This is a genomic window from Streptomyces sp. NPDC127119, from assembly GCF_042677425.1.
Lineage (GTDB): Bacteria > Actinomycetota > Actinomycetes > Streptomycetales > Streptomycetaceae > Streptomyces.
Window position 1 is genome coordinate 1 of record NZ_JBHXTO010000008.1, and the last position, 56,692, is coordinate 56,692.

A 56,692-nucleotide genomic window follows, 5' to 3' on the forward strand; every position below is an offset into this window, starting at 1 on the left:
GCCCGTGCTGCTGATGGTCATCGGCATCGTGGGCGGCCCGGGCGTCGAGTGGGCCTGCAGACTCGTTCCTTCCTCGTGAAGGGTGCGCGCCGTGGCCGGGCCTGTCGTTGCGGGTGAGCGCACTGGTCTTTAGCCTGCGCTCACTGTCGCGGGCTGTTGGCGGTACTGGCCCGGCGGAACGCCGTAGGCGCTGCGGAAAGCCCGGCTCTGAAGTGCGCGGGGCTGGCGAACCCCCACCGGGCGGCGATCGCGTGGATCGGGCGAGCGGCCAGCCGGGGGTCGGCAAGTTCGCGTCAGCACTGTTCCAGGAGGCGCTCGCGGACCCATCCGGCCGCTAGGTGGTGCCGGCGAACGGTGATGTTCGGAGGTGGCTGCTGTTCAGCGGGTTCTCGCGCTGCCCTTGCCTGGAGAGCCGTTTGGGGTTCAGGGGTTTTCGGGGTGCAGGGTTCCTTGGTCGTTGAGGTCGTCGAGCATGGCAGGCAGGCCCGTGGTGAGCATTTTGGTGCGGACCGAGCCGAGGATTTTGGCCATGAAGAAGCCTCCGGCGCCGGTGAAGCCGGTGTGGTCGTAGGTGAAGCGCGTTCCGTTGCCGTGCGGTTCGAGCCGGTAGGCGACCTCGGTCACCTCGCCGCCACCTTCGTCCTGCCACGAGTAGCGCAGTAGCGCAGGCTCGCGCACCTCCAGCACTTTGCACACCACGACGCCGCTCCAGCCGGGCTTCGGTTTCGCGATGAACTTGAACGTGGTGCCGACCGCGGTGGCGAAGCCCTCCGGCCGAGCGCCGGCGCCGGTGGCCGTCCACAGTGGGATCAGTTCCGGATCGGTGACCGCACGCCAGACCTTCTGTCGTGGGTGTGGGTACTCGCGGACGATGTGGATGGCGCTCATGAAGGGCTCCTCGGGTATGGGCGCGTCAAGCTCGGCTAAAAATTCAGGCACTGTAAATTTACAGTAGCAGAAGGATTTGGACTGTCCGGACTATGCTTCAGTGATGAGTACGCGCACCGTGGACTGGACGGCCTTGCGGGGCCGTGAAGAGGAGCCTGCAGTCGAGGGGCTGCGGGAGCGCAAGAAACGGCTGCTCCGGCAGCAGCTGTCCGACACGGCCACCGAGATGTTCATGGACCGGGGCTTCGATGCTGTGCGTGTCGCGGAGATCGCCGACGCCTGCGGGGTGTCGGAGAAGACCGTGTTCAACTACTTCCCCACCAAGGAATCCCTTGTCCTGGACCTGGGCGAAACCACGTTGATCTCCCTGCGGACCACACTGGCCGATCCGGACCTGTCGCCGGTCGAGGCGGTATTGGAGATCTTGTCCGGCCAACTGGCGGGCCTCACGTCCTGGCTGACGGCGCAGGACGACTGGACCCAGGCCAAGGCTGTTCTGCTTCGCTTCGGCATGCTGATCCGATCGACTCCGTCCCTGCGGGCATATCAGCGCGACATGACCGACCAGCAGGTCGCCGTTGCCGCCGAAATCCTGGCCCGGCGCACTGAGATGAGCCCGGACGATCCTGAACCCCAGATCGCCGCGGCCGCCCTGCTCGCGCTGTGGCCCGTCCAGTTCCAGGCGCTGCGCAGGCACCTGCATCGCGCCCAGACCTCCGAGGAACTGCACGATGAGGTCAGCGCCGACGTCCAACGCGCAGCCCAACTTATCGACGCCGGACTTAGCTCATTCGCCCCTGCCCGGCGCAGCTCGTGAATCAGTCGACCGGTCCGGCGTAGCGGCGAGGGGTATCACCGTTCCTCCGGCGCACCTGCCGACCAGGACTCGTCACCAACCTCCGTGGGTAGAACAGCTATCCCGGGGCGGGTGCGTCCTGGCCGCGGGCGTCGTCGATCTCTCCGCCGCGACGCCCACCGGTTCGCGGGCCAGCTGTCGCGGTCGGACCCGGGGGAGGGCTCGGAGCGCTTCGACCAACGGCTTCCGACGGGCCCTCGCCGACTGCGAAGGTCTGTTTCTCTCGGTCGACGTTGATGTCGTCGGTCCTTGCTCCGTACGCGTACACGACGTCCTCCTCGGCACCCGCTCGGCTGCCGCCTGGGCAACTCCTTGACGCAGTCCGGTGTCAAGGCGGCGGCGCACTGCCCGCTGTCGGCTGGGACCTCGTCGAGGTTTCTCCGCTCTACGACCATGCCGACGTCGTGGCCCTGGTCGCCAACAGGGGCGTACGTGAAGGAACTGGTCGACAACTCCAGCAGATCGGCCGCGGCGGCGTCCACCGTCACCTGCACACTTACGAGGTCTGCGGGCAGGAGCCGGTTTTTCTGCGGTAGCGGCTTCCTCGGGCAGTGACCTGATGGTGCCGGAGTCGGCGGGACCGGCTCCGGGTATGCCCAGAGGCCTTGAGGAGAAGCGATGACGGACGAAGCACTCAGCCGATCAGAAGTCCACGCCCTGCTCTCGGACGGCACCACCGTGTGCATCCGTCCCGTGGCACCAGGAGAGCCTCACCGACCGCGGCGTCCGCGTAAGGCGCGTCATCGCGGCCGCCGTGATCACGGCAGAGATCAACTAGCCGATCGGGTACCCGACGTGCAGTCCATCCGCTGCCGCGAGCTCCTGCTCCGGATCTGCCGTTCAGCAGGCGTCCGTCCGCGCGCCTCGGACGCCACCCGTGCGCTCACCGCCGTCGACAGGCCACTGCCGGCGTCATGACCTCCGTGCCCACGGCCTGCGACGCCCCGGCCGCGATACGCCTGACGCCTTTCGTGACCGCCGTGCCCTGTGACCCCCGGACGCCTGCCGCCTGACCCAGGCACTCCGCGCCGAACAGCTCGACCCGTCCGGCAACGCCTCTACGTGCCCCCTGGGGGCCATCACAGAGCCCTGCGGGCTGCCTTGTACTGCGACCGCCGTCTCCGCATCCGCTGGGAGGGACGAGCTGACATCCACGCACCATGTCAGCCGTCTCGGCGGAGTCTTCCCTTCGTGCGTTCCGGGCGTGAATTGGCTCAAGTCGATTCGCTGCGGAACTCGCCCGGTGTGCCGGGCTATTCGGCGGCGGCGAGGCTCCGAAGGCGGATCAGGGTCTCGCGGATGACGTCCCGCAAGTCGCGCTTCTCGGTGGCGTCGCTCCATTGGCTGAAGGCGACGCGGAACACGGCGCTGCCGGTCTCGGCGGCCAGGCTGGCCTCGGTGGTGCCGATACCTCGCTGCCGCAGAGCGTCGGTCAGCGCGGCCGTCAGGGCTGCTTGCTTGATCAGCTCGCGTTCGCGGAGATCGGTGTTGGCAGTGATCACTGCCTGGCGTGCCCTTGCGCGGTCACGGTCGTCGCCCGCGAGCTGGGCCACGGCTTCGAGCACGGCAGCGACGACGTTCATTGCCGATGCCGTGGGCGGCATCGTTTCCACGATGTCCTGCACTTGCTTCGACAGGTCGGCCGAGCCGTCGAAAAGGACCTCGCGTTTGTCGGAGAAGTACCGGAAGAAGGTGCGGGCGGTAACACCGGCGCGCTGGGCGATGTCGGCCACCATCGTGTGTTCGAAGCCGCGTTCCATGAACAGTTCCAGCGCGGCCTCGCGCAGTCGCTCTCTGGCCCCAGGTTCCCAGCGTCCCATGCTGCGAGTGTAGGTGAGGTCACCTGGTGACATGCCTCCACCCCAAGTGATGTCATCTCGTGACATCACAGGTGCTAAAGTGATGTCACGATATGACATCACTTGGAGGCGGCTATGAAGCGGATCCAGTACCACCAGTACGGCGGTCCTGAACTCATGCGACTGGAGGAGTTCGAGCCGGCCCGGCCCGGTAGTGGTCAGGTCCTGATCCGGGTGCGGGCCGCGGCAGCCAATCCGATGGACTGGGGGCTCCGCAGCGGCGCCTTGAAGATGGCGACCGGGCGGACCTTCCCCCGCGGACTGGGCCATGACTTTGCGGGCGTCGTCGAGGTGGTCGGGCCGGGCGTCACCCGACTCGGTGTCGGCGACGAAGTGCTGGGCGGAGCATCGATCAAGGCGTCGGGGGCCTTCGGTGAGGTGGTCGTCGCCGACGAGAAGGCGGTCGTGAGGAAGCCTGCGAACCTCTCCTTCGAGGAGGCCGCCGCTGTTCCGACCGTCGGGCTCACCGCCTTCCAGGCCCTGACCAAGAAGGGCAAGCTGCAGCCCGGGCACACCGTGTTCATCAACGGCTGCCTCGGCGGAGTCGGCCGAGCCGCCGCTCAGATCGCTTTGGCACGCGGGGCTTCGGTAGGCGGCAGTTGCCGCGACACCGCCACGCAGGATGCCCGTGACCTTGGCATCGACCCGATCGTCGATTTCGGCTTCGACCCGGAGGCGCTCAGCGGCCTATTCGACATCGTCCTCGATACCGCCCACACGCTGTCCGACAAAAGGGCGAAGCGGCTGCTCAAGCCGGGCGGGCGCATCGTCAGCCTCCACCCCACGCCCACGACGTTCGTGAAGGCCGCTCTGCCGGGCCCCTTCCGCGTCCTGGTCGCCCAGGTCTCGTCAGAGGATCTTGAGGAGGTCGCGCGCGCCGCCGGACAGGGCACCCTGCGGGTCCCGATCGCCCGCACGGTGCCGCTCACGGAGGCCGTCAAGGCGCTCACGGAACTCGAGCGCGACGGCACGCCCAAGGGCGGCAAGCTCGTCATCACGACCGACTGACGCTCAGGCCTGCCCGATCGTCGGCTTCAGCCCTACTACAGGAGCTCTTCGAATGAGTGCACAGATCTGGGTACTCGGCGGCGCCGGGCGCAGCGGCCGCAGCATCGCGGCGCAGCTCGCCCGGCGTGGTCTGACAGCCGTCCTCGTCGGCCGGGACGCGAACCGCCTGCACGCCGCAGCGGAGCGGACCGGCAGCGAAACCCTGCTGGCTCCTTCCCTTGCCGCCGCCGCCTCGGAAATCCGTCAGCGACGACCCGGCGTGGTCATCAACACGGTCGGGCCGTTCACTGCGACGGCCCCTGAGGTTGTCGACGCCTGCCGTGCCGCCGGCAGCCACTACATCGACCTGGCGAACGATGTCGCGGCGCTCTCCGCTGCGTTCGCGATGCACGACGCGGCGACCCAGGCGGGTCACACGCTGGTCACCGGCGCCGGGTTCGGCGTGACCGCCACCGAGAGCGTAGTGGCGAAGCTGTGCCAGGGCCGTCCCGCACCGCTCCGGGTCCGGGTCGACATGGTGCCCTCGATCGCGATGGAGGAAGGCACCGCTGGTGAAGCCTTGATCAGCACCCTCTTGGGCAGCCTTGAAGGCCGCCGGATCACTGACGGCCGCCTGGCACCCACCCGCATGTTCAGCGATGCGGTGCGTCTCACCCTGCCGGACGGATCGCAAGTGACCACGGCGAGCATGCCGTTGGGTGAACTTCTCGCGGCCCACCGGGCGAGCGGCGCCCGCCATGTCCTTTCGGCGTCCAGCGAGGCACCGTCCTCGCCCGCGATCCGGGCGATGATGCCGGCCGTGAGCACGCTCATGCGGTGGGAGCGGCTGCGATCGTTCACCACACGCCGCCTCGCACGGGTACACGTCAAGGCTAAGGAACGGCCGCGTGATCACTCCTGGGGGCACGCCGTCGTCATCTGGGCGGACGGCGAGACCAGAGAGGGCTGGCTGCGCCTGGGTGACGCGCAGGAGTACACCGGAACAGTGCCTGCGGAGATCGCTCGGCTGCTGCTGGCTGGTGAGGGCCGACCTGGCGCATACACCCCGGCCGCCCTCTTCGGCCCTGCCCTCGCCGAATCGTGCGGCGCCGAATACCTGTTGCCCCAGCCCGGCCAGCGATGACAGGAGTCCGATCCGGCCCGCAACGGCTGAGCCGCTCGCCGACGAGCGCGCCTCGGCCGCCCCGGCGCCGGGGCAGGCAGGCGGTCGGGCGGTGATGCTGATGCCGCACCGCACGCCGTAGGCGGAGGGGACCGTGCTCCCGTCGGGCTGTCGGCGCCATCCTCGCTACCGTGCGCCAGCCAGCCAGCCAGCCAGCCGGACCGGTCAGGGCCCGCGAGGTCGGCGAGGTGGTGGGGGTGGATGTCAGCGTGCGGTCCAAACTGGAACTGCTACGCAGCAAGCTGGTCGGACTCGTCGATCGCGGCCGGCTGAGCCGTCTGCCCGACGGCCCCACTCGCCTGTGACCTGATCTGCCGCCCGCCGGCATGGGGCCTTTGAGTGTGCTCTGTTGAGCTGCCTTACCTCCGAGGCAGACCAGCGGCGGCCCCGGGGTGAAAAGCTGGGGCCCCGATCGCCTACGAACAGCATCTGGCCACCGGCGACCTCGCCTCATAACGACACGAAAAGTGTCCACTTCATGGGCAAGGGCCGACCGGAACTTCATGGTTGCGCGCCTCACCACGTCCATCGCAGATGTGTCAGGTGGTCAGGCCGGCGCTGGTCAGCCAGATGTGTTCGCAGGTTGCCGACGCCTCCTGGAGCTTCTCGCGGGATTCCTGTGAGGCGTGGTAGAAGGTCCGCTCGATCATCCAGCACAGGACACGTGCCATCGCCGGGGCCTGGTCTGGTGCGGCGCCGGCCTGGATGCCGGCGCGCTCCAGGACAGCGGTGATGGCCGCGATGAACAGGTCGGCTGTGCGCTTCCACAGCTCGCCGATCTCCGGCACGGTCAACGACAGATCGATCGCCGTGCGCATGACCAGGCCGTGCTCGTTCCACAGCTCGACCGTGCGCTGCAGGGCCGCTGCGATGGCCTGGCGCGGCTCGTCGGTCCGTGCGGTGACTTCAGACCGTTCCCACAGGTGCTTGACGGTCCGGGCCGTGAGTGCCGTGACCACTTCCTGCTTGGAGCCGAAGTAGAAGTACAGAGCACCGCGGGTGATGCCCGCGCCCTGGGCGATGTCTCCGACGGTCATCGCGTCGTAGCCCTTTTGCACCAGCAGGGCCTCGCAGGTGTCGAGGATGGCCCGCTCCCGGACGTCGCCCTTGCGTTCGGCGGTGCGGCGGCTCCGGGCGGGCTGGTCGCCGGGTGTCAAAGCTGAGCTCCGTCGGCGAAGTCGGTTGTACGCGAGAGTGTCTCCCACGTACGGATGTCCTCGTCCACCTCCGTGCGCGCGGTAGTGACCAGCCGCAGCGCGTCCGAGCCCAGAACGAGGTGGGCCGGCGGTTGCTCGACCGACGTGATGTGCACGACCGCTTCCCCGGCCTTGGCCGGATTGCCCAGCTGGTTCCCGCTAGCCTTCTGTCGCGCCTCACGGATGGGGGTGAACAGCTCGTCGTAGTCGTCGACGGACTGCGCGGTGCGTGTCATGGACCGTCCGGCCCAGTCGGTACGGAAGGAGCCTGGCTCGATCGCCGTCACGTGGATACCGAACTGCGCGACCTCCTTTCCCAGCGCCTCGAGGATGCCTTCCAGGGCGAACTTGCTGCCGCAGTAGGCGGACATGCCGGGCACCGCCATCAGCCCGCCCATGGAGGTGACAGCCATCAAGTGCCCTCGGCGGCGCCGGCGCATGTGAGGCAGCGCCGCCTGCAAGGTGGCCACCGCCCCGAACACGTTGACCTCGAACTGCCGCCGCACCTCGGCCAGCGAGGTTTCCTCGAAGGTCCCTTCCAGGCCGTATCCGGCGTTGGCGACGACCACGTCCAGCGGGCCGACGCTGCTTTCGACCTCCGCGACCACGCTGGAGACGGCGTCGTCGTCCGTCACGTCCAGGATACGAGCGTGAGCGTGCCCGGGCCTGAGCTCTTCGAACGACCGCAGGTCCTTCTCGGAACGGACGGTGCCGACGACGGTGTGCCCGGCGGCCAGGGCGGCTTGGGCGAAAGCGCGCCCCAGACCAGTACTGACGCCGGTGATGAGCCAGTTTTGCTTCTTCACGGTTCTTCTTCCGGAGAGGTTTCGTGGGAGAGCCGGGTTGCCCCTTCAACAGAAGTCTACACAACGTCGATTTTTATCGTTACTGTGTTGATTCTCTGCCGTAGGGGCGGGTCGGGCCCCGGTGGCAAAGCTCGGCCCGGTGTAGCGGACCCCAGACCAGTGGTACGGGTCACCGAACTTGAAGACCCCGCTGCCCTGGGAGTGGGTCGGGTTGTCGTCGGTGTCCCGGCAGAAGCGGTCATTTTGAAGGGTGGCGAAGGCTGGAGCCCTCTTGGCGGCCGCCTGCGCGGGCGACGGGCCCAGTCCTGCCAGGACGGTGGTCGCTGTTCCGGCGACCGTGCCGGCGAGGACAACGCGCCGACTCGGGCCGGTAAGACGTGGAGCAGGCATGGCAACCTCGATAGGAGTGTCGGGTGTGAGGCCGGACGGGGCGCGGGTCAGGGACGGCCGCCGACCTCATGGACGGCGTTCGTCCAGGCACGGGCCTGGTTGCTGAGGGTGACCCCGAGACCTGGGCGGGGGAGACGTGCATACGACCGCCACGGATCTCCGGATGTTCGTTGAAAAGGGGCTCCAGCCAGTCGAAGTGCTCCACCCAGGGCTCGATCGGGTAGGCGGCGGCGAGGCGGAGGTGGATCTCCATGGCGAAGTGGGGTGCGAGCTTGAAGGTGGTGGTGCTCAGCGAGGGCAGCGAGCTTAAGGAACTGGGTGATGCCGCCGATTCGGGGTGCGTCGGGCTGGATGACGTCACAGGCGTGTCGACGGATCAGCTCGACGTGTTCGGCCACGCTGGCGAGCATCTCGCCGGTGGCGAACGGGGTGTCGAGAGTTGCGGCGAGGGCGGCGTGGCCCGCCGCGTCGTAGGCGTCGAGGGGCTCCTCAGTCCAGACGAGGTCGAACTCCTCCAGGGCGCGACCCATACGCTGGGCGGTGGGTCGGTCCCACTGCTGGTTGGCGTCGACCATCAATCGACGAGGCGGTTTCGACACTCACCGGTTCGGAGTCACTGCGGTCGACTGTAGCTGGAAGTGTCACCAGCCCCCGCAAGCGACGCCGGGCAGCCGGCCGACCTGGTTCTCGCACAGCTGCCGCAAACGCCCCTTTTCCCTTAGCATGTGGTGGCCGTAATCACCTGCCAGCTCCGACGGAACTGATTGCCGGTGGTCGCCCCATCCAGGCCGTCGCATTGATTCGCGAGCGTGCTGGCACACCGACGCCAGATCTCCGCGATTGCGTTGATCTACTGGAACTACGCGCCCAGATCTTTCGAGATGAATAGATATCAGGCAGGTCGACCAGACTCTCCGCCGGTTCAACCTGCTCTCACGCGTGAGTCGTCGACTTACGAGACTGGTCATGACCCCGCCTCACCGGCGAGAACACCACCTCCCGGCATGATCCGACATCTGCATGTCAAGGCCGCATCCAGGCATGAGAGCTCGTAACACGATCATGGGCGGACCTTCTTGAGACGTCTCCAGCAGATGAGTCCGCAGGCCAGGGAAACGAGAGCATTCGTGCAGGTCGAGACGTCTTTCCCAGCGGACGGACAGGCGCGGTGCAGGAGCGCGAAGGTCTACTCAACGACGTAGCGGAGCTTGCCCAAGTCCGCGATGTCGGGGGGACTTTGGGGGCGCCCTTGCGGGAGATCACCGGCAGGATCCGTCGTCTGCGCAGCTCGCGCCGGTTGGGGTTGCTGTCGTAGCCTTTGTCGCCCAAAAGCGCGTCGGGACGCCTACGCGGACGGCCCGGCTTCCCCGCGACGGGCGGCATGCCGTCGACCAGCGCGAGGGTCTGGGTGACGTCGTTGACGTTGGCCGCAGTGGTGATGACCTTGAACGGGGTACCCCTGCCGTCGCAGATCAGATGGCGTTTACTGCCCGTCTTCCCGCGGTCGACCGGTGATGGGCCAATGGCTTCGCCTCCCCTTTCGCGCGGATGTGGGAGGCGTCCACGCAGGCCCGCGTCCAGTCCAAGGCATCAGCCGCGTGCAACTCGGCGAGCATGATGCGGTGCAGATTCCCAAAGACGTCGGCCTCGTGCCACCGGCCCAGCCGACGCCAGCAGGTCTGTCCGGAGCCGAACCCCAGCTCCAGCATTTGCCGGCTGACGTCGTTGTAGAGCACGTACAGGATGCCTGCAGGCACAACAGGTTATCCACCGGCTTGGGGCCGGGGGCCTTCTGCGGCCAGGACGGCAGCAACGGCTCGATCAACGCCCAGAGGTCATCTTCCGCAATCCACCGTCGAACACTCACACTCTCCCAAACGGCCGAATCGTCACACCGGTCACGCCCGTTCCGCTGCGGAATCGGCACGCGCACCTACGACGGTCAGGGCGATGCATCGCCAGCCGGGACGCCTTCCAAAGGAAGGCGATCGCGGTGGTACTCCGACTCCAACCAGTCCTCCCTCACGATGACCGGTCGCGACATCCGCACGCCACCGACCTCCTGTGTGCGCACAAGAAGCCCCAGATCGGTCAGGGCGAGGGAGTCATCGGGTGTGTACAACAAGCAACTCGCGTGCTCGGCTGCGTAGTCAAGGAGGAACTTGTGCGCCTGCTCGGGATCGCGGCCGGCCAGTGCAAAGTCCGCCAGCAAGACCTGCGGACCCGTGACCGCATCCAGGGCAATGCAAGCCAACTCGCCTGCTTCGTAGAACACCTTCACCCCGTCGGCGAAGTCTTCCTGCTCATAGGGACCGCCCACCCGTTTCTTCGGCTCACAGACCCGGAGCGCGTCGGCGACCTCGGCCGGGCTCATCCGGAACCGCAGTGGCCCCAGCCCGGCTCCGGGCAGCAACTCCCAGCGCGCCCGTCCCGCCCTTGCGCTCACGTGATCCGCCCCTTCGAGCGACCATCCCCTGCGGCCCGGCATCGCGTGCCAGCCCAGCGCCCAAAGTGCCACCTGAACTGAGCGAGCGCCAACCGAAGGGCTCGGGCACACCACGCACCTCAGCAAGATCGTGTTACGAGTCTTAGATGCATGCCGGGAAGGGCGCCCGACAGGTGAAGTGCCTTGTCAGGCGCCCTTTTTCGGCGTCTAGAAGAAGCCCAGCTTCTTCGGCGAGTACGACACCAGGAGGTTTTTCGTCTGCTGGTGGTACAGGTTCGCCATGGCCTCTGACCTGTGGGTATGGGTGAAAGCGCCTCGTGCTGAACCGAGTTGGCCCGCCCCTGGCCCGGATCTTGGTCCGACCTGTTGCGTTGGTGTGCGAGGCCCGGGATCCGAAATGGCGCAAATAGCCGGAACGGCCTTGGGGTGCCTGTGGTGGCGGGGACCCCGTATGGGAGCGGTCAGGCACGACGGTCATCGTTGGTCTGATTCGGCGACATCGATTGCGTAGTCGGCCCTGAGCGTGTGCTGGCGAAGCCGACTCAGCGCTAGGAGCTGGCTGTCTGAACAGATCGAGGTCAGGACCCCGTTCCTGCAAAGCCTCGTACCAAAGGGCCGCGCGTTCGGGATCGTCAGTCGACGGCACGGCCTGGATCGGCGGACGCATGCCGTACTCCGCCAACAGGTGCAGCAATAAAGCCCTGCGCCGCAGGTAGGACCACCCGCGGGTGTCCCCGTGCTCGGGATGCTGAAGGACGTCCTAGACCGCGCAGGGATTTGTGATTCTGCCGCGTCGGTGGGTGGTGGAGAGGTCGCTGGCGTGGTGGCTTCACGCCCGCCGGAATGCCCGGGACTATGAGACCCGGCCCGAGCACTCCGAAGCGATGCTCACCCTCGCCGCAGTCATGCTCATGACGTGTCGGCTCACCGGGCAGCCAGTGTTTCCCAACGCCGCGAAGCCATGGCCGGCATCGAGCGTCGCTGCGTGAGCGGCTTCGTCTGAACGGCAACGAATGCCGGTCAGTCCCAGATCACCCGGCCGTCCTTCACGTGTGCGTGCCGGCCACGCGTGAGTACGCCGCCTTCCCGGCCGTCCTCCAGCGCGTTGGCTACAGCGTTCAGGACGTGTCCCAGTGATGAGGCGTAGTGCTTGGCGTAGTCGGTCTCGCGGTAGGCCAGGACCGGAGCCGGGGCGCTCTCGTCGGCCCGGCCGACGTCCAGAAGCAGTCCATAGTGCGCATCCGTCTCGGCCAGGACAGGAATCCACGATGGCTTCCACCAGTCGTCGTCTCCAATGTCATCGGCAATACGGAGAAACTGCTGGTGGCGGTCGATGATGCTCTGACAGTCGAGGAACACCTCTCCGCCGGGAAAGATCTTGGAGTCCAGGTGAGGAACAAGCTGGAGCCCTGCAGGAATGGGGATTCTGGAGTCCTTCGTGGAACTTCCGTTGTTCAGGCGCAGCCAGGTTTCGAGGACCTGGGGTATGCGGAAGCCGAGGGAGTCGTTCAGATGCTGGATGTCCGCGTCGGCGGCCGGGGGGTTGAGTGCTTGCGCGCTGACAGCGGCATTGCTCTCCAACCATCGGCGGATCCTGATCCATGGGGAGGTAACGTCGTCTGGATGGAGCATGGATGCTCCGGCTTCAAGGGCCAGGCCACCGCATGGGTGGCGTTGGAGAGGTCGTCCTACCTGCCAGAGGGTACGAGGAACTACTGACAATCAAGCCACCTCAAGGTCGCTCGGGGTTCAAGGACGGGTTCTCACTGCGACCAGAAGCGGTCGCCCTGTGCTCACGCGTCGGTCAGAGATGGATGATTGCCGTCGCTTTTCGGCTGTTTGCGGTCGGTGCCGGTGCGGAGCGCGCAGGGCGGGGATGCTCAGATCGGTACGCGTGTGTTCCGTCCGACGGGAACGAGCGAGCCGTGAACCTTGTCGACCACCGCCATGAGCGTGATATCGCCCGCGAGCTGGGAGGCCCGGCCCCCTACGACCCGGCCTGGCTGAACGGCCAGGGCCGTGCCCTGACCGTGGACGGCACTGCGGTGGCCCGGCTGTACGGGGCGGCCCGCGAGGGCTGCGACGACTGCCGCCAGGACTCGCTGGAAGGGTTGGGCCGGAATCCGGCCCAGGTGGCCGCGCTGGCCCTGTGGGCCTGCACGCGCGTGACGGATCTCTTCAACGGCTTGCCCGTGGAGATGCTGGAGAACGGCGACCCGGCCTTTCGACGGCTGGCACAGGCCTACTCCGACAGCACCTTCCAACACGGCTCCGCGGTACGCGAGCTGACTGACCTGCACGAGGTCTGCCTGCGCCTGCCCCCGAACGCCCTCCAGCCCGCCGCGGAACGGGCGCTGAAGGTGCTGCTCTCAGCCTTTGACCCGGCCCTGTTCGGCTCCCTGATCTGCGCCTACACACCCGGAGACTGATGCGGGCTACCGCCCGTCGGCGCGGGGACGGCTGCCCCGTGAGACACCTCAGGCGTCTAAGCCGTCAAGTGGCAGCGGAACGTGGTGCGCTGCGGTCGAACATGCCGGTGGTCAGATGCTGGCGAAGGCGGACAGGAGTGTGTCGGCGCGGAGCCGTAGCTCAGGTGTCGTGGTTCCTGTGATGCTGATGGACATTTCCTGGCCGCCGACGGCTTGAGCGAGGGCGACCTCGAAGGTCTCGTTCGTGCCGACCAGTGGATACGAGTACCAGCTGTCGGGCGCTTCGTCGTCAGCGTCCTGGACTGCGGCGTCGATGGTTTCCCAATCGGCTTCGTCGAAGGCGTATCCGGCGTAGCTGGACAGCAACTCAAGGAAGGCACGCAGGTTGCGGCCCCAGATCCATCCGGCAATCGACTCGGTCACGCGTTCCCCGTTCCTGTGAGAGGGCCAGCATCGCAGACGTTGTCGGCCGGCCCGCCTGGCTGCCGCCTCGCCCGACAACTAGGGACTCAGGCGGCGTAGGGCAGCCTGAGGAGATCACATGGTGCGCATGCCCCAGCGGGTCACTGGGCATCGTCGTGGTAGGCGATGAGCTTCAACACCCCAACGCCCACCTGGTGCTTGGCCCGGCTGGCCCAGTCCTGGTGGAAGAGCTTTTCGATGAAGTGCGGGGTGGTCAGGACGATCACTTCGTCGACGGCGGTGTCGAACTTCCCGGCACCGGGGGTGACTTCATGAGCGCAGGCGACGGCGAGCACGTAGCCGATGCCGCGCTCCTGCAGCGCGGACCGTCACGTCGGGCTGCCGCCGTAGACCTCGTCCCTCGTGACCCCGCCCACGTGGCGCCCGGCGTCGAAGAACCGGCTGATCATGCGGGCGGCGAGTTCCGGCTTGGTCGCGAAGACGGTGTTCTCGCCCAGCCCAGCGGGCCGGCAGCGATCCGGGTCGCACGTCCACGAGCGCGGGATATACAGCTCGCGGTCCACCGCCGCGTGCCCGCGGCGCCCGGTGTACACGAGGTAGACCGCTACCTGCGCGTTTTCGATCCTCCCGGCGGTTCCGGTGTATTGACGCTGGACGGTCACAGTGTGCGTGCCCTTCTTTACGTCCCCGGTCTCGTCGACCACCAGCACCGCGCCCTCGTCGTGCAGATGCTCCAGCACGTACTCACACACGTCATCACGCACGCGGTCGGCATCCCACCTGGCCCGGCCGAGCAGGTGCTGCATATCGTCCGGGTTCGTCTGTCCAGCCCACTCGGCGATCGACCAGCAGTTCTTGCGCGGGAGGTCTGACAGCAGCCCGAACAGCATGGCCTTCGCCTGGCGCCGTGGTTCAACCCACGTGAACCGGTCCGATATCCGGCTCATCAGGGCCTCGAACGCGTCCTGCCAGCGGGCAGGGTCTACACCGTGGCGCGCGGCCACCGCACTATCTTGGAGAGTCCACACACCTCACCAAGATCACGCGGTGGCCGTCCTGTTCCCGCGGCGAACGACGAGATCACGGAGTCGTCGTGATACTTGGGCCCGGCCCCCGGCGGATCCCGAGCAGAAGATTGCCGGACGCTGGCAATGTGCGAAGGTCCGCCGTACCTGCATGCTGATGTCCGCCGACAGAAACGGGGGCGTCAGTGGAAGCAACCACAACCTGCAGCGTGGCACGTGCCCGCATCGGATCGGGCCTGGCGGTGACGGTTCTTCTGCTGCCTCTCGGCGGCTACGGGCTGGCCAGGGCGGGGGTAGCCCCGAACGGCGCACCCATCGTGCTTGGCCTGCTGTCCGTGATCGTCGGCTTCGTCCTCCTGCCCGCGTTGTGCGAGGAGCGAGCCCCGTTCCGGCACTCATCGTCGCACTTGACTGCGCGCACCTTGACCGGCGAGCGGTCCGTCGATCTCAACCAGATCACCTCCGTCCGACTGCTGACGACCTTTTCGTACGGCAGCGCGTACCGGACGCTGTGGGTGCGCGACGCCAACGGTGTGCGCCTTGGTATTGAGACAGAGAGAAGCCGCAGGAAACTACGCCGAGCGATCGAGAAGGCGGACGCGAACGCCGCGCGAGGCGTCACCGGGCCCCATGTGAGCCGTGCGGCCCGGGCGCATCTGGGCCTTGCTCCAGGGCAAGGGATCGTCGCCCATACGGTTCTCTCTTTTCTGCTTCTGATCGTGGCCGGGAGCTTGTACGTGGTTGCTGTGCTCCAACTCGGCGGACAGTAAGCCCCCTCCCCGTAGTGACTGACGAACCCGCCACAGCGGCTCGTGATCACGATCTACCACTGGAGTACTAGACCTGACCAACACCACCTTCCGCCGCCATTACCCTGACATCGCCCGAGAAATCGCTGATCACCGAGCCACCCCCACCGCCCCTCGCAGCGGACCGACCGCGCACGACAGACTCGTCGCCCGCAACGCGAAACTCCGCCGACACAACCGCGAGCTGACCGCTCAGCTCACCGTCGCTGCTGCACAGATCCAGCGCCTTGCTCTGCGCAACGAACGACTCCAAGAGGCACTGGAGGAGACGTCGAACATCATGAGCATCACCAGCAGGGCCTCACGCCGTTGAACAATTGACCTCGCGCTCTGGACACGCGAGACGCTGACAGCGTGATCACTGCGAGTCGCCGTTTACCTGCCTCTCTGCCGCACACAGCCTCACCCGATGACGCTGAACGTCGACCTCGGCAACCCGGACCGTGATCTGATCGCCCTCGCGCACGAGCTGGTCAGGGGTCACTGCTGGCTGGCTCGTCATCTCGGACAGGTGAAGGAGCCCTTCCACGTCCGGGGCGACGCGCACGAATACGCCGAATGGGACGATCTTTGTGACAGTGCCGTGGAGGACCTGACCCGATTGGTCAGAGAACTCGGTCAGAGGGTCTTTCTGCAGGGCCTTCATCGAGATCGCGACCTGTCCCTGACGTGTTTCGGCGATGAGCACCTCGGCGGTGATCCTCTGGCCGGCCTCGACCGCTTCCGAGGGGTGGCTGATCCGCGACCAGGTCAGTTCGGGCACACGGATGAAGCCAGTGCATAGCCTGTCGGGCTCGCCGTCGAGATGGACGAAGACGCCGAAGTTGTGAACCTCCGACACGGTCCCGGAGACGATCTTCCCTGGCTGGAGCGCGAGCAGGAAGGTCCGGAGCTCGGAGTTCTCGCAGGCGCGGGCGGACAAGCTAAGTTCTCCGCGCCACCGTCCGATCTCCTCAGCATCGAGTTCCTGGCCGATCTCGAAGACCTCAGACGGATGGTCGATACGGTGCATCGACGCCTCGTCCCGGGAAATTCGGCCAGCTTCGTTGTTCCCCTCGCTCGATGCCCCGAGCACGACCAAGACGTCTGACCTGTCGAAGCCGGTGACGGTTACCCTGCGGACCGGACCGGGACGGAGCTTGTTGAGGAAAGACTGCAGGCGAGGATCGGAACCGGGCTCGGACATGGGCGGAGCCTAGCCCGAGTGCCTCCCGGGCGCAGCGGACATGCACTCCACCAGGCACCGCTTCTGTTCGGTGGTGGGCGCGCATCCCTCGCCGTTAGGCTTCGGGACCGAACGAGAGAAGATCACGTATGGACCCCCGCCTGCCCCGCCTGAGCCGGAAGCTCGCCCGGATCCCCTTCAGCCCTCTTCGCAGCCACTCCTTCGGCGAGGAGAACCATCGCTTCCAGCTCGGGCGAACCGTCAGCCCAGCGACGCTCGACGCCTTCGAGACTGACCACGGAGTCGTGCTTCCTGCCCCCTACCGCGACTTCCTGACGTTCCTTGGCGCGACCGGGGCTTCCCCGTTCTACGGACTCCTGCCCCTGAGCCGGTGCGAGCTGTTTACGATGGACCCGAAAGGGGCCGAGGATGGGGTCCCGCAGGGCTTCACCACGGTCGAAGATTGTGCACGTCCAGGCGACAGGTTCCTGCACATCATCGAAGCAGGATGTAGCGACGTGGTTCTGCTGGGAGTCACGGGACCGCTGACCGGCCGCATCGTCACGGGCAACTCCGATGGCTTCTGGGGCCCCGACCTCTCGTCCACCCCCGACTTCATCGCCTGGTATGAACTCTGGCTGGACGAGATGGCGGCAGGTCACGACAGCCGGGCGCTCGAACTGACCTCGCCCGCCAGCCGCACCACTGAAAGACGCGCGCGTCCCACCTCATAGCAGCTCTGGACGGCATCCGAGGACATCGGTCCTCACTGACATTGATCAAGAAGATCGTGCGTCAGTGACTCCCAAAACCATCCTGGAACGACATCCATGACGACTGACGGCTTCATGGCCACGAGGAGGCCGTTGCAACCTGCCAGTGGTCAATGGTCAGCGCAGAACAGCGTCCACAAGCTGGCCTGGTTTATCAGGCGCAAGCCCCGCGGTCTGATCGCCGCTTCCATCCAATACGGACACGCGTACACGCAGATGCTGCAGGGATACGCGGGCTCCTACGAGGCCGGATTCCTGGACGACTACGCGTTCGAGGACTGGCTCTTCCGTATGGAGGGCATCGCTGAGGACGAACGCCGTCTCCTCGCTGGCGAGCACGTCAGTGGACCCGCCGCGGACGCCTACCGTTACCGCGTCCAGGCGGCCAGCCGCGAGTTCGCTGGCCGCGTCCTGAACAGCGAGCGTCATGCCCGCGACATGCTCGGCAACCCGCTCCTGCAGATCCTGTGGGGCTCGTAAGGTCGTCGCTGCACGTCGGAGCCGTGATCGGCTGCGGCTGGCAGGATGACCCGGTGATCGTCTCGCTGCTGTACAAGGTGGCCCGCAGGCTGCTGTCCGTCCCCGGCGTGCTGCTGCGCCGTGACACTGCGAAGAACTCAGAGGTGCTGGTGCTGCGGCACGAGAACGCCGTGCTGCGGCGGCAGTTGAAGACCCAGGTTTGCCACGAGCCCTCCGACCGGCTGTGGTTTGCGGCGCTGTCCGCCCTGATACCCCGTCACCGCTGGAGCCGGGCCTTCCCTGTCACCCCAGGCACGCTGCTGGCCTGGCATCGCCGGCTGATCGCTGCGAAGTGGGACTACAGCGCGCGGCGCGCACGCACCGGTCGCCCGCCCACCGCAGCCGCCCTCGAGCGCCTGGTGCGGCAACTGGCACACGAGAACCCGCGGTGGGGGCACCGGAGAATCCAAGGAGAACTCGCCCGGCTCGGGCACCCCATTGCCTCCTCCACCGTGTGGAAGATCCTCAACGCCGCCGGCCTCGACCCGGCCCCACGCCGCACCGGCCCGACCTGGCGCGATTTCCTGACCGCGCAGGCCGACGGCATCGTGGCCGCGGACTTCTTCCATCTGGACACCGTGCTGGGGAAGCGTCTGTACGCCATGGCGTTCCTGGAGCACGGCACCCGCAGACTGCACGTGACCGGGGCGACCGCGCACCCGGCGGCCGCGTGGGTGGTGCAGCAGGCCCGCAACACCGCCGTCAGCTTCGGCGAACGCGACCGGTCACCGCGGTTCCTGCTGCGCGATCGGGATGCGAAGTACACGACGGCCTTTGATGCCGTCTTCGCAGCGGAGGAGGCCGAGGTGCTGCTCAGCGCACCCCCGGGCGCCGCGGATGAACGCGCACTGCGAGCGAGTGATCGGCACCATCCGTCGCGAAGCCCTCGACCACGTCCTGATCCTGAACGAGGCCCACGCCACACGGGTACTGGCTGAGTTCGCCCGGCACTACAACACGCATCGGCCGCACCGTGCCCGGCACCAGCGACCTTCCGAGGCCACTGAGCCGACCACCCCCGTCCACAACCTCGAAGACCGCAGACTCCTCCGAACCCGTATCCTCGGCGGCATCATCAACGAGTACCGATATGCGGGCTGAGCAGCAGCGATGACTTTTCGAGCCCCACAGGCAGACGTCTGGCCTGTCGGCGACGGGCAGATCGCCGCAGTGTCGGCGCATGCGAGCGGCGGCGCTGCTCGGTGGTTGGTGTGGCCGTCGGGGAATGCCGCCGCAGGTCGTACTGTGCCGTGGGCTTTCACTTCACAGTGATGGCCTGGGCTGGGGGTGGTCAGCGGCGGTGGTGACCGCCGCCGTGGCCGCGGCCCCAGGACTCGCGTTCGATGCGGCGGTCGTGGTCGTTGCGCAGGGTGGCGGTGTCGGAGTGGTTGTGCCCCGCGTCAACGTGAGCATGAAAACAGCTCACTAACCGTTCCACTCCCACACCTTCACCAGGTCCGTGCCTCCCACTGCCACTAGCAAGTGGCCGTCCGGGTGGACGGCGAAGTCGTCGTAGCGACCCGCTTGTTCCAGGTGTCGGATCTCCGGTCCGTCCGTCACCTGGGACAAGAGACCTCGCCGCAGCCAGAGCACCCGGCCCTCGTCGGCGCACACGAGCCGCATGCCCTTGGCGCCGAGTCCGTCGAAGCGTTCCTGTCCGCTGAACTCGCGCCGCAGGACGATTTCGTCGCCACCGGTCCTCCAGACGATCAGCTCGCGGAAACTCGCACACGCCACGTACCGGCCGGACGGGGACACGGCCAGCCAGCAGCCCGGCTTGAGAAACTCCATCCAGTTGCGGATCCGTCTCTCGACCGGCGGTGCGCCTTCACGGTGCACATGGACCCGGTTCGTGGTCGCCATCGCCACCACCGAGCCGTCCGCGCTGATCGAGGTCGCCGCAAGCCCGACCGGACACGGCACCTCCCGCAGAATCCGCGCGTCATCGAAGGCGCGTACGGCCACACGGCGCTTGTCGTGGGTGGCGAGCACCTCTCCCCCGCTGGTCACCAGGAACTCGTCGGCGCGCAACGGTACGGAACGGCATCGGTGCTCACCGGACCTTCCCGTGAAGTGCACGAGGTCCAAGCTCCTGGGACGGGCGATTGCGACGCTGTGCCGGGTCGGGGACACGATGGCTTGGTGGCCGAGGCGCAGTTCGGCGCCGCCCGGAGCGCCGGGCAATTCCTCGCCCGAACCGAGGTCCCACCGTTCAATGGATCCGTCGCCCGCCACGACAACGGCCATGTGATCGGGGCCGAAGCCGATCGTCGACGGCCCCTCAGCGGGACGCGTCCTGCGCATCTCCCGTACGCCCCTTCCCAGACCAGGCTGCGCGGAGGCACCGGTCGACGAGGCTCCCGCGGAGGCCCGGCCGGAGGAGACGGAACCGCTGGAGGCGGAGTGCGCGGGTGGGACGAGGTGGTACAGCACCTCGAAGGTGAACGCGGCAGCGTGTCGGGACGCCGCCGGTTGCCAGAGCCGGTCGTTGTCTTCGCCTTTGTCGGAGAGCCGGTCAGAGATCCCGCGCACCACGAGGGCGCCGATGCCTGCGTTGAGATAGGCGCCCTGCAGGAAGCCGTACCCCTCCATCTCGACGGCCACCGCGTCGCCGCAGTATCGTCGCAGAAGCTGAGCGGTGGCGGAGCGCTCGTCGGCGACCACCTTGGAGCCGGCCGCCAGCGGCTTCACATGGGCCTGCGGAACGGTGCCGGCGAGCTGCGGATCCAGCCCGGACAGCGGTGACTTGACGCGCTCGCGCCAGTCGTCGTCGCGGGCGACCGTCTGAGCCCGCTGAAGGAGGCTATAGGCCGACAGGTGCGTCGTGATGCGCGGCGCGAAGCCGTCCGCCAGGTCCTTGCCACTCTCGTACTCGTAGATGTGGCGAGCCGCAACCACGTCACCCAGAGCGGTGTCCTTGAGACCGCCAGCGATGCCGACGAAGAAGATGTTCCGCGGTCCGAACGCCGCCACCGCCCGCTCGACGAGCGCCGCCGCGCCGGAGTTGCCCGGCCCCGTCTCGTGGCACAGCACCGTCATCGGGCCGTGCTTGCCCTGGAAGGTGCCGGACTCGAACAGGGCTCCTCTCACGTCGTGTTCGGTGAACGGCGCCTCCAGATGCTCCTTCACCGCCTTGTATTCCTTGCCGAGCGCGGTGAAGACGATGGCATCTGCCGTGTGAAACATGTGAACCCTCTATTCCGTCCGGGGCAGCTGGGCACCGGTACTCAGGTCGGCGTACACCGTTATCTGGAAGGCCAGACCCACGGTTGCCGCGCACTCGGCGAACGAGATGGCCAGCAGAGTCGTGGAGGCGGGGCCAGTCGCCCAGAAGACGGTGAGTGCGGCCAGTGAGGCGCCGCAGAAGGTCAGTTGGTCGACGAAGAGCTGGAGCCACTTGCGGGACCTGCGGCGGCGGTCGCTGCGGTGTGCCGCCTCCCAACCGAACACGGCCCAGACTGCCCCTTCCTGACGTGGCGGTGTCCCGGCCGCGAGCCGGGGGACCAGTTCCGTGCTGACGTAGCGGCCGATCGCCGAGATCTTCTGGTCGTTGACCAGATAGGTCCAGCCGAGCACGACGCAGACGGGTGGCAGGAGCAGCAGCAGGGCGACCCGCACAGGGTCCTGGAGGGTCGCCGCGATCACCGCCGCCATGGCCGCGAACGTGGCGTAGAGCAGGTTGTCCCGGAATCCGATGCGCGCTTTCTGTTCGTCCTTCACCTGCGTGTACTCGATCAACAGAAGCTGGCTGACACTGACGCCCTCGTGCTCGGTGTCCGGCACTACTCCTCCTCAGAGTGATGGCTATCTCACTCTGAGGATGCGGCGGCACGCACCGCGCGAAACGGATGCCGGTGCATCGGCGGGTCGGGCGGGCCGGGAGAACCGGCAGGTTCGGCAGGTCACGAGACAGGCGGACAGGGATCAGTGGCCGCCGCTGTCACGACAGCGAGGCATTTCCCAGGCCGCTGTAGAAGTAGGACGAGGACTCGTCACCGGACTTGGTCATGACGCAGGTGATTCTGATCTGGTCTTGCCCCGTGATGTCGACGGAGAGATCCTCGATCCGGCTGGACCTGATCGTCACTTCCTCGCCGATGGGATTGCCAGCCGCGTTGGCGACCTGGATCGAGCCGACCGAGCCGATCGCGTTGTGCGAGTCGGCAAGGATGCCCACTTTGGCCCGTAGACGGGAGTATCCGCTGGTGCTGTAGACCGCACTCGCGCCATCGGCGGTGCACCCGAGCCGGACGCTCTTCGCGTAGTGGTTTGCACGGATGGTCACCGGCTGGGCCGAGATGTCCCCGTCGTCGTCGATGATGTCGCGTTCCGCGAGGTAGACGACGGAACCGGCGTCGGACGCCTCTTCGCCGTCGTTCCCGTCTGTGACGGAGCCCTTGCGCGGCTGGTTGTCCGTGCTCCGGCCGGGATCCGGCGTCGCGGTGACCGTGGTCGTGGCGGTCGCCGTGACCGTGATTTCCGGCTGCGGGCCCTCGGACCGTACGACCGTCTCCCGGCCGCCGAAGAATCCGGCCGCGATGGTCGCCGCGCAGATGGCGAGCAGTTCGAACCACTTCGGAATGACGCCCCACCGGCGTCGTGCACGGCGTTCCTGCTTGGTGAGATCCATTCCCGCCCTCATGTTTCGTTCTTTCCGGCTGGGCCGGGAAACGCGTCATCACCGGGCCGTGCCGTACGCCCAGGGGGCGCGCGGCACGAAAACGACGATGTTGAATGATGGCCAGCGCGAAGGGCAGGACGAGCGGCACGGACTGCCCGGCCTCCCGTTTCCCCCGAGGCCAGGTCCGCTCGCCCACCACTGTCTGCAACTGGCGATCGCGACCACAGTAGAGACCACGCAGGGGCATAACACCGAGGTAGGAAACTCCTATTTGAATAGCGGAAGCACGAGGTACTCACGGGGCGCTCAACCGCAACGCGCGCCCCGGCGCGCCCTCACTTTCGCGCCCCCCATCCTCCCGGCCCTTCCGCCTTGCCCCGGCTTTTGCCGCCGCAGCCGTCCCGCGGCCTGCATCCGCCGCGGTCCTCACGCCCCCCTGCCTTCCGGCGCTGCCCTTATCGGGCACTGTCACGAGCGGCTCTCCCACCGCCGCCTTCGAGGAAATGGAGCGATGTGCTCGCCCTGTGACCGTCGACGACCTCGTCGCGATCGCCTACGCGCTCGACACGACCCCCGCGGTGCTGCTGTCGCACATCCCCATCGACATGCCGGCACCCGAAGGACCCCTTGCCACCGGTCTCCCCGGCGACGTCGACCAGGCCGAGCTCCGTGCCTGGCTTGAGGGGAGGACCACACTCGACCGTGAATCGCGGGTGGGCTGGTGGGAAGAGCAGGTCGCCCACCTCAGGGGCCGGTCGGCACATCACGAGGAGCAGCTTCAAGGCGCGTAAGCGGAGCTGCGTGAGCTCGGTGACCTGGTGCTCCAGAAGCAGACGCCCCGCCCGTGCAGCGACTGCAGTGGCGCATCCGGGACGGCGAGCACGCGCTCAACCAGTCCGAAGTCGCACTGGCGTTGACTGAGCACCGACTCGACAACCTCCGAGAGGACGCCTGACAGCTGAGCCTTGGCCAGTCAAAGTGCCCTATCCATTTACTGCCTCGCCGAGGGACCGAAGGGTTCTACTGCCCTGTAAGCCAAGAGCAATAGCATCGCGGGCGGCCATGGCCGAGGCTCCGGAGCCAGTTCGATTGATGGGCCGCGATTGCTAGCGCCCACCGATAGGGTTTGCGGTGTCGGAGCAAGGAGGAGACCATGGCGCTGACCACGTCACTGGCTGGCCGGGTCAGGAACACAAGCCTTCCTAAGAGCCATGCCCTCTTGCCCCTTCTCGAGGCCGTCGTCAACGGTATTCAGGCGATCGACGCCCGATTCGCCAACGACGTCGAGCGTGGGCGCTTGACCGTCAGAATCAAGCGCAGCTCGCACGAACAACTCGAACTCGTCCCCGCCGGTCCTGGTCGTGCGGCGCTCAAGCCCATCGTCGGCTTCAGCATCGAGGACAACGGGGTGGGCTTCACCCCGGAAAACATGCAGTCGTTCGAGACGTTGGACAGCGACCACAAGGTCGACATGGGCTGCCGAGGCGTGGGGCGACTGCTATGGCTCAAGGCATTCGACAGGGTCACCATCCGCAGCGCCTACGACGACGGCGCCGGAAGCATCCGCGGGCGGCAGTTCCGATTCTCCGTCGAGAGGGAAGTCGAGCAGGGCGTGGAGGAGGACGGCCTCGACGAAGTCGGAACGACCGTGTGCCTTGACGGGTTCAAAAAACCCTTCCAGCAGAGCGCGCTGAAGGGCGTCGACGCCATCGCTCGCGACATGTTCGAGCACTGCATCTGGTACTTCCTCCGCCCAGGAAGTGCGCCTGTGATTATGGTGACCGACGGTGAAACAACCGTCTCGCTGGACGACCTCATGAATGACTTCGTGTACTCCGCGATGCCGACATCCAGAATCGAGGTCAACGGGCAGCACTTCGACATGGTCAACCTCTGTCTGAAGTCCTCAACGCGCAATCACACGCCACGGCTGTACTGGTGCGCCGCGAACCGCGTGGTGGTGGAGGAGAATCTCACGAGCAAGGTGCCAGGTCTGTACGGGAAGCTCAAAGACGAGACGTCGGCCCAGTTCACCTATGTCTGCTACCTGTCTTCCAGCTTCCTCGACGAGCACGTCCGCGCTGACCGCACAGCCTTCGACATCCCTGAGCGTGTGCCCGGCGCGACGCTGACCGAAGACGTGTCGCTGAACGACATCCGCGACCGGGTACTGAAGGAAGTAGAGACGATTCTTGCGGTCCCGCTCAGCGCGGCACGCGAGGAAGGCAAGCATCGGGTCAACGAGTTCGTGAGTAAACGAGCGCCACGGTACAGGCCTGTTCTATCCCGGCTCGAGTCGCTCGGCGTGACCGTGGATCCGTCCATCAAGGACCAAGAGCTTGAACTGCTGTTGCACGGCAACCTGCAGAAGCTCGAAGCGACTGTGCTCGCCGAGGGCCACGCCGTCTTCAACGAGGTCGGCTCTGTACGACCGGAAGACTACGCGGAACGGCTTGAGCGATACGCCGACATGGTGAAGGACATAAATCAGTCCGATCTGGCCGCGTACGTCTCGCGCCGACGAGTAATGCTCGACGTCCTCGCCAAACTGATCAGGTCTGACGAGCAGGGCAGGTACAGCAGGGAGGACTCCATCCACTCACTGCTCATGCCTATGCGGACCGACTCCAATGAGATCGGCACCGACGCCTCGAACCTCTGGATCATCGACGAGCGGCTCGCGTTCCACGACTACCTTGCCTCCGACAAGACGCTCAGGAGCATGCCCGCTACGGGATCCGAGTCGACGACGGAGCCCGACCTGTTCGCGACGCGGCTCGTCGACACTCCGGTGCTGGCCGCAGAGGGCGAGAAGCTCCCGCTGCCGTCCATCGTCGTGATCGAGATCAAACGGCCGATGCGTAACGACGCGTCGGAGGGCAAGGACCCGATCCAGCAGTGCCTTGAGTATGTGAATCGCGTGCGCGCCGGCGGCGTGAAGACAGTGTCGGGGCGGCCGATCCCTTCGACGCCGGAGCCACCCGCCTTCTGCTATGTCATCGCCGATCTCACGTCGACAATGGAGAACAGATGTAAGTATGCGGGCTTGCGTCCCACCCACGATGGAATGGGCTACTTCGGCTTCAACGAGTCGTACAAGGCCTACATCGAAGTGATGAGCTTCGAGCGTCTCGTCAACGCAGCCACCGAGCGGAACCGAGCGTTCTTCGACAAGCTGGGACTCCCTTCCAGCTGACTCCATCACAGGCGCCCACGGTAGGTCCCGTATGCCGAACACGCCGCAGCATGCACACGGCCGTCATCCTCCTGATGGCAATCGTCATCGGGCGCGTCACTCATGGGCTGACCTTCCTCGCGGGCTTCTCCGCCCATGGAGCGGTCCTTGCAGCGCTGTTCGATGCGGTCGGCGGCGCTCTCGCGGAGCAGACCGCTGCAGCGCTGAGCGAGGAAACCATGGCGGGACTGGCGTGGCTGCGTGGCCACTCACACCCCTCACTCAGTTTCCGACAATTCCATCGAGTTTGTACTGAACCAATAGTCTTCCGGATAGTTCTTGAACGTGACAAAATTCTTGCCATGGTCATTGATTTCCGTATACCCTGTCTTCCCGTCCATGACCCAGTGGAGTTTTGCCTTCCAAACCGTGTACCCTTCTGTGAAGCTTTCCAAGGCAAGATACTCCGGCTCGGCAGATGAAACCTTGTATGGGAAGTTAACGGCCTCAACGACGTCTTCTCCCGAATCCGGATCCTGCTTCACTAATTTGAATTTTGGCACGGGAGCGTCGAGATCAAGCTGGTACCTTCGGGGAGGCAATGCGGCCCCACAGCCAAATCCCACCCCCATTACGTCACCGTTCTTCTTGGACCTCTGCTTCACTATCACCTCCAGGCGGGTGAGGATGATCGCCTGTTCCTTCTCCCCTTGCACGGTAACCTCAACAAGTTCTCCGTTGGACACTTGAGATCCTGTGCGCCGGAGTACATCGGCAGCAACGCGACTCTGTTCCTCCATAATTGACTCGGATGTGCCCCGAGGGAGCTCTTGACGCAACACATCGGCAACAGATTTCGGAGATTCACGCAGTAACCAGTTGTTGCACAACACGTGGTCTGCGGGTTCAATGCTGACCAGTGGGCGAGAAGACTCTCCACCCTCACCAAAGAGGGACTGAACAAGTGATATCCCTCCCTGCTGTAACCAACCTCCGATCGCTGCAACCACCACGGCAGATAACGTTGTAATAAGCGTCGGCCTCCTCCACCAAGGGCGCGTCGAACTACTGTTATCTGGCGAATCAGAATCACCCTGCTGTGACATGTTCCACCGCTTTCTCTCCAGGCCACACTTACCCCTCTAAAACCACGGGATGTTTGGATTGATCCCCTCCCTGTCACAGATAAGGGAAGCCTACAGCCCCTACCTGAACGGGACACTCGCGGGACATCCCTTGAGTGAAATTGTCTATTTTTCTTCTCGCATTTCACGTGGAGGGTCACTTAGCGTTTTCAGCGTTGCTTCGCCAGAGTGAGGACGGCCTTCGTGATGACGTTAGGGCTCGCAGAGAATTAAGGTGTTGCTTCCCGTGATGCGGCTCGTTGCTGTGGTGTGAGCGTCCCCGGCGAGGTCCGCGGTCAACTCGTTGTAAGGCTCGAGGTGTTGTTCCCGCACCTCGATGAACGGCAGCGGCGGCTGATGATGGGGGCCGAGGCCCGGATCCTGGGCCATTCCGGTATCCGGGCGGTCGCGCGGGCGGCTCAGGTCAGCGAGACGACGGTCCGTAAGGGCGTGGACGAACTGGAGGTCGGCGAGAAACCTCTGGGCCGGGTACTCAGGCCTGGTGGAGGACGCAGGGGCCTTCACGAGGTCAAGGCCCGAGCTGTTATGTCAGATCCTCGGCCTGGTCGACGTACGCCTCACGCACCTCAGAACAGACCTACCACCGACGCCGGAAACAAGCCTCGCTCGGCCGGCTCACCCCCGTCGAGTTCGAGACGGTCATGACCCCATCGGCCCTCCAGGCCGGGTAACCGAACTTGTCACCCAACCCTGCATCAGACCCCTCATATGCCACCGCAGGCTCACCAACTGAATGACGTCTTACGCAGCTCATTCTCCCCAGATTCTCCCCAGAGTCGGCCGTGCGTGAGGAAGTGGCGGTGGAGGAGCCGGTCGATCTGTGACACTGCTACAGACACGGTGGGCAACTGGCTGATGAGTGGCGGCGGTAATCGCCCTCGGGCCAGCGAAGACCGCAGGACCAGGGAAATGCCATGGCGGCTCAGCTCCGAACCACCTGCGCGTCGGCGGGGACCACTCGCCGGTTCTGCCCACCCCGCGTCGGCGGGGACCACGCTTCCTGACCTGGTCATTTGTGGTCGCTTTGCCCGCTGCATCTGGCGCTGTCCATGACCCTGCGCATCGGCTGCGCCGCAACTTTCACAGTCAGCGCGCTGTACCTCGCCGCCGTCAGCGTCTACCGCTGACCATCCACGGCGGTTCAGAACGGCTGATGCGTCAGTGTGCGGTGTGCGGTGCGACGAGCTGACGACACTCGTGTACACAAGCTGCGATCTGTTCATCGTCCGCTGGCAACTCGGCAAGTAGGTGGAGCAGGTCCGTGACAGCGCTGTGGTCCAACTCCGTGTCAAGGAATGCATCTGCGGTCTCGGCGACCGACTCTGTGTCAAGGAACGCGCCTGCGGTCTCGGCGACCGATTTCTTGAGCGCAGCGCTGAGATCGACAAGGGCTTCTGCGTGCTTGCCGGACAGGTACCGTGCGTGGCCGCGCACAGCAACGGCCCAAGCGCTACTTGGGACGAGGTCGAGTGCGGTGGTGAAGTCCGCGATGGCACCGTTGTACCGGCCTGCTGCCTTGCGTGCAAGACCACGGTGGGCGAAGGCCAGGTCAGCATCTGGATAAAGGTGCAGGAAGACGGTGAAGTCGCTGTCGGCGTCGTCGTAGCGGCCCGCCCGCCGGTGAGCAACGCCGCGCTGGAAAAATGCCCAGGTGCCGCCTGGGTCGAGTTCGAGTGCGCTGGTGCAGTCGGTGACGGCGTCGTCGTATCGGCCCGCATCGTGGTGGGCCATACCTCGGGAGCCGAGGGTCCGTGCATCAGCGGCATCGAGGCCGAGTGCGGTGGTCAGATCAGAGATCGCTTGATCGATGCACCCGAGCCGACGATGAGCCGCGCCTCGCAGGCTCCAGGCTCGCGGATTGTGTGGGTCGAGGTAGATAGCTTGGTCGAGTTCTGTGATGGCTTCGTCTGTGCGACCGGCCAGATCAAGGTGCTGGCCGCGGTACGTATGCGCCCAGGCCCGAGCGCCTGCACTCAAGTCCCCGCAAGTCAACAGTGCGGTGAGCTCTGCAAGAGCGGGCTGGTCACCGGCAGCGGCCGCCTCAAGGCGTTCAGCCCAAGCGATGAGGGTCTGGTCAGCGCAATCGTGGGCTGCCTGGCATAGGACGTCATTCCACTGTCGCAGGACCGCAGTTTCCTGATCGGCGGCGTGCACGGCATGTTCCAGGGCGGCCGGCAGTTGTGCAGTTGGATGAGCACACAGACGGTGGTACGTCTCATCGCGCAGGTGCCGTCGCCACTGGGGATCGTTCCACCGCTTTGACTCAGGAAGGTCTTGCTCGGCGTGGACGCGCTGCATCGCATACAGGTCGGCGAGTTGTTGGTGCGTGGTGCTCCAGCGCTGGGGAGAGCGTGTGCGTTGTCGGCGCACCATGCTCGCGCGGACCAGGTTGTGGAAGTGCTTGAAGTCGCCTCGTCCGCTGATGAAGGGCTGTTTGCACAGCCACGGCCACAGTTCGCGGCCCTCAGGAGGTACGGCGGCGGCGAAGATGTCCTCGTTGAGCTGTATGGGCAGTGAGCACGCCAGGATCGTCTCGCGCTGCTGCGGATCCGTGATCCACTGAACGAAGCGTTCGACCGCCGTGTCCACCACATTGTCGTTGGCGTGCACGGCCTGGGTGCTTTCCGGTCGAGCGCGTGCCAGCAGCGCCACGAGCAGCGGCAGTCCCCTCGACAGATGAAGTACCGCTTCCACGACGTCTGGCCTTGTCACGCCATTGGCGGCCAGCAGGACCCGGGCCTCTGCATGAGTGAAGGCCTCCAGTGGGACGTCGACCACCAGCGGCCGCATGTGCGCCCAGTCTCGTTCGGTCAGTTCGTCACGACCGGCCAGAACGACGATCACGTTGACCGGTAGTGGTCCGAAGGCTTCCTGGAGCATTTCTCGCAGCCACCGGTCCAGAAGCCGGCCTGTCTCGTCCCAGGTGTCGAAGAACAGCACCACCCACGGACGCCGCTCGCACAGCCTGCCGAGCTCGGAGACGAACGCCCGGCTTACCTGCGCTGCGTCGAGCCCTCGTCCGCGACGACCCCCCAGATCTCGGGCTCCGGCCCGGATTCGTTCCAGTCCCTGGGCGGCGGCATCGGGATTGGTCATTGCGGTTAGTGCTGCGGCCCCCGGGAGCAGTGACGCCGCACCGAGCGCGGCCTGTGTGATCAGGCGGCTCGACACCGAGGCTTCGCTGTCCACCGCGGGCGCCTCGGTGATCAAAGCGTCCTGTTCCCGGCGGAACTGCTCGACGGCTCGGTCGAACGCTCGCAGCGGGCCCTCCTGCTGGGCCATTTGACGCGCCAGCTCCACCATCGCCTGCTGCACATCGTGCGCGCCACTCTCGTCCACCACCGCAGTGATGGCGCCGGCGCGACGGGCTATGTCCTCCCACTGGCGCAGCAGCGTGGACTTCCCCACACCACCCACTCCCTGCACGTGAAACAGAAACTCCGCTGGATCCTCGCCGGATTCCGGAGCCGGGTCCTTGGCCAGGTTCTCCGCGAACAGCATCAACTGTGGTCGCCGGCCAACGAACTGCGATCGCATGCGCTGTCGGATCAGATCCCCACGTGAGCGTCCTCGACGCTCCTCTGCTGCCACGTGCTTCCCCCTTCGTCCGCATGTTTGCAGCCGTTCGATGCCCCCCGTTCTCACTATGCCCGCCGGGCTGCGGTGTGCCGATGGCCAGATGGGATCATCGACACGATGACACTGCGTACCGCGGGCCCCTTGGAGCTTCGGCGGACTGGTCAGCCGTAGCGTCAAACCTGCGATTTCCAGAGCGACACGAAGAGCCTTGCAGGCGCGTACGGACTCCGCCTCGTCCTGCAGGTGCCGCTGCCAGTTGGTCTCTTCTTCGGGAGTATGTCGGCCACAGGCGGACGGCTGCTGGTCGGCGCGGGCCGCGTAGATCTACCGCGGGGTGGGGTCGTCGCTCCAGGGCTGCGCCGACAACCTCCGCGTCGGCGGGGACCACTGGAGCTGGGCAGGCAGGTTCCCCCCACTGGGACGAACCACCCCCGCGTCGGCGGGGATCACACATCCTGACCTGGTTATTAGTGGTTGCTTTGCCGTCTCTTTGCATGGGAGACGGGTGAGCGGGGCGTGCACAGGTGGACTGTATCGGGTTGTGCTCTGGGGTTGTCAGTGGTGTGGGGTTAGGTCTGGGGCTGGGCTTGCAGCCGATGCTGGTAGGGGGCGTTGTGGGTGGTCTGTCTGTAGAGGTGGATGAGTCGGCGCGGGGAAAGTCGCGGGGGCTGGATCCTGGGCAGGGTCCATATCTGTTGGTACGGCATCTGCTGGATGCGGCGGCGATGGGCTTGTTCTTGTGGGACTGCTATCTGTCTGATGGTCAACGGCGTTGCATTGCCGCTAGGTTGAGGATGCCGGGTGATCTTGGACGGGCCCGGTTGTTCGGGAGCGCTGCCTGAGTCGCCCCCGCGCCCGCAGAGATCCTCCGCTGAAGCGCGCCACCCGCACGGTCACGAACGTCGCCCCGTGCCCGCGTCGGGTTCTTGGTGCAGGTCGAGGAAGCAGCGCAGTCGTACGCCGGGCTCGCCGGGTTCCCTCGTGGTCCGGTCCGCGGGTGCAATGGCGCAGTGTGCGGCGAGTAGTTGCTGGATGGCGAAGGTGGTTGCGTCGTCGGCGGCTGCGATCTCCACCACGGCCAGGCCGGGCCGGGCCACGTGTGCGTCAGTCATCGGTTTCATGCCTGATACGACGTGCCGGCCGTGGTGCAGGGTTCTGTCGGCCAGGCTTGTTCACCCGACCGGGTCTGGCCGCCCGTAGGCGCCGCAAACCTGTCTTGGGCGGTCACCGGCGGGTCGGTTCAGGAGCGTGGCTATGGCGCGCTCTGGTGGTCGAGGGTCTCCTGCCCGCAGCCCGCGCCCGCAGCCCGAGCGAGTTCGGCGCTCTCCGGCGAGAGCCCGTCTCCGGTGGTGCAAGGGGCGGCCGTTCGCTCGTCATAGCCGGTACGTCTGACAGCGACTCGATCAACTCTTTTCGGCCGGGATCTATGCCTGTGGCCGGTTTGTGGTGCACTCTGTCGGTCCGGGCCCCGCCAAACCCCCAGGTGGACGCCCTGTCGCAGGGTCCTGCCGTCCCGTCGGCGGCAGGACCCGCCGCCTCCCGGCTCCCCACGGGAGGCCATGCGGCTGCGCGGGCGCCGATATGACTGTTGCGGCGGCCGGGTGACGCTGACCGCGTTCGGCGTCGGGGCCGGCTGTGGGCCAGATATCAACGCAGCATGCTCAAGACTCTGTCGCGTGGCCTGCTGGCCGCCGCCTTCCTCGCCCTGCCCCTCGCCGTCCCGGCTGCTGCCGCGCAGCATGCCGCGTCGCTTCCGCTCGCCGAAGCCGTCGACTTGCTGCCGTCCGGTGTCGAGTCCCGGGACGGCTATCAGCGCACCTCGTTCAAGCACTGGGTGGATGCCGACCGGGACGGATGCTCGACCCGCATGGAGGTACTGATCGCCGAATCGCGTACCGAGCCGACCGTCGAGGCGGGCTGCAAGGTGACAGCGGGGACGTGGTTCTCCTACTACGACGGCGTCACCCTGACCGCGCCGGGCGGTCTGGACATCGACCACATGGTGCCGCTGGCCGAAGCCTGGGACTCCGGGGCCTCTGCCTGGACCGCGGCCCGTCGGGAGGCCTACGCCAACGACCTCGATGCCGAGAGGTCCCTCGTCGCAGTCACCGCCCGCACCAACCGATCGAAGTCCGACCAGGACCCGGCCGACTGGACCCCGCCCCTTGCCGACGCGCGCTGCACGTACACCGCGGACTGGGTGGCGACGAAGCTGCGCTGGCAGCTGGCCGTTGATGACCGTGAGCGCGGCGCCCTGACCGAACTCGCGGCGGGCTGCGGGCAGGAGACGGTCGACTACGAGCCGGCGCCGTAGCGAGGGTTACTGCTTCTCAGACTTCAGCAACGCAGCCACGATCTCCTCGAACAAGGTGACATTCTTGTTCGACAGGCCCAGGTCGAGCGCAACTTCCCGTGGGCTCCTCTTCTTTGGGTCGCTGGCACGTTTGAGGATGTCGGCTGCACGGAGCAGGTCTTTGTGCTGGCACAGCAGTTTGTCGGCGAGGTTCCTCCACGGGTCGGCGGGGGTCTGTGCTTCCCCGTCGCAATGGCGGTTATGGCGTTCTGTGACAGGCCGGTGTCCTTGGTGAGCCTGGTCCGGCCGTCTTGGGGGGCGAGACCGTAGCCTTGCGCTTTCGCCCGTCGGCTGACGAAGTCTTTGAAGTCTCGCGGATGCATGGGCTGTTGGCGCCTTACCGGCATGGGCGCCTGGCCCTCTGCGGGTCCGGCGCGAACGGTCTCCCACACCCGCACCCGCACCCGCACCTCATCACAGCATCACGGCCGCCTGATCCCCCGGATACGCACGACGGTCCGTCATGCCCCGGGCACACCCCGCCCGGGGCCGCTCAGGCGCGCATCCCACCGCGCTGGGGCGCGAAATGCCCTCTGGGGTTCACGGCGTCATGTCAGGGGTTTTGATAGTCGATGGCCGACGCTCCCAGGACATTGAGGAGGGCCAGCGCCTCAGCGCTCGGAGACCCGTGCGGGGCGCTGTAGAGCACCAGGTGCTGGTCGCGTTCGGTGAGGGCCAGGGAGTCGCAGTCGACAGTGATCCTGCCGACGGCGGGATGGTGGAACGTCTTCGTGAGGGTGGGCGTGGCCAGCACGTCGTGACGGTCCCAGAGCGTGGCGAACTCGGCACTGCCCTCGCGGAGTTCGTCGATCAGGTCCGTGACCGCGGGGTCGGCGGGATAGCGCGCAAGGGTGCTGCGCAGGCTCATGACGGCCTGGTGCCGGAACTCGGTGAGGTCCCGCACGCCGTAGGGCGGGGCGCCGGGGGAGTGGTGACCGAGGAATGCCCTGCGGGCGAGGTTGCGGTTCCTGGGCGTGAGCTCGGCGAAGTCCTCCATGAGGGCGGCGGCGAGGTCGTTCCACGCGAGTACCTCGAACGTGGCGGACAGGACGAAGCCTGCCGTCTGGGGAAGCCGTTCGAGCAGGGCGAGGATGCTCGGGCGGACGTCGCGCCGGTGCCGTCTGGTGTTGCTGGGCGCGGTACCGGCGAGGACATGAAGATGATCGGATTCGGCGTCGGTGAGCAGCAGGGCGCCCGCGATGCCGGCGAGAACCTCTGCCGAGGGACGTGAGGCGGCCCGGCCCTGTTCGAGACGGACGTAGTACTCCGTGGAGATGTGCGCGAGGACCGCCACCTCCTCGCGGCGCAGACCCGTTGTCCGGCGCCGCGGACCCGATGGCATACCCACGTCCTGGGGCCGGAGCCGTTCGCGACGGCTCCGCAGAAAGGCCCCCAGCTCTTGTTTGTCCATACACCGAGTGTGCGCGCCCGGCCGGGCGCCATCCTGGTACGACTTGTGCCTGCATCCGGTTCCGGAACCGGCGAACACTTCCGGCATGACCAACGACACCACCCACACCCCCATCGGCCTGCTGAACGACAAGGTCGTGTTCATCACCGGCGCCAGCCGCGGCATCGGCGCTGCCGCGGCACGGCTCTTCGCACGGGAGGGCGCGAAGGTCGTGCTCGCAGCCCGGAGCGCCGACGCCCTCGATCGCCTCGTCGCCGAGATCCGCGCGGACGGCGGCGTCGCCGACGCCGTCACCCTTGACCTCGCCGACCGTGCGAGCATCCGTGCCGCCATCGACCGCGTCGGGCAACGCCACGGACGGCTCGACGGCGCGTTCAACAACGGCGCCGCCGGCCAGCAGCAGCCCGGCCCGGTCGACAGCACCACGGACGCGGACATCGAGGAGCAGTTCACCGTGAACTTCCGCGCACACTGGACCGCCATGAACGCCGAGGCCGCGCTCATGCGCCAGGGCGGCGGCGGGGCCGTCGTCAACACCTCCAGCATCGGCAGCCGCCGTGCGAACCCGGCCCTGCCCGCGTACGGCGCGATGAAGCGTGCCCTCAACAGCCTCACCGAGACGGCCGCGGTCAACTGGGCTCCTGCCGGGATCCGGGTGAACGGCATCACCCCCGGCGGCACCGCCACCGAGATGATCGACGCCTGGGAAGCCGCCACGCCCGGCATCGTCGAGCGCATCGAGGCATCCACCCCGCTCGGCCGCATGGCCGAGCCCCGCGAGGTCGCCGAAGCGGCGGCCTGGCTGCTCAGTGACCGCGCCTCCATGGTGACCGGCGCGATCCTGCCGGTCGACGGCGGCGCCGGGGCCTGAGCCGGGGCCCGACCGGAACGCCCCCGCCATCCGCGTACGGGCCAACGCGCTGGCGCCGGGCCGTGAGGCGTTCCGACGCTGCTGGTGGGCGATCCCTGGACGGGGCGCTCGGCGGGCCGGGCGGCCAGATCACGGCCTCGGCGAGTGCGCTGGTGGGGCCGGCGGCCCAGTCCGCGGCCAGCGCGGACAGGGTGGCACCGGAGATCGTGAAGAGGTGCGGCGGTCCATCGCGGTTCGCAGGGCCTCTCTGAGGGCGGGCACAGAGCTGTGGTCGCCGAGCGGGATGACGCCGTCGCCGGTGCGCGGCAGCCAGATCGGCCAGTCGTCGGCACGGACCATGTCCGCAGGCCAGCCCAGCGCCTCGGCGATGTAGACCTGGGACTCGGCGTTGGGCGCGGTGCCGCGCTGCCATTTACGCACCCGCGCTTCGTCCGTGCCTGAGCGCAGGCCACGGCGGACAGCCGCGGCACAGATGCCGCAGACGAGTTCCTCCATCGTCATGCCGACGGCCAGGCTGTCAACTCCGCCACCCCGAACCCGGCGCCGACCTATGTGAACGTCTCGTTCTTCCGCAGGCTGGTCAGTGTCAGCAGGGCCTGCTTGAAGCAGCTCAGCTTCCGCCATGGGGAGCGAAGTTCACGTCGTCGGGCGTAGACGAGCCAGGAGACATTCTCGACCAGCTCGCACGGGACGTCGAGCATGGAAGGATACGGAACCACCGAAGCCCCCCGACTGTAGGCGTGTTGAGTGAGATCACTACACCAACGGCGAGGGGCTTCGCCGCATCTCCACCACGCTGACCAGTCTGTTTCACTCCTCAGGCCCCAGGATGAAAGAGGTGCACTGAGATCATGTCAGTCGTCGAGGAAGGGAGACAGGCTGACGGGCTCTGTGGGGGTGTTGCGGGAGGAAAGTTCAGATAGGGCCGCGTGGCGTAGGTGTTCGGCGAGTGCTGGGGTCGCCGTCGACGCGGTGCTGTCCTTGACGCCCCAGGCCAATAGATGGCGGCGGCGAGCCCAGGGGTCTTGCAGTACGCACACGTCGAGGGGCAGTTGAGGGTCGATGGCGCGACGTGGTACGACGGCGATCCCGACGCCGGCGGCGGCGAGGGCGACGAGGACGGTCAGGTTGGCGACGGTGGTGCGGTGGCGCACCACTGGAGCGTGGGGGCTCAGGTGTTTTTCGATCCAGCGGCGCAGCGAGGAGTCGCCGTTGAGCCCGACGAGAGGATGCTCGGCGACCTCGCTGTAGGTCAGCGCGGTCCGACCGGCAAGGACTCCTCCAGCCTGGCCGATCACGACGAGGGAGTCGTCACCCAGGGGTTCCATGCGCAGGCCGCAGTCGTGGGCCTCATCGTCGAGGACGACCCCCAGGTCAGCCTCGCCGTCGGCGAGCATCCGCACAGTCTGCGGGGTGCGGCTCTCGGACACCCTGACATCGATGTCTGGGTGTGCGCGCAGGAACGAGACCAGGGCCTGCGGCACGAGTCGGTGCATCGCGGAGCCGCCGCCCAGCAGGGTCAGTGGAGCGGTTGGGGACCGGGTGTAGCTTGCGACGGCGCTTTCAAGTCGCGCGGTCTGGGCGAGTACCTCGCGGGCGTGGCGGGTCAGCGTCGTCCCCGCTGGTGTAGGCCGCACGCCTCGTCGGCCGCGGATCAGCAGTGCCACGCCGGCGTGGTGCTCCAGTGCGCGCACCCTGGCGCTGGCCGAAGGCAGGCTTAGATGCATGCGGCGAGCGCCCCCAGTGATCGACCCCTCCGTGATGATGTGGAGAAAGAGCCGCAGGTCGTCCAGGTCGTAGCGCATCGGCTCAGACTAAGGCTCAGGCTAAGGCTGGGTTCGCCGATTACGCATTGTGGATCAGATCGTCACCGGGCGATGCTTGGCGTGTGTTCGAGTTATCGCTTGTTCTGCTGGCCGGCGTCGCCGCTGGAGTCCTGAACGCCATGGGTGGCGGAGGTACGTTCGTTGCGCTGCCCGCTCTGGTCGCGTTCGGCCTGTCACCGGTGACGGCGAACGCGGTGTCGCGAGTCGCTCTTGTACCCGGTGCCGTGGCCAGCGCATGGGTGTACCGAAATGAGCTCGCCCAGCTTGGGTCTACGTCCACGAGGGCGCTGACAGTGATCAGTGTCTTGGGCGGTGGAGTCGGTGCTGGTCTGCTGCTGGTCCTGCCCGCGTCGTCGTTCGACACTGCGGCGCCGTGGCTGCTCGCCTTCGCTACGGTGGTCCTCGCCTTTGGGCGGCACCTCTCCAGAGGGCTGGGCAGACTGCTGGGCCGCTCGGTCGGCATGAGTTCACGAGTCGTTCTGGTCGGACAGTTCTTCCTTGCTGTCTACGGTGGATACTTCGGCGGTGCCGTAGGCATCATGATGATGGCGCTGTGGAGCATAGGCCTTGGCCTCGATGCCGCGGCGAGCAACCCGATGCGGATCGCCCAGCTCGCGGCCATCTACCTCAGCGCGACCGTGCTGTTCCTCATGGCCTCTGACGTGCTGAGCGCCCCGGGTCTCCTCATCGCCATGCTGGTGGGCGCCGTGGTCGGCGGTTTCGGCGGCGCCCACCTCGCCCGACGTCTGCCCGCCTGGCTGTTGCGGGGCGTCATCCTGACGACGGCCGTGATCACCACCGTCCTCTACTTCCTGCGCGGGTGAGCCCCTGTGGGAAGGCGCGCCGCCCCATTGCCCGTCCTAGGGAGCCGAGGCTGACTGACATGACCGAAAGCGGCGAGGGAGCTATCGCTCCCTACACAGAGGCAGCGAGAGCGAGGCTGGTGATGGCCTACGAGGCATGTGAACTGGCCGACCTGGCGCGCGCCGGAGTCCCGATCGGCGAGCATGAGTTGAATCCCGACGGCACCACCCGTGCGCCGGGCGCCGTGCTGGCCGACGCGGCCCGGATTCTCGCCATCGCGCAGCGGTTGCTCGAAGCCGCCGCGGTGTTCGAGCGCATGGCCGGCGCCGACTGGCAGCTCATCGGGAGCATCCTGGGGGTGCCTCCCCGCACTGCGCGGGTGCGTTTTGCGATGTCCGAGGCCGCTTTCCGGGAAGAACTGATCTTCCCCAAGGGGACTCACGCGGGTGGAGCCGCCGAAGAGGCGAACTGCCTTCGGGCCCACATGGCCAGGGAGCCGCTGGAAACCGCCCTCGACCTCGACGACTGGGTGCTGCGCCACGAGGATGGCGACGGCGACCTCGGCACCGCACCGGTCTCCGGTGGCCTGGTCCGGCGGGATCTTCAACGATGTGCTGAGGAACACCCCTGACCCCGAATGTTCCCGAAACGAGGAGAGACGACGTGGACACCTCGCCATCCGACGTGGCACGGCTGCTGCGGTTGCTCGCCGTGCGTGTCCTGGCCTTCGCACTGCTCGCCGGCGTCACGGGCGAAACGCTGCTGACGGTTCTCTGCGCGCTCGCCGGTATCTGCTTTTTCCTCCTTGTGCCGGTCGCCTCGGCAGTGGATCGCCGGCCGGACTAGCAAGCGGTGCCGGAGCGTGTCCATCCGGTTCAGAGCACCAATTCCTCCACATCGGCCGACACTGGTTCGAAACGTACCGGCAGGCTGCTGATCCCGGTGAGGAGGTTGGAGTAGATCCGGCGAACCGGCCCGGCGATCTCGAACCCGGTGGTGAAGTCGCGGAGCGCGAGCAGCACCTCGGAGATCTCCAGCCTCGCCAGGTACGCGCCGATGCAGTAGTGCGGACCGTGCCCGAAGGCGATGTGCTTGTTCGGCGACCGGCCGATGAGGAACCGGTCCGGGTCGGCGAAGATGCGCTCGTCGCGGTTTCCTGAGACGTTCCACACCGTCACCACGTCACCGGCCTTGATCGGGGTGCCGTGGATCTCCGTGTCCTGTACTGCGGTGCGGCCGAAGTGCATGGTCGGTGAGGCCCAGCGCAGTACCTCTTCGGTCGCCTGTTTGACGGACACGTCACCCCGCTTGAACGCCGCCCACTGATCCGGATGGGAGCCGAAGCTGTGCACGGAGTCGATCATCGTGAGGCGGGCGGTCGCGTCCCCGCCGAGGATCAGGCTGTAGCAGTTGAGGACGATCTCGTCCTCACTGAGGAACTCGCCGTCGACCGTGCTGCCGGCCAGCACGCTGACCACGTCGTCCTGCGGCGCGACACGGCGCTCTTCGACCATGCCGAGGAAGTACTGAAGGATCTCGTTGCGGGCGGCGTCTGCCGCAGCGGAGTACTCCGGTTGGTCGTCCGAACTGATCGCGGACTTGGTCAAGGTGAGCATGTACTCCTGGTCCTGGCTCGGCACGCCGAGCAGGTCGCAGATCGTGATCATGGGAATCTTGCTCGCGACGTCCAGCGCGAAATCGCACGCGCCGCGGTCGACCGCCGCCGCCAGCCGTGCCCGGGCGTTCCGTCGTACCTGCTCGCCGATCCGGTTCAGGACGCGCGGCGAGAAGGCCTTCAACAGCACATTGCGCAACTCCTTGTGCCGCTGCCCGTCGGTCACCGGGACCATCAGGCCGGCCGCCGAGTCACCTTCGCCGAGTAGCGTGATCAGGACGTTGCCGCGCTCCGAGATGAAGGTGACGTTGTCCCGGTAGAGCGCGACGATGTCGTCGTACCGGCTGAGTACCCAAAAGCCCGGGCTGTCCCCGACCGCCGGATGCCGGTAGAGCGGCCGGGTCGCCCGCAGGGTGCGCCAGTAACCGCTCAGGTCGTAGTCCGCGAACGTCTGCGGATCTCCCAGGTTCACACGGGTCAGGTCATCCGGCATCGCACGGATGGGCAGGTCTTCCACGGGCTTGACCTCCGGTAGCGGTGAGACGGATCAGAGGGCGAAGGAACGGGTTCTCGACAGCCGGGGATCACCCGGCCGTAGATGCAGCGCTCTGTTCTTCGTGTCGAGGACGACGGCGGCGACGGTGCGCTCCCGGCGGATGTCCCCGTCGTCGGCGACGCAGATCGGAGGTTGCGACAGCACCGCGAAGTGCTCATCGGGATCTGCGTCGGCAGGCAGGTCCCGCAGACCGGCCTCGGCTGCCTGGAACCGGCGCAGAGAGGAGTTGCGTGCGAAGACGTTCAGTTCGTCCCGGCTCGTGAAGTCCGGGGCGAGGAAATGGTTGGTGTGCACCGACTCCGCTGATGTCATGACCCGGTACTCGCCGCCGATGACCTCTACGCAGGCGGTCTCGGTGGCATCGGCGAGCACGATCGTACGGGAGCTAGCGAAGGGCAGTGAGCGCAGCGCGGCGACGGCCGATGCCACCGAGGTCGCGAGGTCGAGGATGTGGCGGATGGCCAGATACGGCGGCACGCCCGGACTCCAGCGCCCGCCGAGGACCAGGTTCAGACCGACCGCGAGGCCCCGGGAATTGACGCCGAGGTAGCCGAGCAGCCCGGCGAAGCTGAGCACGAGGGCCCTGCGGTCGCCGCAGCCGACTTCGAGGACCGCGATCTGGTCGTCCAGATTCCCGTTGAGGTCCACGGTCTGCGCCAGCACCCCCGGACGGGCGTAGGTGGTGCAGTCACCCCGGGTGGGGATCTGCCGGTATCCGACGATCTCGCGGCGCAGCTGGAGCAGAGTGGCCTCGTCGAGGGTCAGTCCGGCGCCGGCCGCGAGTCCGGCGATCTCGTCGGCCAGGCGGGGTGTCGACCGGGTGATCTCCACCCGGTGGGCGGCGATGTCGTCGGACAGGTCGGCGACCGACACCGCAGTGGGCAGCAGTTGGTTGAGTCGGCCGACGCCGTCGTCGAGGAAGGCACGCAGCCGCTCTTTCAGGGCGGCGCCGTGCGCGAAGCCGATGTCGTACGGCTCTCCTCGGGCGACGACGTGCGCCACCGCGAAGGGCGTTGTCACCGGGTGCCCGCCGTGGCCGTCAGCCGGTCGCGCACCGAGGGCCACTCGCTGCTGAGGACGCTGTAGTAGACGGCGTCGCGACGGGTGCCGTCCGGCATCGGGTTGAAGCTGCGCAGAATGCCTTCCTCCGTGGCGCCGATGTTGCGCAGGGCACGGCGAGCCTGCTCGTTGCGCCGGTCGGTCTTGAACTCCACCCGCTCGGCGCCGAGCCGTTCGAAAGCGTTCCGCAGCAACAGCAACTTGGCCTGGCGGTTGACTCCCGTGCCGCGGAAGTCCCGGCCGAGCCAGGACCAGCCGATCTCCAGCCGGCCATCGGCTTCGGACAGGTTGCCGTAGCTCATCGACCCGGCGGTCCGGCCGGTGGCCAGGTCGGTGATGTGGAAGACGACCCGCCGACCGGCCTCCTGGTCAGCGATCATCGCGTCGAAGAAGGTCTCGAAGGACGCCTCGTCGCTGACCAGCGCCACGAAGTAGCGCCAGATGCCCGGATCCATTGCTACCGACCGGATCGGCTCCCGGTCGGCGGCTGTGAGGGGCCGCAGGCGGACGACGCCGTTGTCGAGTACGGTCCCGGCTTGCTCGGACCAGCTCATCTCAGCTCACCTCGGCATGCTGGGACAGTGCCTCGACGACCTGCCCGAGCGTGTGCATCGCGGCGAGGTCCTGTTCGGTGAAGTGGTGCAGCCCGACCTGGGTTTGGTCGCACAGCGAGGTCAGGAACAGCACCTTGTTCAGTGACGTAAGGCCGAGGTGGTCGAGTTTCGCATCGAGTTCGATGGTCTCCGGCAGCGGTTTGTGCGGCAGGACCTCGGCCAGTGCGGCGCGAGCCGTTGTCTCGATGGTGTCAGGCACGGATTCCCTCCTCGGGGTCGGTGACGAGGCGGCGGTAGCGTGCCTCGATCTGTTGGCGTCGGGGCTTGAACTGGGAGCTGAGCAGCCCGTTGCCGACGGTGAACCGGTCCGCCAGAACAGCCTTGGCGATCTGCTCGTCGTGGTCGAGGTCGGCATTGGCTTGCCGCAGCGCCGCCGCGATCAGCTCGGTGTCCACGGGGTGCTGCGCTGATGTGACGATGGCGACGAGTTGGTGCTGCGATGCGTTGGTCACCACGCAGTCCTCGATCAGCGGGCAGGCTTTGAGGCGTTCCTCGATCGGCCACACGACGATCTTCTTGCCGTTCTCCAGCACGATCACGTCGTCGGCCCGGCCGTGCACGAACAGGTAGCCGTCCGCGTCGAGATGGCCCAGGTCGCCGGTACGCACGATCCCCCCGGGCCGGAACATCGCCTCCGAGTCGCCGGGCCGCGCATGCTCGTAGCGGGTGGCCACGGGATGCCCGCTGCGGACGTTGATCACACCGTCCGTGTCGATGAGTACCTTCTTGCCCGGCAGGACCCGGCCGACACTGCCGGGCCTATGCGCGCCGGGGTGGTTCTTCGTCACGATGCAGGTTTCGTTGAGCCCGTAGCCCTCGAAGATCGGCAGGCCGGCATCGGTCAAGTAACGCAACGTGCCCGGGTCCGCCGGAGCGGAGCCCGTCCACAGGTAGCGGATCCGGTCGCCGAAAAACTCGACGGCCACGTCGGCAGGGGAGGACCCGGTACGGGCCGCCCTGGCCTCCAGGTGAGCGCGTGCTGCTTCGAAGAATCCGGGCACACCCATCACCACTGTCGGCCGCGCTGTGCGCAGGGTGGCGAACGCGGCCTCGTAGGTGCTGATCGTGACGTCGTGTCCGAACACGAGCGCCGAGTACACCCAGTACCGCTGCTGGAGTAGGGAAAGCGGCAGGAAGACGAAGATGTCGTCGCCGGGGCCGTGTGCGAACATCTCCTGCACCGCGGCGAGTGAGCTGTCGATGCTTCCCGCGCTCGCCAGCAGCGACTTGGCCGGGCCGCTGCTGCCCGAGGTGAACTTCAGCGCGGGTGCCTCGTCAGGTTCCCACACCACCGTGGGCAGGACCGCGTCAGACGGTGGGAGCCTGCGCATCGCGGCGATCGGACGTACTCGGTCGGCCGTCTCGTCCTGGTCGGTGAACAGCGCCGCGAGGCCGTAACGGGTGACGAGTTCGGCGCCGGTCGCGTCGAACTTGCCGGGGTCGAATCCTGCGGTCACAGCCTTGATCCGCAGCGCGGCCAGATCGAGCAGTACCCACTCCAGGGAATTGGCCGCGAGGACGCCGATCCGGTCACCGGGCCGGACGCCGAGGTCCAGCAGAGACCGGGCGACCCGGCCGGACATGTCCCAGACCTCGGTGAGGTCCCACGACTCGGTCGCGCCGAGGCGAGCGACGGACAGCCGGTTGCCCGGGCGCGGTGGATTGCTGACCATCCGGTTGAGCACGCTCATTTCGCACCCCTGATCCGGGCAGCCATCGCCCGTACCGAGTTCACCCGGACCAGCTCCGACAACGGGATGGTGACCTTGTACTGCTTGCGTACCCCGACCAGGATGCGTGCTGCGGCGAGTGAGTCGGCGCCGAGGTCGGTCAGTGGGGTCAGGGCGTCCACCTCGGGCACTTTGAGCACACGCGCCCACAGCTCGGACAGCTCCCGCTCGATGCCTTCCGCGGGAGCCGTGTCGCCGGAGCGGACGGTCTTTGCCTCGGGTAGGTCGCCCGCAGTCAGCTGCGACCGGTCGACCTTGCCGTTGACGGTCAGTGGCAGACTGTCGTGCCACACCACGGCGGAAGGGATCATGTACTCCGGCAGCTGATCGCGCAGCGCCGTACGCAGTGCGTCCGCCCGGCGACGCCGCTCGCCGTCCGGCACCGGCTGATCCTGTTCGCTCGGCACCACGTGCGCGACGAGGCGGTCGCCTCGGCTCGCCGGTTGGCGGACCACCACTGCCTGCCTCACGCCGGGCAACGCGACCAGCCGCGTCTCCACCTCGCCCGCTTCGATACGGTAGCCGTTGACCTTGATCTGGAAATCTGCCCGGCCGAGGATGTCGATCTCCCCGGACGGCAGGTACCGTCCGAGGTCACCGGTCCGGTAGAGCCGTACGCCTCGTCGTCGGTCGAAGAAGAATTTCTCGTCGGTCGCTTGCTCGTTCTTCCAGTACCCGCGTGCCAGGCCGGTTCCCGAGGCAAAGATCTCGCCGGCCACCCAGTCCGGCAGGTCCAGTCCGTCCTCGTCGAGCACGTATGCCTTGTTGTTGTCGTTCGGCCGCCCGTACGGGATGCTCCGCGAGCCGTCCTCGTCCGGACCGATCGGGTGCACGATGTTCCAGACCGTCGTCTCGGTCGGCCCGCCAAGTGAGACCACATCGAGGTCGGGCAGGCTTGCCCGCAGAGCCGCCGGCAGTTCTTGCGGGACACGGTCGCCGCTCGTCATCACCAGGCGCAGGTCGGTGAGCGCGGAGAGACCGTCCGCGAGCGCCTGTTCGTGCAAGAGCGCCACGATCTGTGGCACCGAGTTCCACACCGTGACCCCGCAGCGCGCGCACATCTCGAGCCAGTGCGCCGGGTCGGCGGCCTTGTCCTGGTCGGGCAGCACGACCGCAGCGCCGACGGACAGCGCGCCGAACACGTCGTAGACGGACAGGTCGAAGCTGAACGCGCTGATCGCGAACAGCCGGTCGCGTGGACCGATGCCGAACCGGCGGGTGCAGTCCGCAACGACGTTGGCCACGCTGCGGTGGCTGACCATGACACCTTTCGGTGCGCCGGTCGTGCCGGAGGTGGGCAGCACATAGGCGAGGTCGTCGGGGTGCGCCCCGTCGGCCGGGCCAGGCTCCGGCCAGGCGTCGCTTCCCGTGCTATCGAGTTCTGTGCCGCAGTCCAGCTTTCGCACCGTGCGCCGACCGGACGGGTCGCTCCAGCCGGAGTTGGTGAGCACACACCGTACCTCGCCGTGGTCGAGCAGTTCTTGCTGCCTGCGGGCGGGCAGGTCCGCGTCGACCGGGAGGTAGGCCGCACCCGCCAGGAGCGTGGCCATGATCCCGACGATCTGCTCGGGTCCCCGGGCCATGACCAGGCCGACGAGCTCATCGCGGCCGACCCCGTCGGCGCGCAGTCGGCTCGCCGCGGCGCGGGCCCGCCGGTACAGCTCGGCATAGCTCAGCTCACCGGTCGAGGTGATCACCGCCGGCGCTTGCGGACTGCGCTGTGTTTGGGCCACAAACGGTTGCTGCAACAGCTCCTGTGGTTGTGGCCGGTCGGTGTCGTTGGCGGCGCGCCTGCGCTCTCGCTGCTCGGCTGGCAGCAAGTCGAACCGGTGATTATGCCATTCACTCTCGTCGGTGAGCAGGTTGAGCAGGCGCTGATATCCGAGCGCCAGATCGTCGAGCAGCCCGCCCGGGAACAGTTCATCAACGCCGTCGAGCTGGACGACGACGCCGCCGTGCTGCTCCATGGCGAACACATTGAGCCAGGTCTGCGGTGTCTGGCTGACCGTGTGCACCTCGGGCCCGAACAGCTCAAGGGCGGAGCCGTCGATGCCTGCGAGCGGATAGCCGATGGCGCTGTTGAAGGTGAAGGGCATGCGCGGCTGCCCGCCGCTGCGCCGACCGAGTTCCCGCAGCACCTCGATGCCGGAGAAATGTCGATTGTCGAGGTCGGTCCGCAGCCGCTCCTGCATGGCCTTGGCCCGCTCCGCGAAGGGCACGCCACGATCCACCTCGACCGCGACGAGCATCGGGTCGCTGTACTGCCCGATCGACTCCAGGATGCGCGGGTGGACCGGTGGCCGGTTGGCCACGGTGGTGGTCAGGGTGAACCGGGGGCCCGCGCCCCAGGACGCCAGGGTCTCGGCATAGGCGGCGAACAGCAGGCCGGACGGCGTCACACCGGCGGCAGCGGCGTACTCCTTCAGCAGCGCCCACCTCTGAGCGGGCACCCGTACGACGCGCTGGGAGAACCGTGGCGTGGTGATAGCGGACGGGCTCTTCGCGAGAGGCAGGTCCGGATGCCCCCACAGGCTGTCGCTGTCGAGGCGCTCCAACCAGTACGCCTTAGCCCGGGCATAGGTCTTGCGGGAGCGGGCTGCCTCCAGGCCGGCCACGTACGACGCGAACGAGGCCTCGTCGTCAGTCGGCGGCTGCTCTCCCGAGTACTCCGCCCACCAGGCGCGGAAGAACAGGAACATGCTGATCCCGTCCATGACCAGGCCGTCGTGGCCGGCGTGCAGGACCATCCGGTCCCCGGCGAGCAGCGACACCTCGGTCGCCAGCAGCGGCGCCTGGGCAGTCGGCAGCATTCGGTGCGTCCAGCGCGCGCGTTGCGCCGCCAAGCCGGTGCCGTCGTCGTCCCGCAGGTCGACCCGGTCGATCCGCACCTCGACGCGCGGTTGCTGTACCTGCGTCTGAGCCTGTGTGAACCGGGTCCGCAGACAGTCGTGCCGGGCGACCACCGTGTTGAGCGCGGCCTGGAGCCGGTCGACATCCCAGTGGCCCTCGATCTCGTGGTAGACGTAACTGGCCACGTTGCCCAGTTCGAACACCTCGTCCCGGCCGGCCAGATAGCCCTGCTGCAACGGGGTCAGGGCCACCCCGGGATCCGGGGTGAGGTGGGTGATCAGCTCAGACTTGACGGCCTTGATCCGGCCGACGAGGTCAGCGTCCACGCGCTCGCGCGGCCCCTGCAACCGCAGATTGGCGCCGTCGGCGACGATGCTCAGGCCCCGGGCGCTGATCTCCTCCAACACCGTCAGGTAACTGGTCACCGGTCCACCGCCTCGGTCAATTTCCGGCTCAGTTCGGCGACGCTGCGCCCGGAGTGCAGCTCCTCCATCGACACGTCGACATCCAGCCGCTCCAGGATCTGGTACTGAACCGCGACCACCTGCAACGAGGACGCGCCCAGCTCTCTGAGCGTCTTGTCCGCGACCGCCGTCCCCGCCGGCAGGCTGAGCGCGCCGCGGACCAGGTCGGCGAGCCAGGGCAGTTGGTCAGGTGGGGCGCCCTGAGGCGTGGGGGCGGCCGGCTCTGCGGCGAAAAACAGCCGTCCGGTCAGGTCCACCCGGGTTCCGGCCGGCACCAGGTCCACCGTGGACGGCCAGGCTGGTTCGCTCTCACCGAGCAGAGCCGCGAGACGAGTGGCGAAGCGCGGCATCACCGGTGTGACGACTCGCGACAGCAGCCGGACTGCCGCCAGTTCCAGGGCCATCGCTGTACGGTTCTCCGACTGCCAGCCGGACACGTCGGCGAGCATCTCCTCGTGCTTGGCGAATACGCGCGCATCGGTGACGAGGCCCTCCAGTTCGGCGGTGGTGGCCCGCAAGGAGAACCCGTCCTGCCCGAGGTGTCCGGTCACGGCCGCGAGGCGCCCGCCGAGCCGGGCGTAGAACGCGGTGTGTTCGGGAGTCCAGATCCCGGCGTCCGGAACCACGCCGCCGTACCGCGTGTTCAGCCGGCGGCCGAGGTCTTCGAGCCAGCCCTGCCAGCCGTCGATCAGCACGTCGCTCACGGTGGTGACGTAGGCATCGCGCTCGAAGTTGGTGCGTTCGCCCTCCGCGCGGGTGCGGGACAGATAGAACCGCACCGCGTCCGCCGTCTCCGGCGCGAGGATCTCCTTGCCCCACACCGCGTGGCGCCTGCTGGTGGAGAACTTTTGGTCGTCGAGGAGGTAGAACTCGTTGACGTGGTAGTCGATGTCCGGCTCCCAGTGCGGGAACGCCAGCCGGTACAGCACCGGGTAGAGGATCGCGTGGTAGAAGCTGTTGTCGTAGCCGAAGAAGTGCACGATCTTCCAGTCCTGCTCCGGCTTGTCCGCGCGCCATGTCTCGCCGGTCCGCGCGCCGAGGTCAGCGATGCCGTGCAGAAAGCCGTAGGACATCTCCGGCCACACCCAGATCACTTGGCCGTCGACGCCACGCGGCGGTACTCCCCACTGCGCGGGGTGGCTCAGCGGCAGTTCCAAGGTCTCCCGTGCGAACACCCGCTCGGCCAGTTCACGCAGTCGCGCGGGCACCCGCCCGAGCCGGTGGTGCGTGGCGACGACGTCGCGGAACTCGTGCAGCGGCAGCGCGAGCCGTGCGAGGCTGCCCGGACGGACCGAGCCCGAGATGTTGCTGCGTGCCTCGACGAGGTCGGCGGCGATGTTGGGCTCACCGCACTCCTCGCACATGTTGCCGTTGGCGGCGGCTGAGCAGGAGGGACAGGTGCCAGACACGTCGACCTCGTAGAGGTACTGGCCGGTCTCTTCGTCGAACAGTGCCGGCAACTCGTGTCGCGTCACCTTGCCCGATGCCTCCAGGGCCGAGAAGAAGTCGCGCAGGCCCTCGCGGTATCCGGGCTCCGTACTGGTCATGGTGAACTGGTCGGGCCGGATGTCCATCAAGTCAAGTGTGCGGGCGATCTCGGCGCCGTAGTGCGCGGCGATCTGCTCGGGTGTGCGTTCTTCCTGCGCCGCCTTGGCGACGACATAGCTCTGGTAGTCGTCGCTCCCGGTCAGGTGCCATGCCCGCACCCCGTTCATCCGCTGGAACCGGACGAACGCGTCCGCGCCGAGATACGGTCCGGAGAGGTGCCCGAGGTGCAGGTCGCCGTTGGGAGTCGGCGGGGTGGAGAAGACGAACACCGGTCGCTCCGCGAAGCGCCGCCGGCCAGGACGCGCAGCCGCTGTTCCGGCGTGTGAGGGCTCACGCCAGTAACAGGTCACGAATACGACGTCGGCGGCACCGGTGTTGTCGAGCACGTGAGTCTCGAAGGGGTCGAACTTGACGACGGTTCCCGGTCCCACCGGATGGCGCGCGCCGTCCACCACGACCTCGCCCTCGCCCGACACGATGACGAACATCTCGATTTCGTCGTGCTGATGAGGGTCGGAGTGACTTCCTGGCGCCACCCGCCCCCAGCTCACCCCCAGCCCAGCGACACCAGGGAGATCGATCGTGTTCATGTCGATGCCGAAGGCATCACTGAGTGCTGAGGGGTCATAGGTGTCGATCCTCATCGCGAACTCCCCTTCACACCCGTGTCGAGCAACTGGACAGCCTCAGCCGCGATGGCCGGGGCGAGGCGATAGCCGGAGCCGTTGGCCGCGCCCGCGAACACCACCCGGCCGTCGGGGTCGAGCCGGTGCACCAGGGGCTGCCCCGAGCCGCTGTAGGCGTCGCAGAACACCCGCCCGGACGTGCAGCGCAGCGCGAGCGAGGGCGCGTAGCGGCTCAGGCATTCACGGGCACGCTCCACGTCGTGCGCGACAAGATGGGCGCCGATCTGGTCGGGGTCGACGTCCCAGTCCGGGCAGGTGTAGCTGAACAGCCAGTGCCCCCGATATGCCAGGGGGAGTAGGAAGGCGTCCTCGTCATGGAAGACGAGCGCCCGGTCGGTCTCATCCGCGTGCTGGTCGATGTGCAGGGCGACGATCTTCTTGATGCGTGCGCCCAACGGTGCGACGAGGTCGGCCCATGCGGGTTCCCCCAGCCACGGTCCGGGCGCGAGCACCACCCGATCGACGGTCAGTTGCTCGCCCGTGCTGAGCGAGAGCCCCACTCCGGCACCGCCAGGATTCAGCGCGGTGACACGGACTCCCTCGCGCACCGCGGCACGTGTGCGCAAGTCGGTGATCAGCATTTGGGTCAGGCGGTGCACATCCGCGTAATGCGCGCCCCTGACATCCCACACAGACATGTGCGGCGGCACGCGGATCTGGGCGCCGCATGTGTCCAGCGCTGCCGGTGAATCGTTGCGGCGGGCCGGTTCGGCGTAGGTCCTTTCCAGGCCATCAGGGTCAGCTTGCGACAGCAGCGACATGCCGACTGGATAGATCGGCGAAGTGGGCCGGTCGACCTTGAGCTTTTCGTAGAACTCCTGGCTGTATCCCGACATCCGGCGCACTCGCTCGCTCGATCCGCGTGGGAAGTGCAGTCCGGCCGAGCGCCTACTGGCGCCACAGCCGACCGAGTCCCGGTCGAGGACCAGCACCGAGTCCGCCGGGTGCCGATGGACGATCTGCCTGGCTACCAGGGAGCCGATGACGCCCCCACCGATCACTGCGACTGTGCCCAGAGCCATCTCATGCCCTCCTTCGCAACTCGCCGGCCTCACTGGCCTCGTTCGCCCACTCGGCGAAGGAGGAGAGCTGTTCTTCCCGCTGTACGCCGCGCAGGCGGTCGACGATGCGCTGGCTGCGCCAAGCCAGAAGGCTCAGGTTCTTATCGGCAAGACCTCGTTGGGTGGAGGTCCCGTTCTGGATGAAGATGTTGCGGTCTTGGGGACCGTCCCAGTGCACCGCGTAGTCCCGGTCCACCTGGTACTCGCCGCCGTCGTAGTCGAGCCTGTCGGCCAGGGGGGCGAGTAGTTCCAACTGCCCGGTGTGGAAACCGGTCGACCAGATGATCACGTCAGTCGTCACATGACGAGGTTCGTCGGGCCAGTCCTTGTTGACCACTGTCAGTTCCCACGCCGAACCGGCCTCAGCCACCCCCGTGATCTCCCGGTTCGGGTACAGCCTGATCAGACCGGGCGAGCGTGCGATGAACCGGTGGTGGTAGGTCCGCTGGTATATCGCGCGTAGCGTCGACTCGGAGATGCCGTCGCTGGAGAGGATGTTCTCGTGGTTGATCCGCTCACGGATCGCCCGCTCCAAGCCGTAGAAATACTCTGAATAGCACGGCATGTAGAAGTCGTTGGTGAACGGGGAGTCGTCGATCGGCAGGAAGTTGCGGCGCCGCGAGAACCACGACACGCGGCTGGGCAGTTCGCTGCCTTCACGGGAAATCAGGTCGAGGAACGCTTCTGCGCCCGACTGCCCGCCGCCCACCACGACAACGCGCTTCCCACCAAGGTCAGCGGCCTTGTCGACGAAGTCGCACACGTGGAACTGGCCGGGCGCGTGCCAGCCCTGCCCGGCTGGCGGTATCCACGGCTGGCTGCCGATACCGACGGCGATGTTGTCGGCGGTGAGCACCCGTTCGTCGGTGCGCACGTGGAATACGCCGTCGAATTCAACTGACCGTACCTCCTCGCCGAACACGATGTTCTTCATGCGCCAGCTCGCCCATTCCAGGTAGTTGCGGAACTCCTGCCGTGGTACGGCGTCGAACTGGGCATTGATGAAGTGATAGATCCGCCCCTGGTCGTACAGGTAGTTCAGGAAGGAGAATTTGCTGGTCGGATCGGCCAGGCTGACCAGGTCCTTCAACATCGAGACCTGCAGTGAGGTGCCGGGAATCTGCTGTCCGTCGTGCCAGCCGAAGGTTTCCTTGCGGTCGAGGAAAAGGCTGGGGAGGTCCTGGTAGGGATACAGCAGCGCGGCCAGGCTGAGATTGGCCGGACCGACACCGATACCGAGCACACTGAAGTGCTTGTCGGCCATTTTCAGACGCCCCTGTTTCCGGCCGAGGACTCCCTGAGTTCGGTGGTGCCCCCTCTGGATGGCAGGGGGTCCGGCCGACGACGGGCGGCGCGCGCCGTCGCGGGCGTGTCTACCGGAACCTTCGCCTGGCTTCGTGCGGTGCCTCGCATTTCGTGCCAGAGCCGTAATCGGGTCATCGGAACTGCCCTTTCAGGACGGGGATGCGGGCATTGGGCGAGGGGAGGTAGCCCTCGTGGGAGGGCGTTTTGGTCACTGTGGCGGCCACGCCAATGGTGATAGCGGTGGCCATGGCCTGGCCGGGGCACCGGTGCGCGCCCTGACCGAAGGTGAACACCTGCGGATCGGCCCGGCCGGGGCGGAACGTGTGTGGATCGGGGTTGGCTAGCGGGTCACGGTTGGCCGCAGCGAGCAGCAGCAGGATCGTCGAGCCTGTCGGAACGTGGTGGCCGACGAGGGCGGTCGCGTCCGCAACGAACCGGCGAGTGTTCTGGATGGGTGCGTCGTGCCGGAGCACCTCATCGACGAAGGCCGCGAGATCGTCCGGCCGACCGTGGCGGGCCAGTGCGAGCAAGGTGTTGCCGACCAGCCCCGCCGTGGCGTCGTAGGTTTGGGACAGCAGGCCGATTACATTGGCCAGCAGCGGAGCGGTCTCTCGCCAGCCGTCGCGGGCGGCCAGGCGGACCAGCTCGCCGATCAGACCGCCGCCCCTGGCACGCAGGTAGGGGCCGAGCAGTTCGAGCAGCCGCGCTGCGGCGGCAGCCGCGGCGGCCTGGTCCTCGGCGGTGGCCGAGGCGGGAACGCACCGGACGAACTCGCCGATGAGCCGGGCCGCCTGGGCTGGGACGTCCCCGCCAAGGCCAAGCACTGCGGCCATCACTCGTGCGGGCACTCCGAACTGGAGGTCCCGCCAGTCGGTCGCCTCGCTCGCCTGCTCTGCGGCCAGCGCGATGACGCGCTTCTCGGTGACGGTGTTCAAAGCCTTGTGTAGGACGTGCTTGCGCCGTGCCTGCGGGGCGCCGTCGATCATTCGGACCAGCTCGCCGAACACGTCGCCAGCCGGGGTATCGAGGACGCCGCGCGGTACCGGCTCGTTGCTCGGCCGGACGAGGCAGGCCGGATGGGTGAGCACCTCGGACACCGCCGCAGCCCCAGCCGCCACCCATAGCCCGCTGTCGGCGTCGTAGCCGAAGGGCCGGTCGGCCACCAGCTCGGCGTAAAGCGTATACGGGTCGGAGTGGGCGGCCGCCGTGCCGGGTGTCACGGGCTGTGGCTGCGTCATGATGCCTCTCGGTGTGTCCGGTCTGGGTCGATCGCCGCAGCGATGATCGCCTGCTGTACCTCCGAGGAGCCCTCATAGATGCGCAGCGACCGGATTTGCCGGTACAGCCGCTCCATCAGGCTGTCGCGCACCAGCCCGGCAGCGCCGAAGATCTGCACCGCGCTGTCCACGATCTGCTGAGCGGCCTCGGTGGCGTAGAGCTTGGCCACCGAGGAATGCCGGGCATAGCGGGGGCTGCCCTGGTCTATTTCCCAGGCCGACCGGGCCACCAGCAGCGCAGCCGCGTCCAACTTGACCTCGATGTCGGCGAAGGTGGCGCGCACGGTGGGCAGATCGAATAGTTTCCCGCCCAGCATGGGCCGCTCTCGCGCTCTGGCCAGCGCGGCGTCGGTGGCCCGGCGGGCGAAGCCGAGTGCTGCAGCGCCGACGGTCATCCGGAACCTGTCCAGCACCTCCATGGCGATCGGGAACCCGCCGCCGCGCCTGCCGAGCAATGCCTCCCTCGGCAACGCGCAGTCGGCGAACACCAGATGGCCGAGCGCCCGCGGCGCGATCATCGGCACTGGCTCGACATGCAGGCCGGGCGTAACTGCGGGCACCAGAAAGGCCGTGAGCCCGAACGCGCCCGGCCCAGGGCCGGTGCGGGCGATCACCGTGTAGACATCGGCGATGCCTGCGTTGGCGATCCACGCCTTGCCGCCGTTGAGCACCCAGCCTTCTTCGGTTTCGCGTGCCTCCAGCCCAATGGAGGCCACGTCCGACCCTGCCGTCTCTTCCGACACCGCGAAGGCGCCGCACAGGGTGCCCTCGGCCAGTCCCGGCAGATATCGGCGAACCTGGTCGGCGGTACCGAATCTGCGGATCGGGGTGGCCGCCAGGGCCTGAATGGAGAACGTGTAGTCGGCGAGATCGCCGACGTATGCCAGCGCTTCTCGCACCAGGCACAGTGCGCGGTAGTCGTCGGGGCGGCCGTCGAGGAATGCCAGCCAGCCCGCGTCACCGAGCGTGCGGAGGATGCGTAGGCCAGCCGCTTCCGGCTGCCCGGCACCGACGAGCAGATCCCGGTGTTCATCACACCATGTCACCAGGTGTTGGGCCAATTCACGGTGGTGATCCTCGTACAGGGGCAGCGCGAGGATGTGCGTGTCGAAAGTACTGGGGGATGTGGCCGTGGCCATCAGATGACCACATCCGCCGACTTGCGCTGGACAAGACGGGCCACCAACTCATGCTCGACGAAGTAGGCGAAGGAGGCATAGCCGCGCCAGATCCGCTCCCAGTGCTCCAGTGCCGCGTCGGCTCCTGACAGTTTCGCCACGTCGTGCAGGTAGGCGATAATGATCTCGGCTGACTGTCGCGCGTGGCCGGCGGAGAGGTTGTCGATGGACAGGTGCGCTTCCTCATAGGCGACGTCGAAGCCGTAGCGGCGCAGCTTCTGCATCTCGTGCATGCGCATGGTGCCGAGCCCGAACATCTCGATGCCCAGGTTGTAGCCGAGGATCTCGTCGTAGAGCGAGTCAGGGAACAGTGCGAGACTGAGTTGGAACAGCGAGAACTCGTAGAGGTGGTCGGGCAGTTCGTCTTGGTCGAGGAACGCGGTGTCGCGGATGTGCGGCACCTCAATGCCCATACTTGCCAGCACCTGGTAGATCAGGGTGATGTGGTTCTTGGTGACGTCGCCGCGCCCCATCTCGTCGGCGTAGATCGAATAGAGCATGCCGTCGCTGCGGCGGGTGTAGCGACCGGTCGCGCCGATACGGTGCGCCCACGCCCCGTCAACCATGCTGCCGAGCGCGAAGGTCTTCTGACCGAAAATCACCTCGTCGCGGTCCGGGATCTCGGTCAGCGGCTGATAGGGGTTCACTAACTTGTCCCAGTAAATTCGGTCGACGCGCTCGTTCAGCGCCAAGGGCGTGTAGTCGAACCAGCTCGCGTCCGTGAGGACGCCGTCACCGCCGTACTCGAAGAGGATCACGGCGCGATCAAGACCCTCCTTGGCGTTAGCACGCGCGAGGGCCAGGGTGTTGGGGAAGTTCTCGATGCTGACTAGCCGGTGGAAGAACGTGCGGTCATCGCCCCGGGCGGCGGCCTTCAGCCGCACCTCCGGCGGGAGCGGGCTGATCGCTTCCGCGAGTGCGCGTGCGGCGGCGTCGCCGGCAGTGTTCGGGGTGAGCTGGATGTCGGGCAGGTCTCCTTCGGAGATCGCCTCGGTCCACTGCTGGAAGGTCGCCGCTTCCTGCTCATTGAAAATGCCGAACATGGGGCCACCGAATTTGATGGCCCGGAGGAACCGGCACGCGCCATCCCGTGACTTCAACTGAGCTGACGCCCGGAAATCGCCGATGAACGCGGCCAGGTCGAAGTCGGGATCGCTGAAACGCTCGGTCAGCGGTTGGCCACCGACACGGACGTTGCGGTGCTGCTTGCCCGCCAACGGGGCGTGCCTGGCCACGATCCGCGCGACCTGCGCGTCCAGTGAGAGGCTCGCGTGCCACTCGCCAACCTCGGCGAGCAGGCGCGCGTGCTCCAGCTCCATCGCCAGCGTGCGCGTGATCGCGGTGTCCAGCCTGGCCCTGATCGGCGCCGGAGCCAGCGCTAGGTAGTTGGCGAGTGCGGCCCGCAGGTCCTCTTCGGCCAGCATAGGCCGGGTGCCGAGCAGGAGTTCGTCGACGCCGAGCGCGGCCAGGACGTAGTGCGTGCCCACCACCTCGGGCAGAAAGTTCGTAGGCAACCTGGCCAGGCTGAGGCGGTAGGCGCCGTGCCACGCGGTGAGCGACCGGGTCTCCGCCTGCCGCAGGAAGTCCGGTGCCATGACGTCCGGCAGGAACACGCCCAAGTCCTCCAGCGCATGCCCCCGCAGCTGGTGCAGTCCTCGCCGGGGGTTTCCCTCGCCGCGCCAGACGAACTGGTGGCGCACCAGGTGGTTCACCACGGTGGCGGGCTGGGAGGCGGGCTGGGAAATCGAGTCCAGCCAGCAGCCACCGATCAGTGCCAGCGGCGCCCGCTGGGCCACCATCGCCCTGCGCACCCGGGGTTCGGCCTCGCGCAGCGGTTGCAGTATCTCAGTGATCCGTCGACGTATCTGCTCCGTCCGCTCGGCGATGCCGTCGGCCTGCGGCGCACCGAAGTCGTGGGCGATCGACTCTCGCGAGCCACTGAGGAAACCATTCAGTACATGCCGGGCAAGGAGGTACACCACCTCGGACTCCTGATCGCCAATCAGTCGTTGGTAGACGGCTTCGGATCCTGCGGCGATCAGCTCGTCGGCCGCGGTGACGGAAGCTGGGTTGAATTCGGAAGTGGACAGGGGGGATACGACGAACGTGTCGGGCAGGGTGAAGACAGGCATCGAAACCTCCGGGCACGGTCCTCAGGCTGTTGGGATCAGGGCCGTGGTGGGGTCCTGCGCAGCAACATGGCAGCGCGGGAACCCGGCACGCTCGCGGCCAGTAGGTAGTACTCACCCGGTTCGGTGCGGCGATCGGTGAGATTGATCAGCGGATCGGCGGCGAAGCAGTGGCCGGTCCGGGCGGTGTTGGCAGTGTCGAGTTGTGCGGGCGTGAATCCGGCCAGGCGTTCCTTCATCACGACGATCGGGATGTACAAGTTGCTGTGCAATACGCCGGCCAGGTCGCTGGGGGTCAGTCCGTGCGGGGCCAGCAGGATGTCGCTGACCTGCCGCGACAGGTCAGCGCTGATTTCGTTGCCCCAGTCCAGCGCCCGCGTTTCCTGCGCGCTTGCCGAGCCCAGGATCTCGTAGTCGCCCGGCCGTGCGGTGACCAGACAACCAGCGGCGCCGTCGCTGAAGAGGGCGAAGTTCTCCATCCGGGCGGTCTCCGTGTCGCTTCGGTCCGCGGTGATCACCAGGACGTTGCGGTACTTGCCCGTCCGGACGAATGCCTCGGCCACACCGAGCCCGCTCACCAGATTGGTGCACCGGTTGAGCGTCAAGCCGAGGAACGCGCAGTCCAAGCCGAGGCCGTTCATGATCGTCTCCATGAACTTGCCGTGGGTGTGCGCGTCGCCGGGGAACCGCGTCGAGCACAACACCAGAAGGTCCATGTCCACCGAGTCGATGATTGTCTTCCCGGTCTCGACGATCAGCTGCTCCAGCGGTTTCTCGGTGCGGCGGACCTTGCCCCAGCCCCACAGCCGAGCGTCGGGCTGCATGCCGTACTCACGAGCGCGCGCGGCGAAACCGGGGATCTCGTGGTGATCCTGCTCGATCTCGCCGAGCAGGTAGCCGGGGGAAGTGAGGTAGACAGGGGTCATGACCTGCCCAGCAGAGCGTTCGCTTCAGCGTGGCCCAGTGCGGACTTCGCGAAGCCGAACGTGCCCGACCCGACAAGTTCGGCGGCAGCGTCGAGCACCGCGGTTAGCGCGGCCCTAGGCAGCGCTGAGCCAAGGCTGACCCGGCGAACACCGAG

Annotated in this window: 48 protein-coding genes and 7 pseudogenes (1 of these 55 cut by a window edge); 19 read left to right on the top strand and 36 right to left on the bottom strand. The window is 67.0% G+C overall.

Annotated features, from left to right (window positions below):
- Positions 1–423: 423 nt before the first annotated feature.
- Positions 424–888: an SRPBCC domain-containing protein gene (locus ACFVH5_RS06055; protein WP_385832392.1), complete on the bottom strand. Its 465-nt coding sequence runs from the start codon at positions 886–888 to the stop codon at positions 424–426.
- Between the two features lie 103 nt (positions 889–991).
- Between ACFVH5_RS06055 and ACFVH5_RS06060 the strand changes: the two genes are divergently transcribed.
- Positions 992–1,705 carry a TetR family transcriptional regulator gene (locus ACFVH5_RS06060; protein ID WP_385832393.1) on the top strand — a complete coding sequence of 238 codons (714 nt, stop codon included), beginning with the start codon at positions 992–994 and terminating at the stop codon, positions 1,703–1,705.
- Between the two features lie 1,292 nt (positions 1,706–2,997).
- On the opposite strand, the gene ACFVH5_RS06065 is transcribed toward ACFVH5_RS06060, so the two are convergent.
- Entirely contained in the window at positions 2,998–3,564 is a 567-nt protein-coding gene (locus tag ACFVH5_RS06065; RefSeq protein WP_385832394.1) for a TetR family transcriptional regulator, read from the bottom strand.
- A 114-nt stretch (positions 3,565–3,678) separates the two neighbouring features.
- Here ACFVH5_RS06065 and ACFVH5_RS06070 point away from each other — a divergent pair, with 114 nt between their 5' ends.
- From ACFVH5_RS06070 to ACFVH5_RS06080, 3 genes are all read left to right on the top strand, one after another.
- Positions 3,679–4,611, top strand: a complete 933-nt coding sequence (locus tag ACFVH5_RS06070) for an NADP-dependent oxidoreductase (protein WP_385832395.1) — start codon at positions 3,679–3,681, stop codon at positions 4,609–4,611.
- Positions 4,612–4,663: 52 nt separating this feature from the next.
- Entirely contained in the window at positions 4,664–5,734 is a 1,071-nt protein-coding gene (locus tag ACFVH5_RS06075) for a saccharopine dehydrogenase NADP-binding domain-containing protein (protein ID WP_385832396.1), read from the top strand.
- A 170-nt stretch (positions 5,735–5,904) separates the two neighbouring features.
- Positions 5,905–6,078, top strand: a complete 174-nt coding sequence (locus tag ACFVH5_RS06080) for a hypothetical protein (RefSeq protein WP_385832397.1) — start codon at positions 5,905–5,907, stop codon at positions 6,076–6,078.
- Positions 6,079–6,312: 234 nt separating this feature from the next.
- Here ACFVH5_RS06080 and ACFVH5_RS06085 read toward each other — a convergent pair whose 3' ends face one another.
- From ACFVH5_RS06085 to ACFVH5_RS06105, 5 genes and pseudogenes are all read right to left on the bottom strand, one after another.
- The gene (locus ACFVH5_RS06085) at positions 6,313–6,930 is read right to left on the bottom strand and encodes a TetR/AcrR family transcriptional regulator (protein ID WP_385832398.1); all 618 of its coding nucleotides are present in this window, start codon (positions 6,928–6,930) and stop codon (positions 6,313–6,315) included.
- Positions 6,927–7,775 (bottom strand): oxidoreductase, encoded by an 849-nt coding sequence (locus tag ACFVH5_RS06090; RefSeq protein ID WP_385832399.1) that lies wholly within the window; start codon positions 7,773–7,775, stop codon positions 6,927–6,929. The genes ACFVH5_RS06085 and ACFVH5_RS06090 overlap by 4 nt, the downstream gene beginning before the upstream one ends.
- Before the next feature lie 437 nt (positions 7,776–8,212).
- Positions 8,213–8,743 (bottom strand): annotated as a pseudogene (locus ACFVH5_RS06095) (enolase C-terminal domain-like protein); the annotation flags it as partial.
- A 482-nt stretch (positions 8,744–9,225) separates the two neighbouring features.
- Positions 9,226–10,014: pseudogene (locus tag ACFVH5_RS06100) on the bottom strand (IS5 family transposase).
- Positions 10,015–10,107: 93 nt separating this feature from the next.
- On the bottom strand, positions 10,108–10,611 hold the full coding sequence (locus ACFVH5_RS06105; protein ID WP_385832400.1) for a hypothetical protein: 504 nt from the start codon (positions 10,609–10,611) through the stop codon (positions 10,108–10,110).
- Positions 10,612–11,384: 773 nt separating this feature from the next.
- On the opposite strand from ACFVH5_RS06105, the pseudogene ACFVH5_RS06110 reads away from it, so the two are divergent.
- Positions 11,385–11,600: pseudogene (locus tag ACFVH5_RS06110) on the top strand (transposase); the annotation flags it as partial.
- Positions 11,601–11,631: 31 nt separating this feature from the next.
- On the opposite strand, the gene ACFVH5_RS06115 reads toward ACFVH5_RS06110, so the two are convergent.
- A complete protein-coding gene (locus ACFVH5_RS06115) occupies positions 11,632–12,192 on the bottom strand; it encodes an SMI1/KNR4 family protein (protein ID WP_385832401.1) in 561 nt (186 codons plus the stop codon).
- A gap of 344 nt (positions 12,193–12,536) precedes the next feature.
- Between ACFVH5_RS06115 and ACFVH5_RS06120 the strand changes: the two genes are divergently transcribed.
- The gene (locus ACFVH5_RS06120; protein ID WP_385832402.1) at positions 12,537–13,040 is read left to right on the top strand and encodes a hypothetical protein; all 504 of its coding nucleotides are present in this window, start codon (positions 12,537–12,539) and stop codon (positions 13,038–13,040) included.
- Positions 13,041–13,151: 111 nt separating this feature from the next.
- Here the strand turns inward: ACFVH5_RS06120 and ACFVH5_RS06125 are convergent, their stop codons facing one another.
- Positions 13,152–13,463, bottom strand: a complete 312-nt coding sequence (locus tag ACFVH5_RS06125) for a hypothetical protein (RefSeq protein WP_385832403.1) — start codon at positions 13,461–13,463, stop codon at positions 13,152–13,154.
- A gap of 284 nt (positions 13,464–13,747) precedes the next feature.
- Positions 13,748–14,410 (bottom strand): annotated as a pseudogene (locus ACFVH5_RS06130) (IS701 family transposase); the annotation flags it as partial.
- A gap of 287 nt (positions 14,411–14,697) precedes the next feature.
- On the opposite strand from ACFVH5_RS06130, the gene ACFVH5_RS06135 reads away from it, so the two are divergent.
- Positions 14,698–15,258, top strand: a complete 561-nt coding sequence (locus ACFVH5_RS06135; RefSeq protein WP_385832404.1) for a hypothetical protein — start codon at positions 14,698–14,700, stop codon at positions 15,256–15,258.
- A 397-nt stretch (positions 15,259–15,655) separates the two neighbouring features.
- Here the strand turns inward: ACFVH5_RS06135 and ACFVH5_RS06140 are convergent, their stop codons facing one another.
- Entirely contained in the window at positions 15,656–16,483 is an 828-nt protein-coding gene (locus ACFVH5_RS06140; protein ID WP_385832405.1) for a S1 RNA-binding domain-containing protein, read from the bottom strand.
- 128 nt (positions 16,484–16,611) lie between these two features.
- Between ACFVH5_RS06140 and ACFVH5_RS06145 the strand changes: the two genes are divergently transcribed.
- The 3 genes and pseudogenes from ACFVH5_RS06145 to ACFVH5_RS06155 all read left to right on the top strand — a co-directional run bounded on the left by ACFVH5_RS06145 (position 16,612) and on the right by ACFVH5_RS06155 (position 18,855).
- A complete protein-coding gene (locus ACFVH5_RS06145; protein WP_385832406.1) occupies positions 16,612–17,196 on the top strand; it encodes an SMI1/KNR4 family protein in 585 nt (194 codons plus the stop codon).
- 255 nt (positions 17,197–17,451) lie between these two features.
- Complete coding sequence (locus ACFVH5_RS06150) at positions 17,452–17,715, top strand: hypothetical protein (RefSeq protein ID WP_385832407.1); 264 nt, start codon at positions 17,452–17,454, stop codon at positions 17,713–17,715.
- 53 nt (positions 17,716–17,768) lie between these two features.
- Positions 17,769–18,855: pseudogene (locus ACFVH5_RS06155) on the top strand (integrase core domain-containing protein).
- 190 nt (positions 18,856–19,045) lie between these two features.
- Here the strand turns inward: ACFVH5_RS06155 and ACFVH5_RS06160 are convergent.
- From ACFVH5_RS06160 to ACFVH5_RS06175, 4 genes and pseudogenes are all read right to left on the bottom strand, one after another.
- Positions 19,046–19,144, bottom strand: a pseudogene (locus tag ACFVH5_RS06160) (lamin tail domain-containing protein); the annotation flags it as partial.
- Between the two features lie 35 nt (positions 19,145–19,179).
- Entirely contained in the window at positions 19,180–20,940 is a 1,761-nt protein-coding gene (locus ACFVH5_RS06165; RefSeq protein ID WP_385832408.1) for a hypothetical protein, read from the bottom strand.
- Positions 20,941–20,949: 9 nt separating this feature from the next.
- Positions 20,950–21,537, bottom strand: coding sequence for a hypothetical protein (locus ACFVH5_RS06170; protein WP_385832409.1), 588 nt, complete (start codon positions 21,535–21,537; stop codon positions 20,950–20,952).
- 157 nt (positions 21,538–21,694) lie between these two features.
- Positions 21,695–22,384 (bottom strand): hypothetical protein, encoded by a 690-nt coding sequence (locus ACFVH5_RS06175; RefSeq protein WP_385832410.1) that lies wholly within the window; start codon positions 22,382–22,384, stop codon positions 21,695–21,697.
- A gap of 515 nt (positions 22,385–22,899) precedes the next feature.
- Here ACFVH5_RS06175 and ACFVH5_RS06180 point away from each other — a divergent pair.
- Positions 22,900–23,166 carry a hypothetical protein gene (locus ACFVH5_RS06180; RefSeq protein WP_385832411.1) on the top strand — a complete coding sequence of 89 codons (267 nt, stop codon included), beginning with the start codon at positions 22,900–22,902 and terminating at the stop codon, positions 23,164–23,166.
- Positions 23,167–23,528: 362 nt separating this feature from the next.
- Positions 23,529–25,571 carry an ATP-binding protein gene (locus ACFVH5_RS06185; protein ID WP_385832412.1) on the top strand — a complete coding sequence of 681 codons (2,043 nt, stop codon included), beginning with the start codon at positions 23,529–23,531 and terminating at the stop codon, positions 25,569–25,571.
- 257 nt (positions 25,572–25,828) lie between these two features.
- Here the strand turns inward: ACFVH5_RS06185 and ACFVH5_RS06190 are convergent, their stop codons facing one another.
- Positions 25,829–26,296 carry a hypothetical protein gene (locus ACFVH5_RS06190; RefSeq protein ID WP_385832413.1) on the bottom strand — a complete coding sequence of 156 codons (468 nt, stop codon included), beginning with the start codon at positions 26,294–26,296 and terminating at the stop codon, positions 25,829–25,831.
- Positions 26,297–27,034: 738 nt separating this feature from the next.
- Here ACFVH5_RS06190 and ACFVH5_RS06195 point away from each other — a divergent pair.
- Positions 27,035–27,190 (top strand): annotated as a pseudogene (locus ACFVH5_RS06195) (ISAzo13 family transposase); the annotation flags it as partial.
- Positions 27,191–27,853: 663 nt separating this feature from the next.
- Here ACFVH5_RS06195 and ACFVH5_RS06200 read toward each other — a convergent pair.
- Entirely contained in the window at positions 27,854–30,286 is a 2,433-nt protein-coding gene (locus ACFVH5_RS06200; protein ID WP_385832414.1) for a tetratricopeptide repeat protein, read from the bottom strand.
- A gap of 584 nt (positions 30,287–30,870) precedes the next feature.
- On the opposite strand from ACFVH5_RS06200, the gene ACFVH5_RS06205 reads away from it, so the two are divergent.
- The gene (locus ACFVH5_RS06205; protein ID WP_385832513.1) at positions 30,871–31,116 is read left to right on the top strand and encodes an HD domain-containing protein; all 246 of its coding nucleotides are present in this window, start codon (positions 30,871–30,873) and stop codon (positions 31,114–31,116) included.
- A gap of 51 nt (positions 31,117–31,167) precedes the next feature.
- On the opposite strand, the gene ACFVH5_RS06210 is transcribed toward ACFVH5_RS06205, so the two are convergent.
- The gene (locus ACFVH5_RS06210) at positions 31,168–31,386 is read right to left on the bottom strand and encodes a DUF6207 family protein (protein ID WP_385832415.1); all 219 of its coding nucleotides are present in this window, start codon (positions 31,384–31,386) and stop codon (positions 31,168–31,170) included.
- Between the two features lie 545 nt (positions 31,387–31,931).
- On the opposite strand from ACFVH5_RS06210, the gene ACFVH5_RS06215 reads away from it, so the two are divergent.
- Positions 31,932–32,588 (top strand): HNH endonuclease family protein, encoded by a 657-nt coding sequence (locus ACFVH5_RS06215; RefSeq protein WP_385832416.1) that lies wholly within the window; start codon positions 31,932–31,934, stop codon positions 32,586–32,588.
- 592 nt (positions 32,589–33,180) lie between these two features.
- Here the strand turns inward: ACFVH5_RS06215 and ACFVH5_RS06220 are convergent.
- On the bottom strand, positions 33,181–34,038 hold the full coding sequence (locus ACFVH5_RS06220; RefSeq protein ID WP_385832417.1) for a helix-turn-helix domain-containing protein: 858 nt from the start codon (positions 34,036–34,038) through the stop codon (positions 33,181–33,183).
- A gap of 85 nt (positions 34,039–34,123) precedes the next feature.
- On the opposite strand from ACFVH5_RS06220, the gene ACFVH5_RS06225 reads away from it, so the two are divergent.
- Entirely contained in the window at positions 34,124–34,909 is a 786-nt protein-coding gene (locus ACFVH5_RS06225; protein ID WP_385832418.1) for an SDR family NAD(P)-dependent oxidoreductase, read from the top strand.
- A 129-nt stretch (positions 34,910–35,038) separates the two neighbouring features.
- On the opposite strand, the gene ACFVH5_RS06230 is transcribed toward ACFVH5_RS06225, so the two are convergent.
- The 3 genes from ACFVH5_RS06230 to ACFVH5_RS06240 all read right to left on the bottom strand — a co-directional run bounded on the left by ACFVH5_RS06230 (position 35,039) and on the right by ACFVH5_RS06240 (position 36,714).
- Positions 35,039–35,410: a hypothetical protein gene (locus ACFVH5_RS06230; protein ID WP_385832419.1), complete on the bottom strand. Its 372-nt coding sequence runs from the start codon at positions 35,408–35,410 to the stop codon at positions 35,039–35,041.
- Between the two features lie 47 nt (positions 35,411–35,457).
- The gene (locus tag ACFVH5_RS06235; protein ID WP_385832420.1) at positions 35,458–35,610 is read right to left on the bottom strand and encodes a hypothetical protein; all 153 of its coding nucleotides are present in this window, start codon (positions 35,608–35,610) and stop codon (positions 35,458–35,460) included.
- 153 nt (positions 35,611–35,763) lie between these two features.
- A complete protein-coding gene (locus tag ACFVH5_RS06240; RefSeq protein WP_385832421.1) occupies positions 35,764–36,714 on the bottom strand; it encodes a LysR family transcriptional regulator in 951 nt (316 codons plus the stop codon).
- Positions 36,715–36,797: 83 nt separating this feature from the next.
- Here ACFVH5_RS06240 and ACFVH5_RS06245 point away from each other — a divergent pair, with 83 nt between their 5' ends.
- The 3 genes from ACFVH5_RS06245 to ACFVH5_RS06255 are packed head-to-tail and all read left to right on the top strand — an operon-like array spanning position 36,798 to position 38,385.
- Complete coding sequence (locus tag ACFVH5_RS06245) at positions 36,798–37,559, top strand: sulfite exporter TauE/SafE family protein (RefSeq protein WP_385832422.1); 762 nt, start codon at positions 36,798–36,800, stop codon at positions 37,557–37,559.
- A 59-nt stretch (positions 37,560–37,618) separates the two neighbouring features.
- The gene (locus ACFVH5_RS06250) at positions 37,619–38,170 is read left to right on the top strand and encodes a hypothetical protein (protein WP_385832423.1); all 552 of its coding nucleotides are present in this window, start codon (positions 37,619–37,621) and stop codon (positions 38,168–38,170) included.
- Positions 38,171–38,202: 32 nt separating this feature from the next.
- A complete protein-coding gene (locus ACFVH5_RS06255) occupies positions 38,203–38,385 on the top strand; it encodes a hypothetical protein (protein ID WP_385832424.1) in 183 nt (60 codons plus the stop codon).
- A gap of 29 nt (positions 38,386–38,414) precedes the next feature.
- On the opposite strand, the gene ACFVH5_RS06260 is transcribed toward ACFVH5_RS06255, so the two are convergent.
- The 14 genes from ACFVH5_RS06260 to ACFVH5_RS06325 all read right to left on the bottom strand — a co-directional run.
- Complete coding sequence (locus ACFVH5_RS06260; protein WP_385832425.1) at positions 38,415–39,671, bottom strand: cytochrome P450; 1,257 nt, start codon at positions 39,669–39,671, stop codon at positions 38,415–38,417.
- A gap of 30 nt (positions 39,672–39,701) precedes the next feature.
- Positions 39,702–40,730, bottom strand: a complete 1,029-nt coding sequence (locus ACFVH5_RS06265) for a C45 family autoproteolytic acyltransferase/hydolase (protein WP_385832426.1) — start codon at positions 40,728–40,730, stop codon at positions 39,702–39,704.
- Positions 40,727–41,323, bottom strand: coding sequence for a GNAT family N-acetyltransferase (locus ACFVH5_RS06270; RefSeq protein ID WP_385832427.1), 597 nt, complete (start codon positions 41,321–41,323; stop codon positions 40,727–40,729). Before ACFVH5_RS06270 ends, ACFVH5_RS06265 begins: the two co-directional genes overlap by 4 nt.
- Before the next feature lies 1 nt (position 41,324).
- Entirely contained in the window at positions 41,325–41,582 is a 258-nt protein-coding gene (locus ACFVH5_RS06275) for an acyl carrier protein (RefSeq protein WP_385832428.1), read from the bottom strand.
- Positions 41,575–43,074, bottom strand: a complete 1,500-nt coding sequence (locus ACFVH5_RS06280; RefSeq protein ID WP_385832429.1) for an AMP-binding protein — start codon at positions 43,072–43,074, stop codon at positions 41,575–41,577. The genes ACFVH5_RS06275 and ACFVH5_RS06280 overlap by 8 nt, the downstream gene beginning before the upstream one ends.
- A complete protein-coding gene (locus ACFVH5_RS06285; RefSeq protein WP_385832430.1) occupies positions 43,071–46,388 on the bottom strand; it encodes an amino acid adenylation domain-containing protein in 3,318 nt (1,105 codons plus the stop codon). Before ACFVH5_RS06285 ends, ACFVH5_RS06280 begins: the two co-directional genes overlap by 4 nt.
- On the bottom strand, positions 46,385–48,619 hold the full coding sequence (locus ACFVH5_RS06290; protein ID WP_385832431.1) for a class I tRNA ligase family protein: 2,235 nt from the start codon (positions 48,617–48,619) through the stop codon (positions 46,385–46,387). The genes ACFVH5_RS06285 and ACFVH5_RS06290 overlap by 4 nt, the downstream gene beginning before the upstream one ends.
- Positions 48,616–49,683, bottom strand: coding sequence for an NAD(P)/FAD-dependent oxidoreductase (locus tag ACFVH5_RS06295; protein WP_385832432.1), 1,068 nt, complete (start codon positions 49,681–49,683; stop codon positions 48,616–48,618). Before ACFVH5_RS06295 ends, ACFVH5_RS06290 begins: the two co-directional genes overlap by 4 nt.
- A gap of 1 nt (position 49,684) precedes the next feature.
- Positions 49,685–50,986: a lysine N(6)-hydroxylase/L-ornithine N(5)-oxygenase family protein gene (locus ACFVH5_RS06300; RefSeq protein ID WP_385832433.1), complete on the bottom strand. Its 1,302-nt coding sequence runs from the start codon at positions 50,984–50,986 to the stop codon at positions 49,685–49,687.
- A 172-nt stretch (positions 50,987–51,158) separates the two neighbouring features.
- Positions 51,159–52,265, bottom strand: a complete 1,107-nt coding sequence (locus ACFVH5_RS06305) for a cytochrome P450 (RefSeq protein ID WP_385832434.1) — start codon at positions 52,263–52,265, stop codon at positions 51,159–51,161.
- On the bottom strand, positions 52,262–53,443 hold the full coding sequence (locus tag ACFVH5_RS06310) for an acyl-CoA dehydrogenase family protein (protein WP_385832435.1): 1,182 nt from the start codon (positions 53,441–53,443) through the stop codon (positions 52,262–52,264). Before ACFVH5_RS06310 ends, ACFVH5_RS06305 begins: the two co-directional genes overlap by 4 nt.
- Positions 53,443–55,614, bottom strand: a complete 2,172-nt coding sequence (locus ACFVH5_RS06315) for an iron-containing redox enzyme family protein (RefSeq protein WP_385832436.1) — start codon at positions 55,612–55,614, stop codon at positions 53,443–53,445. Before ACFVH5_RS06315 ends, ACFVH5_RS06310 begins: the two co-directional genes overlap by 1 nt.
- Before the next feature lie 35 nt (positions 55,615–55,649).
- Positions 55,650–56,537 (bottom strand): 3-oxoacyl-ACP synthase, encoded by an 888-nt coding sequence (locus tag ACFVH5_RS06320; protein ID WP_385832437.1) that lies wholly within the window; start codon positions 56,535–56,537, stop codon positions 55,650–55,652.
- On the bottom strand, positions 56,534–56,692 hold the 3' portion of the coding sequence (locus ACFVH5_RS06325) for an isocitrate lyase/phosphoenolpyruvate mutase family protein (protein WP_385832438.1). 669 nt of this gene lie beyond the right edge of the window; the window shows 159 of its 828 coding nt (coding positions 670–828); the start codon falls outside the window, past its right edge; the stop codon is at positions 56,534–56,536. Before ACFVH5_RS06325 ends, ACFVH5_RS06320 begins: the two co-directional genes overlap by 4 nt.

Coding starts and splice junctions, on each gene's coding strand:
- ACFVH5_RS06055 (WP_385832392.1), bottom strand. CDS start 888: ATGAGCGCCATCCACATCGTCCGCGAGTACCCACACCCACGACAGAAG.
- ACFVH5_RS06060 (WP_385832393.1), top strand. CDS start 992: ATGAGTACGCGCACCGTGGACTGGACGGCCTTGCGGGGCCGTGAAGAG.
- ACFVH5_RS06065 (WP_385832394.1), bottom strand. CDS start 3,564: ATGGGACGCTGGGAACCTGGGGCCAGAGAGCGACTGCGCGAGGCCGCG.
- ACFVH5_RS06070 (WP_385832395.1), top strand. CDS start 3,679: ATGAAGCGGATCCAGTACCACCAGTACGGCGGTCCTGAACTCATGCGA.
- ACFVH5_RS06075 (WP_385832396.1), top strand. CDS start 4,664: ATGAGTGCACAGATCTGGGTACTCGGCGGCGCCGGGCGCAGCGGCCGC.
- ACFVH5_RS06140 (WP_385832405.1), bottom strand. CDS start 16,483: ATGTCCGAGCCCGGTTCCGATCCTCGCCTGCAGTCTTTCCTCAACAAG.
- ACFVH5_RS06145 (WP_385832406.1), top strand. CDS start 16,612: ATGGACCCCCGCCTGCCCCGCCTGAGCCGGAAGCTCGCCCGGATCCCC.
- ACFVH5_RS06150 (WP_385832407.1), top strand. CDS start 17,452: ATGCTGCAGGGATACGCGGGCTCCTACGAGGCCGGATTCCTGGACGAC.
- ACFVH5_RS06165 (WP_385832408.1), bottom strand. CDS start 20,940: ATGTTTCACACGGCAGATGCCATCGTCTTCACCGCGCTCGGCAAGGAA.
- ACFVH5_RS06175 (WP_385832410.1), bottom strand. CDS start 22,384: ATGGATCTCACCAAGCAGGAACGCCGTGCACGACGCCGGTGGGGCGTC.
- ACFVH5_RS06185 (WP_385832412.1), top strand. CDS start 23,529: ATGGCGCTGACCACGTCACTGGCTGGCCGGGTCAGGAACACAAGCCTT.
- ACFVH5_RS06205 (WP_385832513.1), top strand. CDS start 30,871: ATGCTGGTAGGGGGCGTTGTGGGTGGTCTGTCTGTAGAGGTGGATGAG.
- ACFVH5_RS06210 (WP_385832415.1), bottom strand. CDS start 31,386: ATGACTGACGCACACGTGGCCCGGCCCGGCCTGGCCGTGGTGGAGATC.
- ACFVH5_RS06215 (WP_385832416.1), top strand. CDS start 31,932: ATGCTCAAGACTCTGTCGCGTGGCCTGCTGGCCGCCGCCTTCCTCGCC.
- ACFVH5_RS06220 (WP_385832417.1), bottom strand. CDS start 34,038: ATGGACAAACAAGAGCTGGGGGCCTTTCTGCGGAGCCGTCGCGAACGG.
- ACFVH5_RS06225 (WP_385832418.1), top strand. CDS start 34,124: ATGACCAACGACACCACCCACACCCCCATCGGCCTGCTGAACGACAAG.
- ACFVH5_RS06230 (WP_385832419.1), bottom strand. CDS start 35,410: ATGACGATGGAGGAACTCGTCTGCGGCATCTGTGCCGCGGCTGTCCGC.
- ACFVH5_RS06235 (WP_385832420.1), bottom strand. CDS start 35,610: ATGCTCGACGTCCCGTGCGAGCTGGTCGAGAATGTCTCCTGGCTCGTC.
- ACFVH5_RS06240 (WP_385832421.1), bottom strand. CDS start 36,714: ATGCGCTACGACCTGGACGACCTGCGGCTCTTTCTCCACATCATCACG.
- ACFVH5_RS06250 (WP_385832423.1), top strand. CDS start 37,619: ATGACCGAAAGCGGCGAGGGAGCTATCGCTCCCTACACAGAGGCAGCG.
- ACFVH5_RS06270 (WP_385832427.1), bottom strand. CDS start 41,323: ATGAGCTGGTCCGAGCAAGCCGGGACCGTACTCGACAACGGCGTCGTC.
- ACFVH5_RS06280 (WP_385832429.1), bottom strand. CDS start 43,074: ATGAGCGTGCTCAACCGGATGGTCAGCAATCCACCGCGCCCGGGCAAC.
- ACFVH5_RS06290 (WP_385832431.1), bottom strand. CDS start 48,619: ATGAGGATCGACACCTATGACCCCTCAGCACTCAGTGATGCCTTCGGC.
- ACFVH5_RS06295 (WP_385832432.1), bottom strand. CDS start 49,683: ATGGCTCTGGGCACAGTCGCAGTGATCGGTGGGGGCGTCATCGGCTCC.
- ACFVH5_RS06300 (WP_385832433.1), bottom strand. CDS start 50,986: ATGGCCGACAAGCACTTCAGTGTGCTCGGTATCGGTGTCGGTCCGGCC.
- ACFVH5_RS06305 (WP_385832434.1), bottom strand. CDS start 52,265: ATGACGCAGCCACAGCCCGTGACACCCGGCACGGCGGCCGCCCACTCC.
- ACFVH5_RS06310 (WP_385832435.1), bottom strand. CDS start 53,443: ATGGCCACGGCCACATCCCCCAGTACTTTCGACACGCACATCCTCGCG.
- ACFVH5_RS06315 (WP_385832436.1), bottom strand. CDS start 55,614: ATGCCTGTCTTCACCCTGCCCGACACGTTCGTCGTATCCCCCCTGTCC.
- ACFVH5_RS06320 (WP_385832437.1), bottom strand. CDS start 56,537: ATGACCCCTGTCTACCTCACTTCCCCCGGCTACCTGCTCGGCGAGATC.